Origin of the sequence: Massilia forsythiae (assembly GCF_012849555.1) — a bacterium.
Classification (GTDB): domain Bacteria; phylum Pseudomonadota; class Gammaproteobacteria; order Burkholderiales; family Burkholderiaceae_D; genus Telluria; species Telluria forsythiae.
This window is the reverse complement of the sequence record NZ_CP051685.1, coordinates 1379779-1437152: the sequence shown is the minus strand read 5'-3', so window position 1 is coordinate 1437152 and position 57374 is coordinate 1379779. Positions and strand designations below refer to the sequence as shown.

Annotated in this window: 49 protein-coding genes, 1 tRNA gene and 1 riboswitch (2 of these 51 only partly in view); of the genes, 28 read left to right on the top strand and 22 right to left on the bottom strand. The window is 66.9% G+C overall.

Features of this window, described 5'->3' with window-relative positions; all coding sequences use genetic code 11:
• A protein-coding gene (lysA, locus tag HH212_RS06155) for a diaminopimelate decarboxylase (protein ID WP_169434622.1) crosses the window boundary here: on the bottom strand, positions 1-948 show its 5' portion. The gene continues 327 nt to the left of window position 1, outside the view; the window shows 948 of its 1275 coding nt (coding positions 1-948); it begins with the start codon at positions 946-948; its stop codon lies beyond the left edge, outside the window.
• Between the two features lie 26 nt (positions 949-974).
• Positions 975-1274, bottom strand: coding sequence for an LPS translocon maturation chaperone LptM (gene lptM / locus HH212_RS06150; protein WP_169434621.1), 300 nt, complete (start codon positions 1272-1274; stop codon positions 975-977).
• Between the two features lie 41 nt (positions 1275-1315).
• Between lptM and cyaY the strand changes: the two genes are divergently transcribed.
• Entirely contained in the window at positions 1316-1645 is a 330-nt protein-coding gene (cyaY, locus tag HH212_RS06145; RefSeq protein WP_169434620.1) for an iron donor protein CyaY, read from the top strand.
• A gap of 105 nt (positions 1646-1750) precedes the next feature.
• On the opposite strand, the gene HH212_RS06140 is transcribed toward cyaY, so the two are convergent.
• Positions 1751-4120: a penicillin-binding protein 1A gene (locus HH212_RS06140; protein ID WP_169434619.1), complete on the bottom strand. Its 2370-nt coding sequence runs from the start codon at positions 4118-4120 to the stop codon at positions 1751-1753.
• Between the two features lie 382 nt (positions 4121-4502).
• Here HH212_RS06140 and HH212_RS06135 point away from each other — a divergent pair, with 382 nt between their 5' ends.
• The 8 genes from HH212_RS06135 (at position 4503) to HH212_RS06100 (ending at position 14528) form a co-directional block, all read left to right on the top strand.
• Entirely contained in the window at positions 4503-5585 is a 1083-nt protein-coding gene (locus HH212_RS06135) for a pilus assembly protein PilM (RefSeq protein WP_169434618.1), read from the top strand.
• On the top strand, positions 5585-6220 hold the full coding sequence (locus tag HH212_RS06130; RefSeq protein WP_169434617.1) for a PilN domain-containing protein: 636 nt from the start codon (positions 5585-5587) through the stop codon (positions 6218-6220). Before HH212_RS06135 ends, HH212_RS06130 begins: the two co-directional genes overlap by 1 nt.
• Positions 6217-6900, top strand: coding sequence for a type IV pilus inner membrane component PilO (locus tag HH212_RS06125; protein ID WP_169434616.1), 684 nt, complete (start codon positions 6217-6219; stop codon positions 6898-6900). Before HH212_RS06130 ends, HH212_RS06125 begins: the two co-directional genes overlap by 4 nt.
• A complete protein-coding gene (locus HH212_RS06120) occupies positions 6897-7439 on the top strand; it encodes a pilus assembly protein PilP (RefSeq protein WP_169434615.1) in 543 nt (180 codons plus the stop codon). The genes HH212_RS06125 and HH212_RS06120 overlap by 4 nt, the downstream gene beginning before the upstream one ends.
• A complete protein-coding gene (locus HH212_RS06115) occupies positions 7436-9580 on the top strand; it encodes a type IV pilus secretin PilQ (RefSeq protein ID WP_169434614.1) in 2145 nt (714 codons plus the stop codon). The genes HH212_RS06120 and HH212_RS06115 overlap by 4 nt, the downstream gene beginning before the upstream one ends.
• Before the next feature lie 134 nt (positions 9581-9714).
• Complete coding sequence (locus HH212_RS06110; RefSeq protein WP_169434613.1) at positions 9715-11613, top strand: Ig-like domain-containing protein; 1899 nt, start codon at positions 9715-9717, stop codon at positions 11611-11613.
• A 129-nt stretch (positions 11614-11742) separates the two neighbouring features.
• A complete protein-coding gene (aroKB, locus tag HH212_RS06105) occupies positions 11743-13389 on the top strand; it encodes a bifunctional shikimate kinase/3-dehydroquinate synthase AroKB (RefSeq protein WP_229217721.1) in 1647 nt (548 codons plus the stop codon).
• A complete protein-coding gene (locus HH212_RS06100) occupies positions 13389-14528 on the top strand; it encodes a deoxyguanosinetriphosphate triphosphohydrolase (protein ID WP_170205296.1) in 1140 nt (379 codons plus the stop codon). Before aroKB ends, HH212_RS06100 begins: the two co-directional genes overlap by 1 nt.
• A gap of 97 nt (positions 14529-14625) precedes the next feature.
• On the opposite strand, the gene HH212_RS06095 is transcribed toward HH212_RS06100, so the two are convergent.
• From HH212_RS06095 to mutM, 5 genes are all read right to left on the bottom strand, one after another.
• Positions 14626-14997 carry a VOC family protein gene (locus tag HH212_RS06095; protein WP_169434611.1) on the bottom strand — a complete coding sequence of 124 codons (372 nt, stop codon included), beginning with the start codon at positions 14995-14997 and terminating at the stop codon, positions 14626-14628.
• A 51-nt stretch (positions 14998-15048) separates the two neighbouring features.
• Positions 15049-15750, bottom strand: coding sequence for a helix-turn-helix transcriptional regulator (locus HH212_RS06090; RefSeq protein WP_169434610.1), 702 nt, complete (start codon positions 15748-15750; stop codon positions 15049-15051).
• A 13-nt stretch (positions 15751-15763) separates the two neighbouring features.
• The gene (mutY, locus tag HH212_RS06085; RefSeq protein ID WP_169434609.1) at positions 15764-16921 is read right to left on the bottom strand and encodes an A/G-specific adenine glycosylase; all 1158 of its coding nucleotides are present in this window, start codon (positions 16919-16921) and stop codon (positions 15764-15766) included.
• A gap of 250 nt (positions 16922-17171) precedes the next feature.
• A complete protein-coding gene (locus HH212_RS06080; protein WP_169434608.1) occupies positions 17172-19175 on the bottom strand; it encodes a dynamin family protein in 2004 nt (667 codons plus the stop codon).
• 58 nt (positions 19176-19233) lie between these two features.
• Entirely contained in the window at positions 19234-20067 is an 834-nt protein-coding gene (mutM, locus tag HH212_RS06075; RefSeq protein ID WP_169434607.1) for a bifunctional DNA-formamidopyrimidine glycosylase/DNA-(apurinic or apyrimidinic site) lyase, read from the bottom strand.
• 98 nt (positions 20068-20165) lie between these two features.
• Between mutM and HH212_RS06070 the strand changes: the two genes are divergently transcribed.
• From HH212_RS06070 to pth, 7 genes are all read left to right on the top strand, one after another.
• Positions 20166-21995 (top strand): tetratricopeptide repeat protein, encoded by a 1830-nt coding sequence (locus HH212_RS06070; RefSeq protein WP_169434606.1) that lies wholly within the window; start codon positions 20166-20168, stop codon positions 21993-21995.
• A gap of 106 nt (positions 21996-22101) precedes the next feature.
• Positions 22102-22737 (top strand): outer membrane lipoprotein LolB, encoded by a 636-nt coding sequence (locus HH212_RS06065; protein WP_229217597.1) that lies wholly within the window; start codon positions 22102-22104, stop codon positions 22735-22737.
• Between the two features lie 7 nt (positions 22738-22744).
• Positions 22745-23665, top strand: a complete 921-nt coding sequence (ispE, locus tag HH212_RS06060; protein WP_169434605.1) for a 4-(cytidine 5'-diphospho)-2-C-methyl-D-erythritol kinase — start codon at positions 22745-22747, stop codon at positions 23663-23665.
• 73 nt (positions 23666-23738) lie between these two features.
• Positions 23739-23815 (top strand) — tRNA-Gln (locus HH212_RS06055).
• A gap of 158 nt (positions 23816-23973) precedes the next feature.
• A complete protein-coding gene (locus HH212_RS06050; RefSeq protein WP_169434604.1) occupies positions 23974-24924 on the top strand; it encodes a ribose-phosphate pyrophosphokinase in 951 nt (316 codons plus the stop codon).
• Between the two features lie 244 nt (positions 24925-25168).
• Positions 25169-25768 (top strand): 50S ribosomal protein L25/general stress protein Ctc, encoded by a 600-nt coding sequence (locus HH212_RS06045; protein WP_169434603.1) that lies wholly within the window; start codon positions 25169-25171, stop codon positions 25766-25768.
• Positions 25769-25914: 146 nt separating this feature from the next.
• On the top strand, positions 25915-26499 hold the full coding sequence (gene pth, locus HH212_RS06040) for an aminoacyl-tRNA hydrolase (RefSeq protein WP_169434602.1): 585 nt from the start codon (positions 25915-25917) through the stop codon (positions 26497-26499).
• Between the two features lie 18 nt (positions 26500-26517).
• On the opposite strand, the gene HH212_RS06035 is transcribed toward pth, so the two are convergent.
• The gene (locus HH212_RS06035) at positions 26518-27948 is read right to left on the bottom strand and encodes an HD domain-containing phosphohydrolase (RefSeq protein ID WP_229217596.1); all 1431 of its coding nucleotides are present in this window, start codon (positions 27946-27948) and stop codon (positions 26518-26520) included.
• Positions 27949-27992: 44 nt separating this feature from the next.
• Between HH212_RS06035 and HH212_RS06030 the strand changes: the two genes are divergently transcribed.
• Entirely contained in the window at positions 27993-28580 is a 588-nt protein-coding gene (locus HH212_RS06030) for a GNAT family N-acetyltransferase (RefSeq protein ID WP_169434600.1), read from the top strand.
• Positions 28581-28738: 158 nt separating this feature from the next.
• Here the strand turns inward: HH212_RS06030 and HH212_RS06025 are convergent, their stop codons facing one another.
• On the bottom strand, positions 28739-30595 hold the full coding sequence (locus tag HH212_RS06025; RefSeq protein ID WP_169434599.1) for a DUF3857 domain-containing transglutaminase family protein: 1857 nt from the start codon (positions 30593-30595) through the stop codon (positions 28739-28741).
• Between the two features lie 158 nt (positions 30596-30753).
• Between HH212_RS06025 and HH212_RS06020 the strand changes: the two genes are divergently transcribed.
• Both HH212_RS06020 and ychF read left to right on the top strand, forming a co-directional pair.
• Positions 30754-31851 (top strand): patatin-like phospholipase family protein, encoded by a 1098-nt coding sequence (locus HH212_RS06020; RefSeq protein WP_169434598.1) that lies wholly within the window; start codon positions 30754-30756, stop codon positions 31849-31851.
• A 231-nt stretch (positions 31852-32082) separates the two neighbouring features.
• A complete protein-coding gene (gene ychF, locus HH212_RS06015) occupies positions 32083-33174 on the top strand; it encodes a redox-regulated ATPase YchF (protein WP_169434597.1) in 1092 nt (363 codons plus the stop codon).
• A gap of 90 nt (positions 33175-33264) precedes the next feature.
• On the opposite strand, the gene HH212_RS06010 is transcribed toward ychF, so the two are convergent.
• The 3 genes from HH212_RS06010 to HH212_RS06000 all read right to left on the bottom strand — a co-directional run bounded on the left by HH212_RS06010 (position 33265) and on the right by HH212_RS06000 (position 36591).
• Positions 33265-34845 (bottom strand): aldehyde dehydrogenase (NADP(+)), encoded by a 1581-nt coding sequence (locus HH212_RS06010; RefSeq protein ID WP_169434596.1) that lies wholly within the window; start codon positions 34843-34845, stop codon positions 33265-33267.
• Positions 34846-34906: 61 nt separating this feature from the next.
• Positions 34907-35974 (bottom strand): porin, encoded by a 1068-nt coding sequence (locus HH212_RS06005; protein ID WP_170205295.1) that lies wholly within the window; start codon positions 35972-35974, stop codon positions 34907-34909.
• 179 nt (positions 35975-36153) lie between these two features.
• Positions 36154-36591: a hypothetical protein gene (locus HH212_RS06000; RefSeq protein ID WP_169434595.1), complete on the bottom strand. Its 438-nt coding sequence runs from the start codon at positions 36589-36591 to the stop codon at positions 36154-36156.
• A 61-nt stretch (positions 36592-36652) separates the two neighbouring features.
• Here HH212_RS06000 and HH212_RS05995 point away from each other — a divergent pair, with 61 nt between their 5' ends.
• Complete coding sequence (locus tag HH212_RS05995; protein WP_169434594.1) at positions 36653-37543, top strand: LysR family transcriptional regulator; 891 nt, start codon at positions 36653-36655, stop codon at positions 37541-37543.
• Here HH212_RS05995 and HH212_RS05990 read toward each other — a convergent pair.
• Genes HH212_RS05990 through HH212_RS05980 form a run of 3 tightly spaced genes read right to left on the bottom strand, consistent with a single transcriptional unit; the run spans position 37540 to position 41490 of the window.
• Positions 37540-38493, bottom strand: coding sequence for a DMT family transporter (locus HH212_RS05990; protein ID WP_169434593.1), 954 nt, complete (start codon positions 38491-38493; stop codon positions 37540-37542). The genes HH212_RS05995 and HH212_RS05990 overlap by 4 nt on opposite strands.
• A gap of 46 nt (positions 38494-38539) precedes the next feature.
• Positions 38540-40033: a class I adenylate-forming enzyme family protein gene (locus tag HH212_RS05985; RefSeq protein ID WP_169434592.1), complete on the bottom strand. Its 1494-nt coding sequence runs from the start codon at positions 40031-40033 to the stop codon at positions 38540-38542.
• Positions 40034-40080: 47 nt separating this feature from the next.
• A complete protein-coding gene (locus HH212_RS05980; RefSeq protein WP_169434591.1) occupies positions 40081-41490 on the bottom strand; it encodes an aminotransferase class I/II-fold pyridoxal phosphate-dependent enzyme in 1410 nt (469 codons plus the stop codon).
• Between the two features lie 427 nt (positions 41491-41917).
• On the opposite strand from HH212_RS05980, the gene bla reads away from it, so the two are divergent.
• A complete protein-coding gene (gene bla, locus HH212_RS05975) occupies positions 41918-42838 on the top strand; it encodes a subclass B3 metallo-beta-lactamase (RefSeq protein WP_169434590.1) in 921 nt (306 codons plus the stop codon).
• Between the two features lie 257 nt (positions 42839-43095).
• On the top strand, positions 43096-45084 hold the full coding sequence (locus HH212_RS05970) for a PhoX family protein (RefSeq protein ID WP_169434589.1): 1989 nt from the start codon (positions 43096-43098) through the stop codon (positions 45082-45084).
• A 95-nt stretch (positions 45085-45179) separates the two neighbouring features.
• On the opposite strand, the gene thiE is transcribed toward HH212_RS05970, so the two are convergent.
• Genes thiE through thiC form a run of 5 tightly spaced genes read right to left on the bottom strand, consistent with a single transcriptional unit; the run spans position 45180 to position 49598 of the window.
• A complete protein-coding gene (gene thiE, locus HH212_RS05965; RefSeq protein ID WP_170205294.1) occupies positions 45180-45794 on the bottom strand; it encodes a thiamine phosphate synthase in 615 nt (204 codons plus the stop codon).
• Between the two features lie 14 nt (positions 45795-45808).
• Positions 45809-46624, bottom strand: a complete 816-nt coding sequence (gene thiD / locus HH212_RS05960) for a bifunctional hydroxymethylpyrimidine kinase/phosphomethylpyrimidine kinase (protein ID WP_169434588.1) — start codon at positions 46622-46624, stop codon at positions 45809-45811.
• Entirely contained in the window at positions 46624-47439 is an 816-nt protein-coding gene (locus HH212_RS05955) for a thiazole synthase (RefSeq protein WP_169434587.1), read from the bottom strand. Before HH212_RS05955 ends, thiD begins: the two co-directional genes overlap by 1 nt.
• A 36-nt stretch (positions 47440-47475) precedes the next feature.
• Entirely contained in the window at positions 47476-47679 is a 204-nt protein-coding gene (thiS, locus tag HH212_RS05950) for a sulfur carrier protein ThiS (protein WP_169434586.1), read from the bottom strand.
• A 2-nt stretch (positions 47680-47681) separates the two neighbouring features.
• Complete coding sequence (gene thiC / locus HH212_RS05945; protein WP_169434585.1) at positions 47682-49598, bottom strand: phosphomethylpyrimidine synthase ThiC; 1917 nt, start codon at positions 49596-49598, stop codon at positions 47682-47684.
• An 83-nt stretch (positions 49599-49681) separates the two neighbouring features.
• Positions 49682-49782: riboswitch (TPP riboswitch) on the bottom strand.
• A gap of 101 nt (positions 49783-49883) precedes the next feature.
• Here thiC and HH212_RS05940 point away from each other — a divergent pair.
• The 4 genes from HH212_RS05940 (at position 49884) to HH212_RS05925 (ending at position 53773) form a co-directional block, all read left to right on the top strand.
• A complete protein-coding gene (locus HH212_RS05940; RefSeq protein ID WP_169434584.1) occupies positions 49884-50756 on the top strand; it encodes an MOSC domain-containing protein in 873 nt (290 codons plus the stop codon).
• Positions 50756-51448, top strand: a complete 693-nt coding sequence (locus HH212_RS05935) for an alpha/beta hydrolase family protein (protein WP_169434583.1) — start codon at positions 50756-50758, stop codon at positions 51446-51448. Before HH212_RS05940 ends, HH212_RS05935 begins: the two co-directional genes overlap by 1 nt.
• Positions 51449-51647: 199 nt before the next feature.
• Positions 51648-52457, top strand: a complete 810-nt coding sequence (pepA, locus tag HH212_RS05930) for a flocculation-associated PEP-CTERM protein PepA (RefSeq protein ID WP_169434582.1) — start codon at positions 51648-51650, stop codon at positions 52455-52457.
• Between the two features lie 203 nt (positions 52458-52660).
• Positions 52661-53773: a GGDEF domain-containing protein gene (locus HH212_RS05925; protein WP_169434581.1), complete on the top strand. Its 1113-nt coding sequence runs from the start codon at positions 52661-52663 to the stop codon at positions 53771-53773.
• A gap of 37 nt (positions 53774-53810) precedes the next feature.
• Here the strand turns inward: HH212_RS05925 and HH212_RS05920 are convergent, their stop codons facing one another.
• On the bottom strand, positions 53811-55787 hold the full coding sequence (locus tag HH212_RS05920) for a monovalent cation:proton antiporter family protein (RefSeq protein WP_169434580.1): 1977 nt from the start codon (positions 55785-55787) through the stop codon (positions 53811-53813).
• 130 nt (positions 55788-55917) lie between these two features.
• Here HH212_RS05920 and HH212_RS05915 point away from each other — a divergent pair, with 130 nt between their 5' ends.
• Together HH212_RS05915 and HH212_RS05910 are read left to right on the top strand one after the other, a co-directional pair.
• Positions 55918-56916 (top strand): KpsF/GutQ family sugar-phosphate isomerase, encoded by a 999-nt coding sequence (locus HH212_RS05915; RefSeq protein WP_211172460.1) that lies wholly within the window; start codon positions 55918-55920, stop codon positions 56914-56916.
• On the top strand, positions 56916-57374 hold the 5' portion of the coding sequence (locus HH212_RS05910; RefSeq protein WP_169434578.1) for a KdsC family phosphatase. 87 nt of this gene lie beyond the right edge of the window; the window shows 459 of its 546 coding nt (coding positions 1-459); it begins with the start codon at positions 56916-56918; the stop codon falls past the right edge of the window. Before HH212_RS05915 ends, HH212_RS05910 begins: the two co-directional genes overlap by 1 nt.

Genomic DNA, 57374 nt, shown 5'->3' with positions numbered 1-57374 from the left:
GGCAGCGTCGATCACGCAGAAGTTCTTTTCCTCGCCCGGCTTGATGAACTCGACGTTCATCAAGAGCACGCCGGTGTTGCCGACGATCGAGCGGCCCGGCTCGAAGATCACCTTGATCGGGCGGCCGTCGTATTTGTCGGCGCGCCAGGCGTCCACGCGCGCGAACACGCGCTCGACGTAGCTGGCGATCGGCACCGGAGCGGCATCGCCGGCGCCGTAGTCGATGCCCAGGCCGCCGCCGACGTCGAGGTGGTGCAGCACGATGCCCTCGCTCGCCAGCGTGTCGATCAGCTCGATCAGCTTGTCCAGCGCTTCCAGCAGCGGCGCGTCGTCCAGCAATTGCGAGCCGATGTGGCAATCGATGCCGACCACGTCCAGGTGCGGCAGCGCGGCGGCGCTGCGGTAGGTGGCCAGCGCGTCCGAGAACGCCACGCCGAACTTGCTCGCCTTGAGGCCGGTGGCGATGTACGGGTGGGTCTTGGCGTCGACGTTCGGGTTCACGCGCAGCGATACCGGTGCGCGCTTGCCGAGGCGGCCGGCCACCTCGTTGATGCGGTGCAGTTCCGGAATCGACTCGACGTTGAAGCACAGGATACCCTTGTCCAGCGCCAGCTCGATTTCCCTGACGGTCTTGCCCACGCCGGAAAAGATGACCTTGCCCGGATCGCCGCCGGCGGCGATCACGCGCAGCAATTCGCCGCCCGAGACGATGTCGAAGCCGGCGCCCTGGCGTGCCAGCAGGTCGAGGATGGCCAGGTTCGAATTCGCCTTCATCGCATAGCAGACCAGGGCGTCGCGTCCGGCGCAGGGTCGGGCGTAGCCGGCGAAGTTGTCCAGCAGCTGGGCTTTCGAATAGACGTAGGTCGGGGTGCCGAACTGCGCGGCGATCTGGGGCAGGGGAACGCCTTCGGCGTGCAGGACGCCGTTCTGGAGCGGGAAATTCGACATGGATGCGGCAGGGTGATTGTTGTTGATTACTGTTGTTGGGAAGCGGGCGGCGGGGTGGTGGCTTGCGTGTTGTTGGAACTTGAACCGGCGGACGGCCCGACCACGCCGGCGCCGGGCGCGGGCGGCGTGACCGTGGTGCCGATCGGCGCCGTCGCGGTATTGGCGTCGGCCGGCGCGGCGGTCGCCGTGCCCGATGCCGGCTGTACCGGCGCTGCCGCGGCGCCGCGGTGCGGCGGCTTCGGCATAGTCAGCGGTCCGGTCTGGCCGCAGGCGGACAGCAGCATCAGCGTCGCCAGGGCGGAAGGAAGCGCAAATGGGGACTTCACGATTAGAATCACGGTTTGATTAGCAGACCTTGGAGTGTAGCATGACCGAAAGCGAATTTTTGGACCTGGCCGAGTCCACCCTGGACCGTATCGAAAGCGCCTTCGACCGCCTGTTCGAGCAGGATGTGGTCGACGTCGAATGCAAGCGCAGCGGGAATGTGCTGGAGATCGAATTCGTCGACAACGGTTCGAAAATCATCGTCAACAGCCAGGCGCCGCTGCAGGAAATGTGGATCGCGGCGCGCTCCGGCGGGTTCCACTACAAGCGCGTCGGCGACGAATGGCGCAACACGCGCGACGACAGCGAGCTGTTCGCCTCGCTGTCCCAGTACGCGACCGAGCAGGGCGGGGCGCCGGTCAAACTGGATTGAGGCCGTAGCGGCCGGCGCGTGCGTCGCCGCTGTGCGAACGATGCGTGAACGCGTGGCCGGCAAAGCCGCCGCGCCGGCCACGTCCACCCTACGCGACCGGCCGCGTCAGAACAGGTCGTTGCGCACCGCGTCGCGCGTCTTTTGCTCGGCCGGCGGCGGCACGCCGACGTCGAGCGACTGCACCCCGGTGCCCGGCGGGTTCTCGGCATAGTAATACTCGTCGCCGAACTGCACCAGGCCCGCCGGCACCGGTCGCTCGACCACCGGCTCGTTCTTCAGCGCCTTTTGCATGAAGCCGATCCAGATCGGCAGCGCCAGGCCGCCGCCGGTTTCCTTGTTGCCCAGGTTGCGCGGCTGGTCGTAGCCGATCCAGGCGATGCCGACCAGGTGCGGCTGGTAGCCGGCGAACCAGGCGTCGAAGGAATCGTTGGTGGTGCCGGTCTTGCCGGACAGGTCGGGGCGCTTCAGGGTCTGAGCCGCCTTCACCGCGGTGCCGTAGCGCACCACGTCCTTGAGCATGCTGTCCATCAAAAAGGCGTTGCGCTCGTCGATCACGCGGTTGGCCTCGACGCCGGCGCGCTCGGGGCGCGCCTCGGACAGGATCTTGCCGTCGGCATCGGTCACCTTCGAGATCACGTACGGGCTGACGCGGTAGCCGCCGTTGGCGAACACCGAATAGGCGCCGGCCATCTGCAGCGGGTTGGTCGAGCCGGCGCCCAGCGCCAGCGTCAGGTAGGGCGGGTTGCGCTCGGAATCGAAGCCGAAGCGGGTCGCGTATTCCTGGCCGTAGCGCGCGCCGATCTTGTTGAGGATGCGGATCGAGATCATGTTCTTCGACTTGGTCAGGCCGCGCCGCATCGTCATCGGGCCTTCGTACTTGTTGTCGTAGTTCTTCGGCTCCCAGGCCTGGCCGCCGGTGGCGCCGGCGTCGAACGAGATCGGGGCGTCGTTGATCACGGTGGCCGGCGAAAAGCCGCGCTCCAGCGAGGCCGAATAGATGAACGGCTTGAACGAGGAGCCGGGCTGGCGCCAGGCCTGCGTCACGTGGTTGAACTTGTTGCGGTTGAAGTCGAAGCCGCCGATCAGCGCGCGGATCTTGCCGTCGCTAGGGTCGACCGCGACGAAGGCCGATTCGACTTCCGGCAGCTGGGTGATGCTCCACGAGGAGCCGCCGTCCTGACTGACGCGGATCACCGCGCCGCGCCGGATGCGCCGCGTTTCCGCCGCCTTGGGCGACAGCCAGCCCTGGGCGAACGACAGGCCGGAACCCGTGATGCGGATTTCCTCGCCCGAGGCCAGCACCGCCGTCACGGCGCTGGGCGCGGCCTGCAGCACGATGGCGGCCACGATGTCGTCCGAGTCCGGGTGTTCGGCCAGCTCGGCCTCGATGGCTTCGTCGGCTTCGCCCTTGGCCTTCGGGATCTCGATGTATTTTTCCGGGCCGCGGTAGGTATGGCGGCGTTCGTAGTCCATCACGCCGCGGCGCAGCGCCAGGTAGGCGGCGTCCTGGTCGGCCTTGGTAATGGTGGTGAACACGTTCAGGCCGCGCGTATAGGTGTCTTCCTTGAACTGCTCGTAGACCAGCTGGCGCGCCATCTCGGCCACGTACTCGGCATGTACGCCGAACGCGGTGCTGTCGGTCTTGATCTTGAGTTCCTCGTCCTTGGCCTGGGCGTACTGGGCGTCGGTGATGTAGCCGAGCGAATGCATGCGCTGCAGGATGTACTGCTGGCGCTGGCGCGCGCGCTTCGGGTTGACCACCGGGTTGTAGGCCGAGGGCGCCTTGGGCAGGCCGGCCAGCATGGCCGCTTCCGCCACGCTGATGTCGCGCAGGTCCTTGCCGAAGTAGATCTGGGCCGCCGACGAGAAGCCGAAGGCGCGCTGGCCCAGGTAGATCTGGTTCATGTAGACCTCGAGGATCTGGTCCTTGGTGAGGTTCTTCTCGATCTTCCAGGCCAGCAGCGCTTCGTAGGCCTTGCGCTTGAGGGTCTGCTCGCTCGACAGGAAGAAGTTGCGCGCCACCTGCTGGGTGATGGTGGAGGCGCCCTGGCGCGCGCCGCCGCCGGCGTTGTGCACGGCCGCGCGCAGGATGCCCCAGTAGTCGACGCCGCCGTGCTCGTAGAAACGGTCGTCCTCGATCGACAGCACCGCCTTCTTCATGACGTCCGGGATGTCCTTGAAGTGCACCAGCGTGCGCCGTTCCTCGCCGAATTCGCCGATCAGCACGTTGTCCGCGGTGAAGATCCGCAGCGGCATCTTGGGGCGGTAATCGGTGAGCGTGTCCAGCGCCGGCAGGTTCGGATAGGCCATCGCCAGCGCGAACACCACCACCAGCACGCCGCACGCCCCCAGGCCGACCAGGCCGGCGAGCAGGGTCAGGAGGATGCGTTGCGGCGTGTGCTGAGGACGTTGTTTGCGGTTGCGCGGTTCGGGCGGCGGCGCGGACGCGGACGCCCCGGGTCGGGAAGATTTCATTCGTGATAATCGCTTTATGGATCAGCCGATTATATGTCACACCCAGTGTGGATTCACATGCATGACACCTGCACAACAGGTGTGGAAAGAGCGGCAAGACAGTTGTGGCACAGAGTGAAACTGTGTCGTTTTCCCGCTTCGTTTACTGATGTTCCCGTATAGAAATTTCTTGTCTGTAGTCATCACTATTGCTACGATCCAACGTATTGCCTTAACCCAATTCACCCGGACCGTTGTTTGATAACGGTTTTTCAACTTCCCCTCGCGGGCCTTCAATCGTGAACCCGGACCACCGAGTGTACGGCAGCGTGGCCGCGCGGTGTTCGATGTTTTCCAGAGCCGTTCCGCAGGGAACGCGGCAGCAGCAACCAGGAGTGCGCTCGTGATCAGTCTAGGTTCCTTGTTCGGACAGTCCAGCCCGCCGTTGATCGGGGTCGACATCAGCACGTCCGGCGTCCGCCTGGTGGAACTGGCCGACGCCGGCAAGGGCGTGCTGCGCCTGGAGCGCTATGCGGCCGAGCCGCTGCCGCGCGGCGCCGTGGTCGACGGCAATATCGAGAACATCGAGGCGGTATCGGATGCGCTGCTGCGCGTGTGGAAGAAAAGCGGCAGCAAGATCCGGCAGGTCGCGCTCGGCATGCCGCCGGCGGCCGTCATCACCAAGAAGATCATCCTGCCGGCCGGCCTGCAGGAAGACCAGCTCGAAGTGCAGGTCGAGTCCGAGGCCAGCCAGTACATCCCGTTCGCGCTGGACGAGGTCAGCCTGGACTTCGACGTGATCGGCCCGGCCGCCAACTCGCTCGACGACATGGAAGTGATGCTGGCGGCGGCGCGCCGCGAAAAGGTCGAGGACCGCGTCGCCATCGCCGAAGCGGCCGGCTTGACGGCCACCGTGATGGACATCGAATCGTACGCGGCGCGCGCCGCCATGCACCGCGCCACCGAGGGCGCGGACGCCAAGGCCGGCGCCGGGCAGCGCATCGTGGCGCTGTTCCAGATCGGCGCGCAGTCGACCCACATCTCGGTGCTGCAGGACGGCGACACCGTCTACGAGCGCGAGCAGCCGTTCGGCGGCGTCCAGCTGACCCAGGACATCGTGCGCGCCTACGGCATGTCCTTCGAGGAAGCCGAAGCGCGCAAGAAGGCGCACGACCTGCCCGACAGCTACGGCGCCGAGGTGCTGGCGCCGTTCCTGGAAAACGCCGCGCTGGAAGTCACGCGCGCGATCCAGTTCTTCTATACCTCGACCCCGTACACCCGCATCGACCAGCTCTACCTGGCCGGCGGCTGCGCCGCCTTGCCCGGCCTGCTCGACATCATCGCCGGCCGCACCCGCATCGCCAGCGCGCTGGTGTCGCCGTTCGCCGGCATGCAGATGGGGCCGGCCGTGCGCGAACAGCAGCTGCGCACCGAGGCGCCCGGCTACCTGGTCGCCTGCGGCCTGGCGCTGCGGAGGTTCGGCTGATGATCCGGATTAACCTGCTTCCCCACCGGGAAGCCAAGCGCAAGCAGAAGCGCACCGCCTTCGTGGCGCTGATGGCGCTGGGCGCGCTGGCCGGCGCCGCGCTGGTGCTGATGATCGGCGGCTACAACGCCAGCCGCATCGCGATCCAGAACGAGCGCAACCTGGTGCTGCGCAACGCGAATGCCGAACTCGACAAGAAGATCGCCAAGATCGCCACCCTGAAGTCCGAGATCGAGGCGCTCAAGGCGCGCCAGCAGGCGGTCGAGGACCTGCAGGGCGACCGCAACCAGCCGGTCTACCTGCTCGATGAACTGGTGCGCCAGACCCCGGAAGGCGTGTACCTGAAAGGTTTTAAACAGGAAGGGCAGAAGGTGCTGCTGAACGGCTATGCCCAGTCGCAGGAGCGGGTGGCGGAACTGCTGCGCAACCTGTCCGGCAATTCGCCGTGGCTGGAGCGCCCCGACCTGACCGAGGTGCGCGCGGTGCCGCTGGCGCAGAGCAAGACCGGCCGCAAGGTCGTGGAATTCACCCTGGGCGTGGCGATCAAGCGCGCCCGCGAGAAGGACGAGAACGGCAAGCCGGGCGCCGCGGCGGCGGACGGCGCCAAGGTGGCCGCGGCGGGAGCGCATCCATGAACATCGACCTGAAACAGTGGGGCGCCGACCTGGCGGTCCAGTTCGAGGGCTTGCAGGGACGCCATCCGGGCCTGTGGCCGCTGGCGCCGCGCCTGCTGTGCGCGGCCGGCGTGATGGCGGCGGTGCTCGGCCTCGGCTATTTCTTTTACTGGAGCGGCCAGTTCGAGGAGCAGGAAACCCTGGCGCAGCAAGAAGTCAAGCTGCGCGAGGACTACAAGGGCAAGATGGCGCAGGCGATCAACCTGGACGCGCTGGAAGCCCAGCAGCAGCAGGTCAACCGCTACGTCGAGCGCCTGGAAAAGCAGTTGCCCAGCAAGGCCGAGATGGCCGCGCTGCTGTCCGACATCAACCAGGCCGGCCTCGGGCGCGGCCTGCAGTTCGAGCTGTTCAAGCCGGGCCAGGTGGTGGTCAAGGATTACTATGCCGAGCTGCCGATCGACATCAAGGTCAGCGGCAGCTACCACGACATCGGCGAGTTCGCCGCCGACATGGCGAAGATGCCGCGCATCGTCACCCTGAACAATCTGTCGCTCACCACCGGCAAGGATGGCGGCCTGTCGCTGGACGCGGTCGCCAAGACCTTCCGCTACCTCGACCAGGACGAACTGGACGCCCAGTCCAAGGCGCGCAAGGCGGCCAAGAAGAAGGGTGCCGCCGGCGCCAACGGAGGCCAGGCATGATGCGCGCGCATACCATGGGCGCGGCCGCACTGGCCGCGCTGCTGCTGGTCGGCTGCGGCGACAGTGACGTGCAGGAAGTGCGCGAATGGATGACGCAGGTCCAGCGCGACACCCATCCCAAGGTCAAGCCGCTGCCCGAGCCGAAGGATTTCATCCCTTACGCCTACGGCGCCAAGGAAGCGGTCGATCCGTTCAGCCAGAACAAGCTGCTGGGCGAACTGGCCAAGGCGGCCGCCGCCTCGACCAACCCCAACCAGCCGGACACGCGCCGCCCGCGCGAACTGCTGGAGACCTTCCCGCTCGACACCATGCGCATGGTCGGCACCATGCAGAAGGGCGGCGCCGGCTATGCGCTGGTGCAGATCGACCGCGCGCTGTACCAGGTGCGCGCCGGCCAGAGGATCGGCCAGAACTTCGGCGTCGTCACCCGCGTGACGGACGATGCCGTGAACATCCGTGAAGTGGTGCAGGACGCCGCCGGCGAGTGGACCGAGCGCATGGCGAAGCTGGAGCTGCAGAGCAAGGAGACAGGACAATGACCCGATTCGGACCGACGGCGTGCGCGCTGTTGCTGGCGCTGGGCGCCGCAGGCAATGCCCTGGCACTGGAAAATGCGATCGAATCGATCCGCGCCAACCAGCAGGGCGGCAACGTCGTCATCAACGTGGCGATGAAGGAAGCACCGAAGGCGCTGCCGATCGGCTTTGCGATCACCAATCCGTCGCGCATCGCGCTCGACTTCGGCGCCACCGGCAACGCCACCGGCAGGAACGCCGAGGACATCAACCTGGGCGACGTGCGCGGCGTGAACGTGGTGCAGGCCGGCGAGCGCACGCGCCTGGTGCTGAACCTCAAGCGGCCGCTGAACTACAGCGCCGCGATCGACGGCAAGTCGGTGGTCGTCACCGTGGAAGGCAGCGGCGCCGCCGCGGGTGCGCCCGCCGTCAAGGCTGCGCCAGACTTCACCGGCGCGCCGGCCGCGCCGGCGCTGCTGCGCGACCTCGACTTCCGCCGCGGCAGCAACGGGGAAGGACGCATCGTGGTCGGCCTGCCCAACAACCAGGTGGCGGTCGACGTGCGCCAGGCCGGCAACCGGATCCTGGTCGACTTCCTCAAGAGTGGCGTGCCGGCCACGCTGCGCCGGCGCCTGGACGTGACCGACTTCGGCACCCCGGTGTCGCGCATCACCACCACGTCCCAGGGCGACACGGTGCGCATGGCGATCGACACGCAAGGCAACTGGGAGCAGAGCGTCTACCAGAGCGACACCCAGCTGGTCATCGACGTCAAGCCGGTCAAGGAAGACCCGAACCGCCCGGGCGGCGGCGGCGGCCAGGGCTACCGCGGCGAAAAGCTGTCGTTCAACTTCCAGAACGTCGAGGTGCGCGCGGCGCTGCAGGCGATCGCCGACATCTCGAGCCTGAACATCATCACCAGCGATTCCGTCAGCGGCAACCTGACGCTGCGCCTGAAGGACGTGCCGTGGGACCAGGCGCTCGACGTGGTGCTGCAGGCCAAGGGCCTGGACATGCGCAAGAACGGCAGCGTGCTGTGGATCGCGCCGCGCGAGGAATTGCTGACCAAGGAAAAGCTGGAGCTGGAACAGAAGGCGCAGATCGCCGACCTGGAACCGCTGCGCTCCGAGATCTTCCAGCTGAACTACCAGAAGGCGGAGGCATTCCGCACCGTGTTCGGCCTGGACCAGAACGGCGCCGCGACCGGCGACGGCAGCCGCAACCGCGTGCTGTCCAAGCGCGGCAGCGCCATCATCGATCCGCGCACCAACCAGCTGTTCGTGACCGACATCGCGGCGCGCCTGGAAGACATCCGCAAGCTGATCACCAAGGTCGACATCGCCACCAAGCAGGTGCTGGTGGAGGCGCGCCTGGTCGAGGCCAACGACGGCTTTTCGCGCAACCTCGGCGCCAAGCTGGGCTTCGCCGACCTGCGCACCCTGCGCGGCGGCGACAGCGGCTACGCCATCAACGGCAACCAGCGCGTGGCGGTGGGCGGCAACCTGACCGGCATCGGCCAGGTGACCGGCCAGACGCCGGACAACGGCGACGGCTATACCAACAGCACGCTGGTCAACCTGCCGGCCGCCGCCATCAACGGTTCCAACCCGAGCAGCATCGCCTTTTCCCTGTTCTCGTCGGCGGCCAACCGCTTCCTGAACCTGGAACTGTCGGCGCTGGAAGCGGACGGCAAGGGCAAGATCATTTCCAGCCCGCGCGTGGTCACCGAGGACAACGTCCCGGCCGTGATCGAGCAGGGCGTCGAGCTGCCGTACCAGCAGGCCACCAGCAGCGGCGCGACGTCCATCACCTTCAAGAAGGCCAACCTGCGCCTGGAAGTCACGCCGCAGGTGACCCCGGACGGCAACGTGGTGCTGGACGTCGACGTGGCCAAGGATTCGAAGGGAGAAAGCACCACCGCCGGCTTCGCCATCAACACCCAGCACGTGAAGACCAAGGTGATGGTGGAAAACGGCGGCACCGTGGTGCTGGGCGGTATCTACCAACAGAGCGAGACCAACAACGCGACCCAGGTGCCGGTGCTGGGCAGCATCCCGGTGGTCGGCAACCTGTTCAAGACCACCTCGCGCGCCAACAGCAAGACCGAGCTGCTGGTGTTCATCACGCCGAAGATCGTGGCCGAGCGGGTGCAGGGCGCGCACTGAACGATGGATGTGCCGGCGCCCGGCCAGGGCGGCGGTTTCAAGAATAACCAACAACAAGTAATGAGATGAAAAACGTCAACCAACAGTCCACGCGCCGTCGCGGCGCCCGCGTTACCGTACAAGTCACTGCGCTCATGGCAGCGCTGCTGCTGAGCGCCTGCGGCGGCGGCGGCGGCAATCCCGGCAGCGTGACCGGCAGCAGCGGCAGCGGCTCCAGCGGCACCGGCACCGCCGTGACCGCGGCCCCGACCGTCAGCGTGGCCTTCACCAATGCCGGCGGCAGCGCCAGCAACGCGCTCACCGGCCCCACCCCGCTGACGGTCAAGGCGACCGTGCTGGACAAGGACAAGAAACCGGTGCCGAACGCGATCGTCACCTTCGCCACCGACGCCACGTTGGCCACCTTCACGCCCAGCGCCGGCACCGCGCTGACCGACGCCAGCGGCGTGGCCAGCGTCACCCTGCGCGCCGCCAGCCTGGGCGCCGGCGGCGCCGGCACTGTCACCGCCAGCAGCAGCGTGGCCGGCAGCGCCGTCACCGGCACCGGCAACTATTCGGTCGGCGCCACCACGCTGTCGTTCGGCACGCTGTCGGCATCCCCGGCCAGCCTGCAGGCCTACGGCTCCACCGTGCTGTCGGTGGACGTGCTGGCCGGTTCCGCCAAGTACACCGACCAGCAGGTCAACGTCAACTTCAGCTCGGCCTGCGTCACCGCGGGCAAGGCCACGCTGTCGGCCGTGGTGGCCACCAACAACGGCACCGCCCAGACCGTCTACCGCGACAAGGGCTGCGCCAACAACGACACCATCACGGTCTCGGCCGACGGCGTGTCGAAGGCCGCCACCGCCGCCCTGACCATCGCGCCGCCGAGCGCCGCCTCGGTGCAGTTCGTGAGCGCCACCCCGACCAACCAGTCGATCGTGATCAAGGGCCAGGGCGGCAACGGCCGCACCGAAACCGCGACCCTGAGCTTCAAGGTGGTCGACATCTTCGGCAACGCCCTGGCCGGCAAGGCGGTCAACTTCAGCACCGCCTCGCCGTACGTCACCATCAACAAGGCCAGCGACACCACCGACGCCACCGGCAGCGTGGTCACCACCGTCAATTCGGGCAGCACGCCGACCTCGTTCCGCGTGCAGGCGACCCTGCCGGGCACCGCCACGGGCGGCGGCGCCGACATCTCGACCCTGTCCGACTCGATCGTCGTCACCACCGGCCTGCCGGTACAGCGCTCGTTCTCGCTGAGCACGGGTTCCTTCAACGTCGAGGGCTGGAGCATCGACAGCAGCCCGACCGTGCCGGCCACCCGCCTGCAGGTGCTGCTGGCCGACGCCTTCGGCAACCCGGTGCCGGACGGCACCCCGGTGGTGTTCCAGACCAACATGGGCTCGGTCGGTTCGGCCGACAAGGGCGGCTGCAACACCGTCAACGGCGGTTGCTCGGTCGACTTCCGCGCGCAGAATCCGCGCCTGCCGGCGGCCAACACGCCGGTCACGCCGTGCAACACCGGATCGGGTTCCAGCCCGGACAGCACGCGCCGCGGCCTGGCCACCATCTGCGCCAGCTCGACCGACGGCACCAACACCGTGTTCGCCAAGACCGGCATCTTCTTCAGCGACGGCCACCTCACCTATCTGTACCTGGACGGCACCGCCACCGCATTCAGCGGCGGCATCGACCTCGGCTCGATCAATGGCCTGTCGACCAAGAACTTCACGCTGCGCTTCGAGGACTTGAACAACAACCCGATGCCGGCCGGCACCAAGGTCGAGGTCACGAACGTGGTCAACGGCAATGCCGGCGCCGTATTCCCGGCCACCGTCCCGAGCGTGGCGCCGCACACCGCCAGCGGTGTCGACGACGTGAGCGGCGCCAACCTGGCCGCGTCGCAGGGCTATACCCACACGTTCAGCATTTCGAGCGGCAATACCACGACCTGCGTGGCCAAGTCGACCACGTTCAACGTGAATGTCACTTCGCCAAGCGGGATTGGAATCAGTATTCCGTTTAAACTGTCGTTCATCTGCCCGTAAATAACGAGCCAGCCCCGCGCGGGGCGACCGAATGACACGCGGCGGCCAGGTTATCCTGGCCGTCCGCATTTTGAGCGACGGAAAACAGTGCCTGAATGCAAGAATAACAATATTTTCCTGGTCGGCCTGATGGGCGCCGGCAAGACCACCATCGGCCGCCTGCTGGCGCGGCGGCTGGGGATGACGTTCGTCGACTCCGACCATGAAATCGAAGCGCGCACCGGCGCCACGATCCCGTGGATCTTCGAGATCGAGGGCGAGGCCAGCTTCCGCCGGCGCGAGGCCGACGTCATCCGCGAACTGACGGCGCGCCAGGGCATCGTGCTGGCCACCGGCGGCGGCGCCGTGCTCGACCCGGGCAGCCGCGCGCTGCTGGCCGGCCGCGGCACCGTGGTCTACCTGCGCGCCAGCGTGCACAGCATCCTGCTGCGCACCGCGCACGACCGCAACCGGCCACTGCTGCAGACCGCCGACCCGCGCAAGAAGCTGGAAGACCTGACCGCGCAGCGCGAGCCGCTGTACCGCGAGATCGCCGACCTGGTCATCGACACCGGCCGCCCTAACGTACAATCGATGGTGCAAACCATCCTGGACCAGATCGAGGCGCTGCACGCGGCGCACGCACGCAAGGCAAGAATCACCATGAACGAACACGCATCCATTTCCCTCGACGTCGACCTGGGCGAGCGCAGCTACCCGATCGTGATCGGCCGCGGCCTGCTCGACGACGATGTACTGCTGGCGCGCCACATCGGCGGCGGCAATGCCAAGGTGGCGATCGTCACCAACACCACCGTGGCCCCGCTGTACCTGGACAAGGTGGCGGCGCCGCTGCGCGCGGCCGGACGCGAGGTGGTGGAGATCGTCCTGCCCGACGGCGAGGCGTATAAAAACTGGGAAAGCCTGAACCTGGTGTTCGACGCACTGCTGGCGCATAAATGCGACCGCAAGACCACGCTGGTCGCGCTGGGCGGCGGCGTGATCGGCGACCTGACCGGCTACGCCGCCGCCAGCTACATGCGCGGCGTACCCTTCGTGCAGATCCCGACCACGCTGCTGGCGCAGGTCGATTCCTCGGTGGGCGGCAAGACCGGCATCAACCACCCGCTCGGCAAGAACATGATCGGCGCCTTTTATCAACCGCGCGCCGTGATCGCCGATACCGCCACGCTGGACACGCTGCCGGCGCGCGAACTGTCGGCCGGCCTGGCCGAGGTGATCAAGCACGGCGCCATCCTCGACGCCGGCTTCTTCGACTGGATCGAGCACAACATCGGCAAGCTGGTAGCGCGCGACCACGCCGCGCTGGCGCACGCGATCGCGCGCTCGTGCGAGATCAAGGCCGACGTGGTGCGCCGCGACGAACGCGAGGGCGGCCTGCGCGCCGTGCTCAACTTCGGCCACACCTTCGGCCACGCGATCGAGGCCGGCATGGGATATGGTGTCTGGCTGCATGGCGAGGCGGTCGGCTGCGGCATGGTGATGGCGGCCGATTTGTCGCGCCGCCTCGGCCTGGTCGACGACGCCGCCGTCGAGCGCATCCGCACGCTGGTGCAGGCGGCCGGACTGCCGGTCGTGGCGCCCGACCTGGGCGCGGCGCGCTGGATCGAGCTGATGGAAGTCGACAAGAAGAACGAGGGCGGGGCGATCAAGTTCATCCTGCTCAAACCGCTGGGCAGCCCGAGCATCGCCGGCGCGCCGCGCGACCTGCTGGAAGCGACGCTGGCGGCGACGGTCGGGCCGGCCGCGGGCGCCGTGCCGGGAGCGGCGGCGTGATGATCGACTTCGACGCCCACCTGGCGCCGTACGCGGCGCACTCGTCGAGGAGCCGCGGGCGCCGCTTCGCGGAAGCCGCGGCCGGCACGAGAAGCGAATTCCAGCGCGACCGCGACCGCATCGTCCACTCGACCGCATTCCGCCGCCTGGAATACAAGACGCAGGTGTTCCTCAACCACGAGGGCGACCTGTTCCGCACCCGCCTGACGCACTCGATCGAGGTGGCGCAGATCGCGCGCACGCTGGCGCGCAGCCTGCGCCTGAACGAAGACCTGGTCGAGTCCACCGCGCTGGCGCACGACCTCGGCCACACGCCCTTCGGCCACGTCGGCCAGGACGTGCTCAACGAATGCATGCAGGACTACGGCGGCTTCGAGCACAACCTGCAGAGCCTGCGCGTGGTCGACCACCTGGAAGAGCATTACGGCGCCTTCGACGGCCTGAACCTGACTTTCGAGACACGCGAAGGCATCCTGAAGCACTGTTCGCTGGCGAATGCGCGCCAGCTGGGCGAGCTCGGCCAGCGCTTCATCGACAGGACGCGCCCCAGCCTCGAAGCGCAACTAACCAACCTGGCCGACGAAATCGCCTACAACAACCACGACATCGACGACGGCCTGCGCTCCGGATTCCTCACCATGCAGCAGATGGAAGAGGTCGACCTGTTCGCGCGCCTGCGCCGCCAGGTGGTGCGCGAGTATCCCGGCCTGCCGGGCCGGCGCGAAGTGTACGAGGTGATCCGCCTGATGATCACGGCGATGACGGCCGACCTGGTCGAGACCTCGGCCGCGCTGATCGCCGCGGCCGCGCCGCAATCGATCGACGACGTGCGCGCCGGCCCGCCCCTGATCCGCTTCTCGCAGGCCATGCGCGACGAAACCACGGCCCTCAAGCGCTTCCTGCACGCCAACCTGTACCGCCACTTCAAGGTCAACCGCATGCGTGTGAAGGCCAGCCGCGTGATCCGCGAACTGTTCGACGCCTTCCTGCAGGAAGCGGCGCTGCTGCCGCCCGACTACCAGGTGGCCTCCGCCGACCCGGTCAAGCAAGCGCGCAAGATCGCCGACTACATCGCCGGCATGACCGACCGCTACGCCATCAAGGAACACCGGCGCATCTACTCCCTCGACGAACTTTGATCTCCCTCAAACCGGGGTCAGAGCCCGGTTTTTGGCAAGATCCGAAATGCAATTCGAATTCGGGGTCAGAGCACAATTTGTGCTCTGACCCCGAATTTCATTCGTTGCGGGCAAAGGCACGCAGGCGGTGGCCGTCCGGATCGGCCGCCAGGAAGGTGTAGCCGAAATCCACCTGCTGCGGCGCCTGCAGGATGGCCAGGCCGCGTGCGCGCCAGGCGTCGTGCAGGGCATCGACGGCGCCGGTGTCCGCCACGCGGAACGCGAGTTCGCTGGTGCTGGCGGCATCCTGCGCGACGGGCGGCTGGACGGCGGCGCGCGTCCACAGGCCCAGCATCTTGCCGCCCTCGAGCGCGAACAGCACGAAGGTGGGAGAGGCGTCGACCGGCTGCGCATCCAGCAGCTCGGCGTACAGGGGCGCGCTGGCCTGGGGATCGGCGACGTACAAAATGGAATAGCTCGGGTGCGGCATGACAGGCTCCTTCGGTGGTTGAGAATGGAACCAGTCTAGGCGGCGCCACTGTCAGCTTCCGTCAGCAGCCTGCTCGGGAATGCCCTGGCTGGCATGCCAGTCGCGCAGCATGGCGTGGCGGTCGCCCGGATAGCGCTCGCCGCTCACCTGCAGGTCGCCGATGCGGTCGAGCCGGAAATGGCGGTAATCCTGGCGCAGTTCGCACCAGGCGACCAGCATGCGCACGCGTTCCATGAAGCCGAGCGCGAGCGGCCACACCGTGCGCCGCGAGGTTTCGCCGTCGCCCGCGCAATAGGCAAAGTCGAGCTTGACCCCGGCGCGGATGGCGGCGCGGATCGGCGCCATGTCCGCCTCGGGGACCGGGTCACGGGCGCCGGCCACCAGCAGGGCGGTGGTGTCGAGCGTGCGCCGCGCCGCCGGCGGCAGCACCGCCGCGATCTTGGCGACGGCCTCGCGCGCCGCCGCGGCGATCTGGGCGTCGCCATGCCTGGCCACCCAGCGCCCGCCCAGCACCAGCGCTTCGATCTCGTCCTGCGTGAACATCAGCGGCGGCAGCAGGAAGCCGGGCTGCAGCACGTAGCCGAGCCCGGGCTCGCCCTCGATGCGGGCGCCTTGCTCGCGCAGGGTGGCGATGTCGCGGTACAGGGTGCGCAGGCTGACGCCGAGTTCCGCCGCCAGCTGCTCGCCCTTGACCGCGAGACGGCGCCGCCGCAGGGCTTGGAGCAGGGCGAGCAGGCGCTGCGCGCGCGTCATGGCGGGCCGGCCGTCAGTCGAACAGGCCGGGCCGCGCCAACTGGCCCAGCAGTTTCTTGATCGGCGCCGGCAAGGGCGCGGCGTCGATCTCGGCCAGGCTCCACCACAGGCAGCGCGGCGGCGTGGCGGCGCGCGCGCGCAGGGCGACGCGGTAGGGGTGGATGTGCAGGCGGTAGTGGGTAAAGCCGTGCTGCAGCGGCAGCAGGGTCTCGATCTCGTCGACCTGGCCGAAGCGCGCCGCGCCGCGCAGGGCGTCGTCGGCGTCGGGACCGCCGTCTTCCTCGTCGAAGGCCACGTGCCCGCCGACTTCCGGCAGCGACAGCAAGCCGCCCCAGATGCCGTTGTCGGGGCGCTGCTCCAGCAACACCTGGCCGCCGTCCACCACCACCAGCATCTGCGCATGCTTTTCGGGCGTCGCCTTTTTCGGCTTGCGCACCGGCAGTTCGGCGGTGCGGCCGGTAGCATAGGCCACGCAGCGGTCCTGCAGCGGGCAGCGCCCGCACTCCGGACGCGAACGCGTGCACAGGGTCGCGCCCAGGTCCATCAAGCCCTGCGTGTACGCGCCGATGCCGTCCCCGCCGGGCGGCAGCAGGGCGTCGGCGCGGCGCCACAGCGCATCCTCGACCGGTTTGATGCCCGGATACTGGTCGATGCCGAACACGCGCGCGAACACGCGCTTGACGTTGCCGTCCATGATGGCGGCGCGCACGCCGGCGGAAAAGGCGGCGATCGCGGCGGCGGTGGAACGGCCGATGCCGGGCAGGTCGGCCAGCAGCGCCGGATCGCTCGGGAACACGCCGCCGTACTCGGCCACCACGCGCCTGGCGCAGGCGTGCAGATTGCGCGCGCGGGTGTAGTAGCCCAGGCCGCTCCAGTGCGGCATCACGTCTTCCTGCGGCGCCGCGGCCAGGTCCTGCACCGTCGGAAAACGTTCCAGGAAGCGCGCGTAGTAGCCGAGCACGGCGGCGACCTGCGTCTGCTGCAGCATGATCTCGGACAGCCAGATGCGGTAGGCGTCGTGCGTGTTCTGCCAGGGCAGGGCGTGGCGGCCGTGGCTGCGCTGCCAGTCGATCACGGCGCGCGAGAAGCCGGGGTCTGCCAGGTCGTCGTGCACGTGCGGCGGGCTGGCACGGTGAGGGGAGCCGATGTCGGATTCGTTGAATCGCTTCATGTCGTGTAAATCAAATCTCTCGAGTCATCCGTCGTCCCCGCGCAGGGTAAAGAATGCCACTGGCATTCTTTACCCCATACTGAGCAACAAGGGACGATGCAACAGAAGTAAGGTAAACGCGTCGAGCATGGCGACTTCGGACGCTTCGTATGGGTTCCCGCCTGCGCGGGAACGACGGCCTTGCTGCTATCAAAATTTAGCCGGATAGCGATACGCAGGCATCGTGCCAAATGGGTACACCGAGTGGCTTCTACAAGGCAGCCAGCGCGTGTTCAGGCGCGGGCGCGGACACGCCGGCGGCCGCCGCGTCCGCAGCCGGTCCCAGTTCCGCCGCCAGCGCCCGCGCCAGCGCATCCCCGGCCGCATCCAGGCCCGCCTGGACGTCTTCCAGCGCGTGCCGCGCGGTCCCGAATGCGGCGATCTTCTGCTCCAGGCTCTCGGTAGCGTCGTGGATGCGCCCGATCGACGCCTGCCGGTGGCGCAGCTGCTCGCGGTGCTGGCGGATCTGCGTCTCCAGCGGCGCCATGATCACCTTCAGCCAGGCCTCGACGTCGGCGTTGGCTGCTTGAAAACTGTGTTTGACGCGCGAGGCGATCGAATCGACGAAGCGCTCCAGCAGGGCGCCGCGGCTGCTCATCAACAGCGTCGCCGCGCCGAACTGCTTGACGTAGATCGCCTCGATGGCGTCGATCTCGGCACGGTAGCGCGCCAGCGACAGCGCCATCGGCACCGCCAGCGCCAGCCCGTGCTCGGCGGAGAACTTGCGGTACATGCTGTCCATCATGGCGCCGATTTCGCCGATCTTGGCGCCGGAGGCGTCCAGGTCTGCGCGCACCGCATCGAAAAAGGCGCGCACCGGCGCGCGCGTGCCGGTGGCGAAGCGCGCCGCCCGCATGGCCGCGCGCACCGCATCGATGCGGGCCTGCGCCACGTCCATGCCGACCGTGCTGTACAGCTCCGTGGAGAGGGTGGTGAACACCGCGCGCGTGCCCTGCAGCTTGAACAGGCTGGCGTCGAATTCCTTCTTTTCCAGTTCGACGCGGCGCATCATGTGGGCGATCACGCCCTGGTTCTTGCCGCGCAGGCTTTCCAGTTCCTGCGCCTGCTCGACCAGGTCGCGCAGGCGCGTGCCCAGGAGCGCCTGACGCGCCGCCGCCAGCGCCTCGGCATCCTGCTGCAGGCCGGCGCGCAGGATGGCGCGCCGCGCCGGCACCAGGCCGTCGAACAGCGCCGATTCCAGCTGGCCGATGCGGCTCTTCTCGAACAGCGCCATGTCGCCGTTGATCTTGCCGACCAGGCCCTTCTGGGCCGACACCGGGAATACCTGGCGTTCGCCCACGCCGAGCAGCTGCGCCACCACCGCCTGCTGGCGCGCGATGGCGGCATCGTTGGCTTGCTCGCTCTGCAGCTCGTCCCACATGGCGTCGATCTTGTTGAGCACCACGATGCGGCTCGCATCGTTTTCCGACGCCGCGCCGATGTGCTTGCGCCAGACCTCGATGTCGCTCTTGGTGACGCCGGTCTCGGCCGCCAGGATGAACAGCACCGCATGCGCGTTGGGGATCAGGTTCAGCGTCAGCTCCGGCTCGGTGCCGATGGCGTTCAGGCCGGGCGTGTCCAGGATCACCAGGCCTTGCTTCAGCAGCGGATGCGGGAAATTGATCAGCGCGTGGCGCCATTGCGGGATCTCGACCAGGCCCTCGGCATCCACGCTCGCGGCCAGGTCGGGATCGTCGGCGTCGAACAGGCCGTAGCGGTAGGCTTCGTCCTGGGGTACGCGGCGGGTCAGGCTGACCTGGCGGAAGGTGTCGTGCATGCGCTCGGGCGAATCCAGGTCGAGCGGCAGTACGGTCCAGGCGCCGGCATCCTCGCGGTAGTCGCCGGTGTTGCGGTAGTCCCCGGTCGGCAGGCGCTCGGCGCGGGTGGCGATCGGCAGCAGGCGGATGCAGGGCGGCAGCGCCGCATCCCAGCCCAGCTCGGTCGGGCACATGGTGGTGCGGCCGGGGCTGGACGGCACGATGCGCTGGCCGTAGTCGGCGAAGAAGATCGCATTGATCAGCTCGGATTTGCCGCGCGAGAACTCGGCGACGAAGGCGACCGACAAACGGTCGTCGCGCACCCGCGCCAGCGCGCGAGACAAGCGCTGTTCGGCGGCGCCGTCCAGCAGGTCGGCGGCTTGCGCCGCGGCGCGGTAGTGCTCGAGCGCCCGGACGACGCCGGCGCGCCAGGCGCTGTAGTGTTGTAGCTCTTGCATGGTCGCTTGGCGCGCGAGGCGCTCGATGTCTTTTCTCTCTCCTCGCCGCCGCGCCGCCTTATTTTTGGCAGGTCGCGCAATAAAACGTGGAGCGCTGGCCCTGCTTGATCTGGCGGACCGGCGCCCCACAGTTGCGGCAAGGCACTCCCGCACGATCATAGACGAAATACGTATCCTGGAAATACCCCGATTGACCATTTACTGCAATAAAGTCACGCAGCGTGCTGCCGCCCAACACGATGGCGTCGGCCAGGATGACGCGGATGGCCTCGGCCAGCTTGTCGTAGCGCGCGCGGCCGATGCGCCCGGCCGGGGTCTTCGGGTTGATGCCGGCGCGGAACAGGCTTTCGCAGGCGTAGATGTTGCCGACGCCGACCACGATGTCGCCGCTCAGCAGCACCTGCTTGATCGGCGCGTTGCGGTTGCGCGTGGCCTCATACAGCAGCGCTCCGTCGAAACCGTCTTCCAGCGGTTCCACGCCCAGGCCGCGCAGCAGCGCGTGCTGGGCCAGTTCGCCGTCGTCGTGGCCGTGCCACAGCACGGCGCCGAAGCGGCGCGGGTCGTGCAGGCGCAATACCTGCCGTCCCTCCGGGCCGTTGACCACCAGGTCGAAGTGGTCGTGAGTTTTCAGGGGCGTGCCTTCGGGCAGCACGCGCAGGTGGCCGGACATGCCCAGGTGGACCACCAGCACGCCGTGCTCGAAATGGATCAGCAGGTACTTGCCGCGCCGGCCGGTGGACAGGATCTGCCGCCCCACCAGCAGTTCGCGCAGGTTGGGCGGAAACGGCCAGCGCAAGCCTTCGCGACGCAATACGACGTCTTCGACGATACGCTGTTCCAGGTGCGGCGCGACGCCGCGCCGGGTGACTTCGACTTCCGGGAGTTCAGGCATGGATAGAATGGGGAACGATGTAAATTCGTGTTGCAGCGGCGCACGCGCACCAGGCGAAGGGCGTAGAATCGGACAACCTAATTGACGTGGGATTTGCCTTGAAAAACGCTTTCGCCATTGTAACTCTCTCCGCATTGATGTCGGCGTGCGCCGTGGCGCCCGGCCAGAAGCCGGCTTCGGACGGCTTCAACCAGCCGCTCGCCGCCGACGGCCGGCAGGGCGCCGCCGGTACGCCGGCCGGCGCAGGCCAGGCTGGCGCAGCGGCGCAGAACGGCGCGTCCGACGCCGCCCAGCCGGACGAGAAACTGCCGAACGTGAACATGACCAGCGCCATGATGTACCAGCTCATGAAGGCCGAGATGGCTTTCAAGAACGGCGACTGGCAAGGGCCGTATCTCACCCTGTTGAGCCTGGCCCAGCAGACCAAGGACCCGCGCCTGGCCAAGCGCGCCACCGAGATGGCGCTGTCGGCCAAGCAGCCCGACGACGCGCTGGCCGCGGTGCGCCTGTGGCGCCAGCTGGCGCCGGCGTCCGACGAGGCCAACCAGTACTATCTGGGGCTGGTGATCCTGTCCGACAACCTCCCGGAAGCGGAAAAAGTGCTGTCCCAGCGCCTGGCCGAGGCCACCCCGGCGGCGCGCGGGCTGGTGATGTTCCAGATGCAGCAGTTGCTGCTGCGCGCGCGCGACAAGGAAGCGGCTGGGGCCGCCATCGCCCGCCTGGTGGCGCCCTACGGCAACATGATGGAAAGCCACGTGGTGCTGGCCCAGGCAGCGCTGGCGCGCGGCGCCAAGGCGCAGGCGCAGCAGGAAGCCCAGGCCGCGCTGCGCATCAAGCCGGATTCCGAGATCGCCGTGCTGACCCTGGCCCAGGTGAGCGAGGACGATGCGCGCGCCACCGTCATCCTGCGCGACTTCCTGGCGGCGCACGCGGACGCGCGCGAAGTGCGCGCGGCGTACGCGCGCCTGCTGGTCAACAACAAGCAGTTCGAGGCCGCGCGCCAGGAATTCCTGGTGCTGGACAAGGCCCAGCCGGACAATCCGACCACCCTGTACGCGCTCGGCATCCTGGCGATGCAGATGAACCAGCCGCGCGACGCCGAGCGCTATTTCACGCGCTTCGTCGACGTGATGGACAAGAGCCCGGAAGACGAACGCGATCCGGCCAAGGCATTGCTGATCCTGTCGCAGCTGGCCGAGGAGCGCGGCGACGTGCCGGCCGCGATCGCCTGGCTCGACCGCCTGGACAGCGAAGACCCGAAGATCCAGCTGAGCGTGGCGCTGCGGCGCGCCCAGCTGACCGCCAAGGGCGGCGACGTTCCCGGCGCGCGCAAGCAGCTGGCCGGCATCAAGACCGAGGACAAGGGCGAGCAGGCGCAGATCGTGCTGGTCGAGGCGCAGCTGCTGCGCGATGCCGGCAAGCCGCAGGAAGCGTTCCAGCTGATGGAACAGGGCACCAGGCGCTTCCCGGAAAACACCGACTTCCTGTACGACTACGCCTTGATGGCGGAAAAGCTGGGCAAGGTCGACGTGATGGAAAAGACGCTGCGCCAGGTGATCGCCAAGGCGCCCGACAACCAGCATGCCTACAACGCCCTCGGCTATTCGCTGGCCGAGCGCGGCGTGCGCCTGCAGGAAGCCTATGGCCTGATCGACAAGGCCATGAAAATGGCGCCGGGCGACCCGTTCATCATGGACAGCATGGGCTGGGTGCAGTACCGCCTCGGTAACCTGAGCGCGGCCGAAGCGCAGCTGCGCCAGGCCTACACGCTGCGCAGCGACCCGGAAATCGCCGTGCACCTGGGAGAAGTGCTGTGGAAGAAGGGCGACCAGGGCGAGGCGCGCAAGCTGTGGAAGGAAGCGCAGGCCAAGGACCCGAACAACGATGCCTTGAAAACCACGCTGACGCGCCTGGGCGCCAGCCTGTAACGGGATCGATCGCCCCGGCGGCGCGGGCAACGCGCCGCCGCCCGGCCGCCGCTGCGGCTAAGATCACGCCTTGATTCCACTTTATCGTTACGACGACCGTTTGCCGATGCCGATCCGTATTCTTCTTCCTCGTTCGCGCCGTGTCCTCCCCGCCCTGGCCGTGGCCGCCATGCTGGGCATGACGCTGGCCGGCTGCGCCACCGGCACGGCGCGCCTGTCGAATCCGGCCGCCGTGGCCGGCGCCTACCGCGACACCATCGACCTGGGCGGCCGCATCACCGTGACTTACCAGAAGGATGGCCAGCCACAACGCATCATCGGCAATTTCACCTGGGCGCAGCGCCCCGGCAACATCGATGTCGCGCTGATGTCGCAACTCGGCCAGACGCTCGCCCGGATCAACGTGACGCCGCAAACGGCCACCCTGACGCAATCCGGCCGCGAACCGCGCGTGGCCAAGGACATCGATGGCCTGACGCGGCAGGCGCTCGGCTGGTCGCTGCCGGTGGCCGGCCTGAGCGACTGGCTGCAGGGTTACGCCACCGATGCCGGCGGCAAGCGTTTTACCGCCTCGCCGGCCAACAATACCGTGTTCACCAGCGACGGCTGGAACCTGCGCTTCGTCGAATGGCAGGACGGCGCCAGGGGATCGGGGGGGCCATGCCGCGCATCGTCAGTGCCGACCGCAGCGCCACCGTCACGAGCGACGAGCTGGCGATACGCATCGTCATCGATCCGGTGAATTGAGCATGGGCGCCCCGATCGATCCGCAGGCGCGCGCGCGCCTGCACCATTGCCCGGCACCGGCCAAATTGAACCTGTTCCTGCACGTGACCGGCCGCCGTGCGGACGGCTACCACCTGCTGCAGTCGGTGTTCCAGCTGATCGACCACGGCGACACCCTGCACTTCGACCTGCGCGGCGACGGCCGCATCGTGCGCACCAGCGACGTACCCGGGGTGCCGGCCGAGTCGGACCTGATCGTGCGCGCGCTGCACGCGCTGCGTGGTGAATACGAACGCCGCCACGGCCGCCCGCCGCCCGGCATCGACGTCGCCATCGACAAGCGTCTGCCGATGGGCGGCGGCCTGGGCGGCGGCTCGTCCGACGCGGCCACCGCCTTGATGGCGGCCAACCACCTGTGGCAGGCCGGGTTGAGCGATGCCGAACTGATGGTGCTGGGCTTGCCGCTCGGCGCCGACATCCCGTTCTTCCTGTTCGGCCGGACCGCATTCGCCGAAGGGGTAGGGGAGGCGCTGCGCGCCGTGGATGGGCCGGATTGCTGGTATGTCGTGGTGGAGCCGGGGGTGTCGGTGCCCACCGCCGCAATTTTTACCGCGCCGGATTTGACAAGAAACACGAAACCCATCACAATATCGGACTTTTCCAGAACACAGGATGAGCAAGATACTCTGAGCGGGTTCGGAAAGAATGATTTGCAGGACGTGGCGACCCGCCTGTTCCCGCCGGTAGCCGAGGCGGTCGAATGGTTGAGTGGCTATGGAGCGGCCAGGATGACTGGTTCCGGAGCGTGTGTGTTTTGCGCGTTTTCCAGTGAGCAAGAAGCCGAGCGGGTACGGAAGCAGGTGCCGGCGCGGTGGAAAGCGTGGAAAGCCAAGGCGCTGAACCAACATCCGATGAAATCGCTCTTGCAAATCAACGAGTTGTAGAATAAAATTTTGCCTGTTGCAGCGTTAGACGATATAATGATCGAATGCAGCAACAAGCTGTCAGTTTCAGTGTAGGGGAATCGCCAAGCTGGTTAAGGCACCGGATTTTGATTCCGGCATACCAAGGTTCGAATCCTTGTTCCCCTGCCAAAGTTTCTTTTACCGACCTGTCGACCTTGAGCGCGGTCAGGTAAAAATAAAATGGCGCCGCTCTTGCGGCCCATTTTTTTTGTGGTATAGCGTTAATCAGCATCGCGCGATTGGCGTCTTTTCAAAGTTCTTTCAACGCACACACTTCTGGGACTCCCATGGCTTACGAAAACCTGATGGTTTTTACCGGCAATGCCAATCCGGCGCTAGCAGAAGGGGTCGCAAAAAGCCTCGGTATTCCCCTCGGTAAAGCCGTGGTGTCGAAGTTCTCCGACGGCGAAGTCATGGTCGAAATCAACGAGAACGTCCGCGGCAAGGATGTCTTCGTGCTGCAATCGACCTGCGCTCCCACCAACGACAGCCTCATGGAAATCATGCTGATGGTCGACGCTCTCAAGCGCGCATCGGCGGGCCGCATCACCGCGGCGATTCCGTACTTCGGTTATGCCCGCCAGGACCGCCGCCCGCGTTCGGCGCGCGTGGCGATCTCGGCCAAGGTGGTGGCCAACATGCTGGAAGAGGCCGGCGTCGAGCGCGTCCTGATCATGGACCTGCACGCCGACCAGATCCAGGGCTTCTTCGATATTCCGGTCGATAACATCTACGCATCGCCGCTGCTGCTGGGCGACCTGCAGAAGCGCAACTACGACGACCTGCTGGTCGTGTCGCCGGACGTCGGCGGCGTGGTGCGCGCCCGTGCGCTGGCCAAGCGCCTCGGCTGCGACCTGGCGATCATCGACAAGCGCCGCCCGAAGGCGAACGTGTCGGAAGTCATGAACATCATCGGCGAGGTCGAAGGCCGCAACTGCGTGATCATGGACGACATGGTCGACACCGCCGGCACGCTGACCAAGGCCGCCGAAGTGCTGAAGGAACGCGGCGCCAAGAAGGTGGTGGCGTACTGCACGCACCCGGTCCTGTCCGGCCCGGCGATCGACCGCATCACCAATTCGCCGCTGGACGAGCTGGTCGTGACCGACACCATTCCGCTGAGCGCGGCCGGCCAGGCCTGCGGCAAGATCCGCCAGGTGTCGTGCGCGCCGCTGCTGGCGGAGACCTTCAAGCGCATCGTCAAGGGCGACTCGGTCATTTCGCTGTTCGTCGACTAAGTAAGCCGGCAAGTTACCCCGTCGTCCCCGCGCAGGCGGGGACCCATGCTGAGCTGAACGAAACCGCCAACGCCGGCAACCACGCAGCGTCAGCTTGGGTCCCCGCCTTCGCGGGGACGACGGCTAGAGAATTCTCGAGCGCATATGCGCTCATCCACGGAAGCCCCTGGTCGCGGGGGCGTCCACAACCGGGTTACCGGGCCGGCACGAACCGGCATTCGGACCCATACCACTGGAGTTTCACATGAAAGTAGTCGCATTTACCCGCGAACAGCAGGGGACCGGAGCGAGCCGCCGCCTGCGTAAAGCCGGCCAGACCCCGGGCATCATCTACGGTGGCGCCGCTGCCCCGCAACTGATCGCCGTCGACGGCAACGCCATCTGGCACGCACTGAAGAAAGAAGCCTTCCACGGCGCCGTGCTGGACCTGGAAATCGACGGTCAAGCCCAGCAAGTCCTGCTGCGCGACTTCCAGATGCACGCATACAAGCAACTGGTCCTGCACATCGACTTCCAGCGCGTCGACGCATCGCAGCCGGTTCACACCAAGGTGGCCCTGCACTTCGTCAACGCCGAGACCTCGCCGGCCGTCAAGCTGAGCGGCGCCGTCGTGTCGCACGTGCTGAACGAACTGGAAGTGTCCTGCCTGCCGGGCCAACTGCCGGAATTCATCAACGTCGACCTGAGCAACCTGGAAGCCGGCGGCTCGATCCACGTGAACGACCTGTCCCTGCCGGAAGGCGTGACCGCGCTGACCCACGGCCAGAACCTGACCGTCGCTACCGCCGCCATCCCGGCCGGCGTGGTGTCGGCCGATGCAGCCGACACCCCGGCTGCCGAGTAATCGACCTGCATGACGCCGCCGCCTCGCGCGGTGGCGATGCCGGCGACAAGAAAAACCCGCCCGACGCGCGTCCGGCGGGTTTTTTGGCATCTGGCGCCGGCGGTTTTCCGCGATAATCGGGTTTTATACGCAGATCAAACCCATTCATGCACATCCGCCTGATCGTCGGCCTCGGCAACCCCGGCCCGGAATACGAACAAACCCGCCACAACGCCGGCTTCTGGCTGGTCGACAACCTCGCCCATTCTTTGCCCGGCTGCCACCTGCAACGCGAGTCGCGCTTCAACGCCATGGTCGCCAAGACCTCGATTGCCGGCAAGGACGTGTGGCTGCTGGAACCGCTGACCTTCATGAACCGTTCCGGCCAGTCGGTGGGCGCGCTGGCGCGCTTCTTCAAGGTGGCGCCGGAAGAAATCCTGGTGGTGCACGACGAACTCGACCTGCCGCCCGGCGCGGCCAAGCTCAAGCGCGGCGGTTCTTCCGGTGGACACAACGGGCTGAAGGACATCACGTCAAGCCTCGGCACCCAGGATTACTGGCGCCTGCGCCTGGGCATCGGCCACCCGCGCACCCTGAACCTGCAGCAGAACGTGGCCGACTTCGTGCTGCACCGCCCGCGCCGCGAAGAGCAGTCGCTGATCGAGGAAGCCATCGACAAGGCGCTGCGCATCGTCCCGATGGTTTGCGAAGGCAAGATGAACGCGGCCACGACGCAGCTGCATACCGATTGACGCGGCCGCCGCACCCGATCAAATCAACCCGCGCGCCAAGGCCTTGAGCGTCATCGCCGGACGCGATCTCGATCGCAGTTTCTCGAAGATGGTCTCGACGTGGCTGTGCACGCTGGCCGGACTGATGCGCATGGCGCGCGCCGCTTCGCGGCTGGTTTCGCCCAGGCTGATGTGGCGCAGCACTTCGATCTCGCGCTCGGACAGCAGCGCATCGCGTACCGGCGCCGGGCTGCGCGCCGCCTGCGCCGCCGCGATCACCGCCGCCACCGCATGGCGGTCGAAGCGTCCGGCGGCCGCCTGCGCCGTCAGCAGGGTCGCCGCCGCCGCCTCGCCATGCGCCGCGCGCCACGGCCGCGGCGCGCGCAGCGCAGTCCAGGCGGCTGCCGTGGCCAGCAAGCGCTCCTGCATGCCGAGGCGATCCGCGCGCAGCTTGCGGTAGTAGCCGCTGCCGTCCAGGCGTTCGTAGACCAGCGAGCCGAGCGCGGCGTCGGCGCCGATCGCCGGCAGCTGGGCGCCGGCGCGCGCGGTCCAGAACGGCACCTGGCGCACCTTCAGCCAGTCGGCCGGCGCCAGCTTGCCGGGCCGCGTCCACACCGGGTTCGGCACCGTCACCCGGCCGATGCCGTGCAGCAGCGCGGCGCGCACCAGCGGCCGCTCCTCGAGCGCCAGCATCCCGGCCAATCCCGCGCTGCGGCGCGCCAGCGCGGCCACGCGGCGCGAGTAGCCGGCCAGCCAGGGCAGCTTCAGTTCGATCACGTCGGCCACGATGCTCAGTGCGACCAGGCGGTCGTGGCCGGAATAGTCGGCGGCGCAGGTCGGCTCGCCGAGTTCGTCCAGCCAGGCCTGCGCATGCGGCGCCAGGCGCTGTACCAGCGATACCGGATACTTGACGCCGGCGCGCTCGCCGATCAGGCGCAGGGCGCCGCCGGTGCCGTGTGCGGGCGCCAGCATTTCCAGGTCGCCGGCCAGGCGCACGTAGAACACCGAGCGCGGGATGTTCGGCGCGAACAGCACGTCCTGCATGTCGCCGCGGCGGGCGCCGCCGAACAGGTGGCGCAGGCTTTCCTCGACCGCGGGCGGCAGCTGCAGCGATACCGCGATGTCGCCCGCCACCTCGCACTGCGTGTGCGCCAGCGGCAGCACGTTCGGCAAGGTCAGGTTGGGATTGCCGGGCAGGGCGCGCGTGACCATCGCCAGGCGCCCGGCGACGTCGTCGCCCAGCAGGTTGGCGAAGCCGCTCGCCGTGGCGGTGCTGCCCGACCAGCGCAGCAGCGCCACCAGGCGCGTGGCGCTGCAGGCATCCACCGCATCGCCGTTTTCCTGCGCCAGGCGCGCGGCCAGGCGCGCCGTGCGGATCGAGTGATCCGGCGGCAAGCCCATGCTGAGGTCGCCGACCAGGGCCAGCACCTGCACGGCATCTTCGACGGTGATGGTTTCTTCGCCTTGCATGGGCATAATGTAGCGGGCAATGCACGCATGGACAAGGAGCACGCATGAAGGATGAGTTGCAGGACGATATGAACGATGGCGCGGCCAGCGCGCGGCAGGCCAGGGCGGGCGGCGCGGGAAAGCGGCTGCGGCCTGCCGGGCTGCGCATCCGGCCCTACCGCAGGGACGACCGCAAGGCGGTGCTGGCCGCCTTCCGCAGCAACGTGCCGGACCATTTTCCGGCGTCGGAAGAAGCCTGGCTGCGTTCCTGCCTGGACGAGCCGGACGGACCGCTGTTCGTGGTGGTGGACGGTAGAGAGGTGGTCGCCTTCGGCGGCTACGAGCTGTCCGATTTCTACAATCTCGGCACGCTGGTGTTCGGCCTGGTGCGCGCCGACCGCCACGGCACCGGCGTCGGCCGCATGCTGCTGGAATTCCGCCTGCTGCACATGGCGGCCAGCCGCCAGCGTCCGCGCTACGTGACCGTCGACACGCACCCGCACACCGCCGGCTTTTTCGCGCGCTGCGGCTTCGTCGAGATCGCGCGCTGGCCGGGCGGCTACCGTTCGGGGCGCGACCGGGTCGATCTGCGCTTCGACTTGAGCGACGAGGCGGTGGCTGGATTACAAGTGCGGCGCGGGGCATCGGTGTAATTGCCGCTTCTGCGATGCATCCTATGGCTCGTCGTCCCCGCGCAGGCGGGGACCCATGCCGCGCAAGCAAAATCGATCGTTGGACCGGATGCGCAATGCATGCAGGATCGATTGTAGATCCTGTGTATGGGTTCCCGCCTTCGTGGGGAGGACGGCGGTCAACCCGCGATCACGATCTGGCTGCGCAGGTCGCGCATGATCCGCTCCAGCGCCGGCTGCATGGCGCGGTAGTCGTCGGGCGAGCAGGTGGCGCGGCCGTGGCGGAACGTGAAGCGCCGCTTGACCAGGATGGTGCTGCCCTGGCGCGCATAGGTGGCGCGGTAATACATGCCGCCGTCCATCAGGCTGGTGGCCTTCGGCAGCGCCAGGATGCGCACGCCCTTCGGCAAGCGAAAGCCGGTCTGCTCCTCGTTGTCGACGGCCGGGCAGACGAATTCCTGGCGCCGCGTCTTTTCCTGCGCCAGCGCCGCCACCGCATCGCCCAGGCCGCCCCATACATCGTAGCTGGTCGGCAGCGCGCTCGGCCCGGGCAAGGCGGCAAAGCCGTCGGCGCTGCCCGAGAACGACATGCTGTACTCGTCGCCGCTGCCGTCCAGCAGGCCGGCGTCGAACACGCCGCGGCTCTTCTGGCCGACGCCCTGCAGCATGCGCCGCACCAGCTGGTCGCGCTCGGCCGGACGGGTGTCGCGCACGGTCTTGCGGTAGGGCTCGGCGATGGCGCCGGTGGCGGTCTTGCTCACCTTGAAGCTGCTGCGGCCGTCTCGGCGGATGGTAAAAAAGGCGCTGGTGCGGCTGGTTTCCGGCTGCAGGATCGGCGTCATCGCGAAGGAACCGTCGTTCAGCAGCAGCGCCGGCTTGCCGAGGACCGTCGCCGGCAGGTAGCCGGCGCTGAGCGCATCGGCGGTCGGATCGAGGTACAGGCCCAGCGACGGTACATAGACGATCATGTGGTCGAACACGCCCAGCGTGGGCGCTTGCGGCAGGCGGTAGGCGTTGCCGCTGTTGACCAGCACGCCGGTGGCGTCGATGCCGACGGCCGCCAGCAACGCCTGCAGCAGCGCGGCGTGGTCCTTGCAGTCGCCGTAGCGGTTGGCGAGCACGGTGGCGGCCGGGTGCGGCACCACGCCGCCCGGCCCGATGTAGACGCCGACGTAGCGGATGTTGCGGCGCACCCAGTCGGACAGCGCCTGGGCGCGCGTGCGCGCGTCCGGCAGGCCGGCACTCAATTGGCGCGCCAGCGCCGCGACCGCCGGGGAAGGCCTGGCGGCGCCGGCGGCGGCGCGGCGGAAGGCGGCGGCAAAGGCGGGGTAGTCGGGGAAGGTCGACACGGCCAGGCGCTTGCCGTAGTCGAGGTAGCTGACCGAATCGGCCTCGATGCGGTCGTTGTCGCCGTTGACGTAGCGCCACTGGTAGCGCTTGCGGCCCGGTGGCGGCGCTTCGTCCGGCGTCTCGGCAACGAAGCCGGCGGCATCGGCGTACAGCGGCATCGCGGCCGGCATGTCGTAGACGAGCACGTAGTTGCGCTGCAGGTGGAAGGGAGAAGAGGACAGGTCTTCGAAATGGCCGGGAAACAGCGGCGTGGCGCGCCGCAGCGCGTAGCGTACCACCAGGCGGTCGCCCACCGCCACCTCGGGAAACACCACGATCTTCAGGCGCGTGTCCTGGAACATCGGCGCTTCCAGCGAGGCCGGTTCCTGCTGGTCCTTGACCTGGCCCGGCTGCACCGCCACGCGCCGCCCATCCGGCTTTTGCGTGTACGCCTCGACCGATAGCACCTGGTCGAGCGTCTGGTTGTAGACGATGGAGAACTGGCCGTGCGCCTGTACCGCGCGCTGCTCGACGATGGTCTTGGCCTGCTCCACGGTGAGCAGGTAGGCGCCGCTCGGTTCGACCACGTAATGCTGGATGTGGCGTTCGATGACCACCGACGGATCGGTGCCGGTGTCGAACGCCAGCGCCTGCGCGCAGGCGAACAGGCAGCCCAGGAATAGCAGCGCGCAATATCTGTAAAGCATGCATGCTCCGGATCGATCGGCCCTCAGGGCAACCGGACCATGTTACGAAAGCGCAAGCTTGAACGCTTGAGGCAGCGCAAGCGTGCCCGTCTGCACCGGCCCGGACTTCCAGCCGGCACCGGACGGCGCCGCCGCACGCTTCCTGCGATAATCCCCGGATGAGCGCACTGACCTTCCACGCCGGCCCGCGCGCGCTGGCCCGCATCCGCAAATACGGCCTGCGCGCCGCCGACATCGCCGTGGTGCCGGCCGCGGCCGGCGGACCCAAGGGCCTGATCTTCCGCGCACTCGACCAGTTCCTGTTCGGCAGCTGGTTGCCAAGCGCCCCGCGCGAGCGCCTGTTGATCGGTTCCTCGATCGGCGCCTGGCGCATGGCCGCCGCCTGCCAGCGCGATCCGGTACAGGCCTTCGCGCGCCTGGGCGAGCTGTACAGCGGCCAGCGCTACGCCAGCACCAAGCCGACCCAGCGGCAAATCGACGAGGTGGTGCAGGAGCTGCTGCGCGCCTTCGTACGCGGCCACGAGGACGATATCGTCAACCACCCGCACTACCGCCTGCACCTGCTGACGGTGCGCGGCCGGCGCGCGCTGGAAGCGCCCGCGGGCCGGCGCGCCGAACTGCGCGGCTTTGCCCTGGCGGCCCTGCGCAACGCCGTCTCGCGCGAACGCCTGGCGCACCTGATGGAGCGCGTGGTGATCGGCGACGCCCGCGTCGAAGCGCCCTGGCTGCGCGAGCGCTTCGACCGCTTCACCACCCATTTCACGCCGCTGACGGCGGCCAACCTGGCGCCCGGCCTGCTGGCGTCCGGCACGCTGCCGCTGTTGATGCCGCCGGTGCGCGACCTGCCCGGGGCGCCACCCGGCCACTACTGGGACGGCGGCCTGATCGACTATCACCTGGCGCTGCCCTATGCGCGCATGGAACGGCAGGCGCCGGACGCGCTGGTGCTGTACCCGCACTTCAGCGAGCACGTGATTCCCGGCTGGCTCGACAAGTCGATGCGCTGGCGCCGCACCGCGCGCGGGCCCAACCGCGGCTGGCTCGACAACGTGCTGATCGTGGCGCCCAGCCCGTCGTTCCTGGGCCGCCTGCCGCGCGGGAAGCTCATCGACCGCAGCGATTTCCAGTTCTACGGCCTGGACCACGACGCGCGCATCCGCGCGTGGGGACGGGCGATGGAAGAGGGCGAGCGCTTGCGCGACGAGTTCGCGGCCTTCGTTCAAAACCCGGACGTGGCGCTAGTCCGTCCGCTATAAGGCCGGCAACCCCGTCGTCCCCGCGAAGGCGGGGACCCATACGTCGCTAATCGAGGACGCCGACCGCGATTCGACGCCAGCACCAATAGAAACTCGTTGACCAAATTTTAACGCGCCTGGCGTTGCCTCGAAAAGCCGCACTTTTCCCCCGTTTTGCGCTCAGGTTGCGGCCATCCGCAGCCATCGGCGTTACAATATGCGGTTTCGTCATTCGACCCCAGAAAGCTTCCCATGAGTCTCCAATGCGGCATCGTCGGCCTGCCCAACGTCGGCAAGTCCACCCTGTTCAACGCCCTGACCAAGGCCGGCATCCCGGCTGAAAACTACCCGTTCTGCACCATCGAGCCGAACGTCGGCGTGGTCGAGGTGCCGGACCCGCGCATCGACCAGCTGTCCGAGATCGTCAAGCCCGAGCGTGTCGTGAAAGCGATCGTCGAGTTCGTCGACATCGCGGGCCTGGTGGCCGGCGCGTCGAAGGGCGAGGGCCTGGGCAACCAGTTCCTGTCGCACATCCGCGAGACCGACGCCATCGTCAACGTGGTGCGCTGCTTCGAAGACCCGAACGTCATCCACGTGGCCGGCAAGGTCAGCCCGATCGACGACATCATCGTGATCCAGACCGAACTGGCGCTGGCCGACCTCGGCACCGTCGAAAAGGCGATCCACCGCGAGCAAAAGAAATCGCGCGCCGGCGACAAGGACGCGATCAAGCTGGTCGCCATCCTGGAGCAGGTGCTGCCGCACCTGAACGAAGGCTTGCCGGTCCGTACCATGGGCCTGGACGCCGACCAGTTGGCGCTGATCTACCCGCTGCACCTGATCACCGCCAAGCCGGCCATGTACGTGGCCAACGTGTCGGAAAGCGGCTTCACCGACAACCCGCTGCTGGACCAGCTGACCGAATTCGCCGCCAAGCAGAACGCCCCGATCGTGGCGATTTCCGCCGCCATCGAAGCCGAGATCGCCAACCTGGACGACGCCGACAAGACCGAGTTCCTGGCCGACCTGGGCATGGAAGAGCCGGGCCTGGACCGCCTGATCCGCGCCGCCTTCAAGCTGCTCGGCCTGCAGACCTACTTCACCGCCGGTGTCAAGGAAGTGCGCGCCTGGACCGTGCCGATCGGCGCCACCGCGCCGCAGGCGGCCGGCGTGATCCACACCGACTTCGAGCGCGGCTTCATCCGTGCGCAGACGATTGCGTTCGACGACTTCATCGCGCTGAAGGGCGAGAGCGGCGCCAAGGAAGCGGGCAAGATGCGCGCCGAGGGCAAGGAATACGTGGTCAAGGATGGGGATGTGTTGAACTTCTTGTTCAACGTCTGATCACGTGCACGCCGGGTACGCCGCCCGGCGTGCATCGCAACTTGGCTACCGGGCGGACGCCATCGTCCTCCACGCTGCACCTGCGTGGTCTCAGCCCGCCACGCGCAGGCGCCCGTCGACCAGGCGGGTCAGGCCGAGCGGATTATCCTCGCGCAGTTCCGGCGCCAGCAGGTCGGCCGGCAGGTCCTGGTAGCACACGGGACGCAGGAATCGTTCGATCGCGCTGGCGCCGACCGAGGTGCTGCGGCCATCCGTGGTGGCGGGGAAAGGTCCCCCATGTACCATTGCATGGCAGACTTCGACGCTGGTCGGAAAACCGTTGAACAGGATGCGGCCGGCCTTGCGCTCCAGGGTCGGCAGCAGGCGCGCGGCCAGCGCCTGGTCGCCGGGTGTGGCATGCACGGTGGCGGTCAGCTGGCCTTCCAGACGGCGCGCCATCTCGAGCATCTGCCCGACGTCGTTGCACGCGACCACCAGCGATGCGGGCCCAAAAATCTCTTCTTCCAGCGCGGGCGTGGTGAGATAGGTGGCGGCATCGCATGCGTACAGCGCGGCCTGGGCGGCGCTGCCGGCGCCTTCAGCCTTGCCTCGGGCAACCACCGTCACGCCAGGTACTCCGGCGTGGCGGGCCACCGCGCCGGCATAGGCCCGCTGGATGTCCGCGCTCAGCATGGTGCCGGCATCCTTTGCCGCCAGCGCCCTGCCGGCGGCGGTGCGGAAGGCGTCCAGATCCTTCCCTGCGAGTCCGATCACCAGGCCCGGATTGGTGCAGAATTGCCCTGTACCCAGCGTCAGCGATTCCACGAACCCGTGCGCCAGCCGGGCGCCGTCCGCGGCCAGCGCGCCAGGCAGTAGGAACAACGGATTGATGCTGCTCATTTCGGCATAGACGGGAATCGGCTCACGGCGCGCCTGCGCGATGCCCGCCAAGGATAGGCCGCCGCGGCGCGAGCCGGTGAATCCCACGGCCTTGATGGCCGGATGAGCGACCAGGGCCTGGCCTATGCGGTGGCCGTTGTCGTACAACATCGAAAACACGCCAGCCGGCATTCCGCATTCTTCGGCTGCCTGGCGCAGCGCCTTGCCGACCAGTTCCGACGTGCCAGGGTGGGCGGCATGCGCCTTGACCACGACCGGGCAGCCTGCGGCCAGCGCGGACGCGGTGTCGCCGCCGGCGACCGAGAATGCGAGCGGGAAGTTGGAGGCGCCGAATACGGCGACCGGGCCGAGTGGAATCTTGCGCAGGCGTAAATCCGGACGCGCCGGCGTGCGTTGCGGCAGCGCCTGATCCAGCGTCGGCGCCAGGAACAGTCCATCGCGTACGACGCTGGCGAACAGGCGCAGCTGGTTGACGGTCCGGCCACGTTCGGCTTCCAGGCGCGCCAGCGGCAGCCGTGATTCCCGGTGGGCGCGCTCGATGAGCGGCGCCCCCAGGTCCACGATGCGGTCGGCGATGGTGTCCAGAAAGCCTGCGCGCTGCGCGAGCGGCAGGGCGCGGTAGTCGTCGAAGGCTTGCTCCGACAGGCGGCAGGCGGTATCGGCATCGGCCAGCGTGGCCAGGCCGAAAGCAGGCGCGATCTCGGCGCCGAGTGCCGGGTCGACCGCGTGCAGGCTGCCTTCGCGCCCGCGTACGATGCAGCGGCCAACGATCATCTCGCCATTGATGTCCATGTATTTTCCTTGTGTGAATGGATGGAAGGAGCCGCCGCGCCGCATGTCCGGTGGCGGGGCTTCAGAAGGCATGCTGGATGCCGAGGTCGATCGCCCGGTTGCCGCTGCCGCCTTCGATGGCGCTGCCGACGGTGTACCCGGCGCCATGCCGGTTGGCGATATGGGCGGCCGACGCATACAGGAGGCTGCGCTTCGAGAGGGCATAGCGGTAGCCCAGAGCGAATTGGCTGGCGTCCCGGTCCGGAACGCTGCGGTCGTCCTTGTGGATATACGATGCCATCAGCGTATGCGCTCCGATCGGCACGCTGGTCCCGAGCAGCAGGTCGCGGCTGTCGCGGGACGGCACCGGCACGACGGCGAGGCCGTACGGGTTCGCGTTGTTGCGCAAAAGCGAGCTGTTCGTCCCCTTGTTAATACCATAGGCACAGTATGCCTTGGCGAAACCGAAGTCGTAGACGGCCGCGACCACCGTATTGGCGGCACGGCCCATGCCTTTCGCGCTCGCCGTGTCGTTGTCGCGGTTGTGGTGGCCGATCCGGATGCGCAGCGGGCCAGCCCCGTAATCGAGCGCGGCGCCCGCCTGGCGTCCCGCCGCGCTGCCGTCGCTTCCTTCGCCGGCGCCGTATGCCAGTTCGGCGTGCCAACCGGCGACCGTGGGCGACACGTATTTGAGCGTATTGTCCATGCGGCTTGCCGCATTGCCGGTCGGCGCCATCAGGTTTTTGGTATCGCCCGCTCCTCCGGAAGCGAAGGGATCGGCGAGTACCACGCTCAGGTATTGCGGTGTGTACTGGCGGCCCGCGGTCACGGTGCCGTATCGTCCCTGCAGACCGACCCAGGCCTGGCGTCCGAACAGCAAGCCGCCCTGGCCCAGGGCGCCGGTGTCGGCCTGGAACCCGTTTTCGAGCAAGAACAGCGCGGCGAGGCCGCCGCCGAGCGCTTCCTGCCCTTTGATACCGAGGCGCGAGCCGGCATCGACCCCGCTGGTGAGCTTGGTGACGCCGCCTGCCATGCCGCCGCTTTCATGCGTCAAGCCAACGTCCACCAGACCGTACACGGCAATCGTGGTTTGCCCATGCGCGCTGGCCGTGCAAACGGCCAGCAGGATGGCGGTCAGGTTTTTTTTCATCGTGTGGTCCTTGGTACCCATGCTTGCCCTTTCCTTGCCGGATGCCGGCTGTGGGAAAGCACGTACTTTCCGCAAAAAAACTCTGGTAACCTCGACCGGGCCGTCTGATCAAGCAGCCCGACGAGGCGGACGTACGCGTCCCCCATGCACCGGCGTGTCCGGGCGCGCGGCGCTGCCGTTCAGGCGATACGGTCGAAGTCCTGGACCTGGAAGACGAAGGTATCGCCGTCCTTGAACTTGTGGGTGACGACGCGGCGCCGGTTGGGGCTCAGGAACTGGTGGGTATTGTGCAAGGTGGTATGGCTGGCGGCGCTCTTGACGCGGAACAGATACGTGTCCGGCGTCAGCTCGGTTGCCTGGAGGTGCAGGTGAGACGTTTCCGCGAACGCAGTCTTGCCGCTCACGGTGATCTGCGAGACCAGGCGGACTTCGCCCACCTGGTACAGGTTTTCAATATGCTCGATCTGCTGAAAGGTTTCGTTGTCCACCCACGATATCGCCATACTCACTTTGGTCGATTCGAGAAAATTTCCGTTGATATCGAACGTTTTACTGAGACCTTCCCATTTGCCGATGAACGGGGCAAAAGGAACATGGGCGGGGATAGATGACTGCATTTTGTTTCTCCTTTAACGATAATGGGATGTCGCAGTGCTGCTCGTACTGTGAAATGTAGAAATGGACTTAAATCAACTACGCATTTTTTCGGTCATCGCGCAAGAACGGACGCTTGCCCGCGCCTCATCGGTCCTGTGTCTCAGCCAACCGGCTGTCAGTGCCCAACTAAAAGCCCTGGAGGAATCTCTCAAGATCAAGCTGTTCGACCGCACTTCGCGCGGCATGCAGATCACCGCCGCCGGCCAGGTCATGCTGGAAGAGACCGGCCGGGTCCTGGCGGCCGCCGACAACGTCTCGGCGCTGGCCAGGAAATTCGTGACGCAGGGCCTGAGCGGCGAATTCCGGCTCGGCACCATCTTCGAGCCGAGGATGCTGAGACTGGCAACCTTGATCTCGATGTTGTCGGAAAAGTATCCTCATGTTCAGGTTTCATTCAGCCAGGGCATTTCCGGAGACGTCATCACGCGCATCGCCGAACGCGAGATCAATGCCGGCTACGTCATCGGCGAACCGACGGACGAGCGCCTCCGGTTCATCAAGATCGCTCCTATCGTGTTGCGTGTCGTCGCCCCGTATTCCTGGCGCGACCGGATCGCCGACGCGTCCTGGCACGACATCGTCCAGCTGCCCTGGCTGTCGACCCCCGGCAAATGCTCGTTCCGCTCGATCGCTGCACGCATGTTCGCGCGCCACAACGTGTTGCCCCGAACCGTCATCGAAGCCGACCAGGAATCGATCCTGAGCGATCTGGTCACCCAGGGCATCGGCCTGACCCTGCTGCGCGAAGACGTCGCCATCGCAGGAGAAGCCGAGGGCAAGATCACCATCTGGTCGCCGGGCATGGAACTGGACAACCTGTACTTCGTCTACCTGGACGCCTGCAAGGACAGCGACCTGATGCGGGCGATCGTGCCGCTGATACGGCGCATCTGGTCGCTCGACGCTGCTTAGGCCGGACGCGTGGCCAGGCGCGCATGGAGCGCCAGCTGGCGGCGCTGGTACAGGTTGTTCAGGACCAGGGCGGTGGCCGTGACCACGGCGCCGCACACCTGCACCTGATGCGGCACCACGCCGGTCAGGGCCGAGATGATGAATGCGGTCACCGGCACCACGTCCATGAACAGCACGCCGTTCAGCGGCGTGACGATCTTGTTGCCCATGTTCCAGCAGAGGACGCCGACCATGCCCGCTATCAAGGCCATGTACAGCAGGTGGGGCAGCACCGTCACCGTATCGGCGACGCTCGGCGGCTGGATCGCATGGGTCAGGTCCAGTACCAGGGTGACGGCGAACACGCTCGTCAGCCCCAGCAGGGTGGTCAGGGTGGTGTAGCGGTAGGCGGACCAGCCCGGGAAGAAGCCCGCACCGATCGTGTATACGACCCAGCACAGGGCGCCCGCGAGCAGCGGCAGGTAGGCTGCGAACGACGACGGGCGGTTCAGCAGCGCATTAAAATTGCCTTCCGTGATGACGAGCAGGACGCCGACGAAGGACATCGAGATGAAGCCCAGGGTGGCCCTGGCCGGCTTGACGCCGCGGATCACCCAATTGGCGAGCACGCCCAGCAGGGGCATCGTGGCCATGACGATGGATGCGGTCAGCGCGCCGCTCGGCCCCGCCAGTTGCTGTCCGAGAAAGACCAGAAAGCCGAACCCGGCAAAGCCCGCGGTGCCCAGCAGCCATGCCAGGACGACGCGTTCGCCTTTCAGGTGGAAGGCGTGGATGCCTTCCTTGTACAGCAACAGGATGGCGAACGCCAGGCCGGCGATCGTGTAGCGCGCCGCCGTGAAGTGGAATGGATCGACGTGCGCCAGAGCCGAAGTCATGACCGGGAACATTGCGCCCCAAGACAAGGTGGCGATCAAGCAGAATATGACGCCACTCAGGTAATTCTGTTTCATGGTTTTTCCTTTCATGTTGAAAATGGGTTTGCCGATATGCCGGCCGTTACATCAGAAACGCACCGACGTCGGTCACCCTGACCTTGCCGCTGGGGCTATACGGAATGGCCGGAAGGACGGCGCACTTTTCGAAGGTGACCGATTCCAGGGCGGCTAGCGTGCGGATCTTTTCGATCAGGATCGGTTCGTCGTTGCACGCTTTCTTGAGCGACAAGGCGCATGCCAGGCCCGGCGCCGGTCCGCCCTTGAACGGCAGGATGGCGACGTCGCCCACATTGGGCAGGGCGCGGATGGTGTCTTCCAGCCGGTACAGGTTGGTGGCGTTGCCCGGCTCCTGGGTGCGGTTCAGCAGGTACAAGCGCTGGTCCTGGTCGAGATAGCCCTGTTCCGGCGTGACCAGGTAGCGCCGTCCGTCGATGCGCAGCTCGGCTGCGTTGCCGTCAGCGTAGGACAGCATGTTCATGTAGCTGTCGACCACGACCGTGCCGGGCGTCCCCGGCGCGACCGCCCGGCCATCCGGCCCCACGACGCGCACCGAATTGCCGTCGTAGGCGCGGCCGACGCTGTCGGGATGGGCAAGCAAGTCGGCCGGGTCGGCCAAGGTATTCACGCCGGTCTCGGTGGTGCCGTAGTACTCGTGCAGGCAAGGTCCGAGCGACGTCAGCGCACGCAGCTTCAGGCGTGCGGTCAGGTGCTTGCCGCCGATGAGCAACCAGCGCAGCGAAGGCAGGGCGGCGCGCGCATCGGCGGGGAAGCTCTCCAGGAGGCCGCCGAGCATGACCGGCGTCATTACGCTCGCGGTGATGCGCTCGTCCTCCAGCACTTTCCTGGCTTGGACCGGGGAATCGAAGGTATCGATGTAGATGCTTGCCCCGAGCGACAGGAACAAACGCACCCAGCCATTTCCCGCCGCATGGTAGATCGGCATGATTGACAGGAAGCGGTCTGTGTCGCTGAAGCGATAGCGCTCGGTGAAGTAGGCAAAACGCCGCTGGTCGAACGGTGTGTCGCGCAGCACCGGCTTGGGCGCGCCGCTGGTGCCGGACGTGAAGCCGACCGCGCGGTAGGGGCGCTTGGGCAAGCCGGCGTCGGCGATGCAGGCCTGGACATCGACGTGGTCGCCGCATACGCCGATGAACTCGGTGGTGAGCGAATCCAGGTCGATCAGCATCGTGCTCGACTGCGCCAGGGTCGCCACGTTGTTGGTGCACACGGTGCGGCTGCTCACCAGCACTAGTTCGGAGCCGATGGCGACGTTCATGGCCTTCAACTGGCCCGGCGCCAGCGTATAGTCGAGACCGGTCACGGGGACGCCCAGTGTCGCCAGCGCCGACAGCCATGGCAGCAAGTCGATGCGGTTGCCGGCGATGTAGGATGCCTGGCGCGGCAGGTTGCGCTCGTAATGCTTCAGCAGGAACAGGATTTTTTTCTCGGTTTCCCGGCGAAACTCGTTCCAATTCATGCATGCATCCTTGCTCTTGAACACGATCGTGTCCGGCGCGGTGCCTTCGTATTTCTTGATCAATTCGAGATGAATCATGTCGATACCTCTTTTGTTTTAATATTTAATAATTGGTGGAATGCGCGTCATGCGTAGAAAACATGTACACCGCTGCGCTGGATGGTTTCGATTTTCTTGCGGATGGCATGGGTGATCTGCTGGCCCGGCACTACCAGCGGTACGCCGGGCGGATAGGGAATGATGAAACCTTCGGAGCACGACGGCGCCGCGACGATTTTCCGCTTTGCGACGATGGATTGAATCGCGGCGAATAAATGGTGGGCAGCGCTTTCGTCGATCCCGATGTGGAAATTGAAAAGAACAGCGGTTTCCGTGATCCGGTTGACATACACATTGAATTCAGAAAACAGGAATTCCTTGAATTCGCGCGCTGCCATGCCGAGATTCTCGATATTTACCGATACCTTGGTCGGGTCGGCATGCGAATAAGGAAACGTGGCGGATGAATACTGGCCGGCATTCACCGAATTCGGTCCCAGCAACTCACCGACTTGCCGGCAGAACTGCGCAGCGAGTTGGGTGGAACGCGCCATCAACACTTCGCCTTCGAGTGCCATCTGGGCACGCGCCAGATCGAGCGAGGCAAGCAGCGGATAGCTCGGCGAGGTGGTATGCAGGCGGAAGCGCGACACCCGCAAGCGCGCCGCCAGGTTGGCATCGCCGCAGTAATGGATCATCGATGCCTGGCGCAGGCAGCTCATCGACTTATGGGCCGATTGGGTGACCACGATCTTCAGGTCCGGCCAGTGTTCGCGCAGGCGTCCGGCGCGCACGGCCGTCAGCGCCTTCAAGTCCTGCTGGAAGTAGTTGGCGGCGCCCCAGGCCTCGTCGATCAGAAAGCTGGTCGTCGTGGCGCCGTTTTCCAGCAGGTAGCGAATCAGGCCGGGAACGTCGTAGACCACGCCTTCATAGGAATGTGCAGTCAGCACGATCAGCCGGTACGGATCGCGTTCCTTTTCGGCAGCCAGCACCATGCGCAGCAGTTCCGCGGGCTCCCACATGTGTTTTTCCGATACGCTGCACGACCAGGCCGGTTGCAGGTAATCGATTTTCGCATCATGCCGGCGCAGGCTGAAATGCAGCGACTGATGGCAGGTCTTATCCAGCAGTACGCGCCCGTTTTTCTCGCACAGCGCGTCGATGGCGATCTGATTGGATACGGTGGTGCCGGACGTCACGAAGAACGTGCCATCGGCGCCGAACAATTCGGCCGCGAGGCATTCGGCTTCGTGTATCGCCTGTTTTCCGAAAAAGAAGGAATCGAAATTGTCGCCGGTAATCGTCAGATCCGAGCGCAAATAATGTTCTCCCAATAACTGCTGATATTTGCGGTTCAATGGCGAGGTGTTGATCGAGCGCCCCTGGGATAATGGAAGCGTATGGAAACTATTGATGTTTGATTTGGAAAGATTTATTAGTGCATTTGCCAGCGGTGTCTCGGAATGTGCACTGTGTTCTGGTGCTTCGATATTCATTGCGACTCCTTTTGGTTTATAGGACTTCCCTGGAAATCACTTTACCTATATTGCAAAACCAAAACTATTCATATTATTGGAAGGCTGTCATCAGTATTTCGAGGGGAGGGCGATTGCACGCTGTGCGGCGGGAGGCGTTCGGGTGAGCCGGTGCCTCGATCGGTGCGGCCGGGGCTGGGCTGGAACAATCAAATGGCTTTTCGCTAACCCGATGACCTTGTCCCGCACCGGCGCCCATGCCAGCCGGTTGCCGGACGACCTGCAACCCTGCGCAGGCAGTGATTGCAGCGCGCAGCCAAGAACAAAGACCCTTCGATGTCTACGTCAATATCCGCTGGCGGCGCCGCTGTTGCGTGCGCCCGTCGACTCATGCCGGGTCGCTCATGTACACTGGCCTCCCCACAATTTTTCATCCGAGAACCACCTCATGAAATGGCTTGCCGCCGTCGCCCTGCTGACCTTGCCCTTCGCCACCCTGCACGCCCAGGAAGCGCCAGACGACCAGAAACCGATCCAATGCGATTCCTGCGCCGCCTGGAACAAAGCGCAAAAACCTTTCAAAATCTACGGTAATACCTGGTACGTCGGCACGGCCGGCCTGTCTTCGGTATTGATCACCTCGCCGGAAGGCCACATCCTGATCGACGGCGGCCTGCCGCAATCCGGGCCGCTGATCGAAGCCAACATCAAGGCGGCCGGTTTCAAGATCGAGGACGTCCGCATGATCCTCAGTTCGCACGCCCACTTCGACCATGCCGGCGGCATCGCCTACCTGCAGGGCAAGAGCGGCGCCCGCGTGGTGGCCAGCGCCGAGGGCGCGCGCGTGCTGGAAAGCGGCGCGGTGGCGCGCGAGGATGCGCAATACGACAGCTTGAAGGACATGGCCTTCCCCAAAGTGAAGAACGTGCGCGCCGTGCGCAACGAAGAGACGCTCGGCGTCGGCTCGCTGCGCGTGACCACCCGCCTGACGCCGGGCCATTCCCCGGACAGCGCCAGCTGGACCTGGACGTCCTGCGACAAGGATGCGTGCCGCGACATGGTGTTCGCCGACAGCCTGACGCCGGTGGCGGACGAGGGTTACCGCTTCTCGGGCGACGCGACGCACCCCGACCAGTCGGCGGCGTTCAAGGCCAGCATCGCCAAGGTGCGTGCGCTGTCGTGCGACATCATGATTCCGGCCCATCCGGAAACCAAGGAAACCGGCAAGAAGGCGGCGCCGCGCAAGGGTGCCGCCGCCAAGGCCGCTGCCGGCACCGTCTTCACGGTGCCGAACGGCTGCAAGGCCTACGCGAATGCGGCCGACAAGGCGCTCGACAAGCGCCTGGCGCAGGAAAAGGCGGCGAAGTAAAGCCACCGTCGCCCCCGCGCAGGCGGGGGCCCATACAAAGCAACAACAGCCGGTACCTTGGACGATTTCGAACACTTCAACGTACCGACTTCGGACACCCGGCATGGGTCCCCCGCCTTCGCGGGGACGACGGTAGTGCGCAAGCGCATGTCATTGAACCGTTAAATTTTCGTCATCAAGCTGACATACGTGTTGGCTATGCTCCCCGGGATCGACCGCCCCCACGCGGCCCCATCCCCGAATCTGGAGCAATGACAATGAATGCCAACACCGACCTGTCCCGCCGCCGCCTGCTGGGCTTCCTGGGCGCCTCGCCGATGCTGCCGCTGAGTGCCGGCGGCATGGGCGCGCTGCTGGCCGCGTGCGGCGGCAGCGACCATGATGCCGGTACCGGCCCGGTGGCCACCACGCCGGCCACGCCGGCCGTCACGCTGGCCAGCGTCAGCTTCGGCGCGATGACCGCGCCGACCATGGCCAACGCCGCGGCGATGGCCACGACCTCGGTGGCATCGACCATGACGGCCACCTTCAGCGACAGCAGCAAGCTCGATTTCAAGCTTTCCTATCAACCGTTCTTCATCACCGGCGACCAGGTCCCGAACGGCAGCGGCGGCACCATCCTGGCCGGCGGCTACTACGACATCAACAACAAGCCGATCGTCGACACCAGCGTCGCTGGTAAAGAGCGCCAGTTCTTCTCGGACTCACCGGACGGCACCTCGCTGCTGACCGTGCCGAACGCCAGCGTCGCCGGCGTCAAGGGCAATACCGTGTTCGCCGTGGTGCAGTTCGAGTACACCACCTGGGCGCAGGACGGCAAGACCGACATGTACGGCAAGCTGCCGGCGCCGATCGCGGTGCTGACGCTGGACCAGGACAAGACCACCGGCAAACTCAGCCTGGTGAAGTACCACAACGTCGATACTTCCAGCGTGAACGGCCTGTGGATCACCTGCGGCGCCAGCCTGTCGCCGTGGGGCACCCACCTGTCGAGCGAGGAGTACGAGCCGAACGCTTTCACCGCCGCCACCGACGCCCAATTCCGCGCCTACAGCAAGAACCTGTACGGCGACGAGACGAAGGCGAATCCGTACAACTACGGCCACCTGCCCGAAATCACGGTCAATACCGACGGCACGGCCAGCATCAAGAAGCACTACTGCATGGGCCGCATCTCGCACGAGCTGGTGCAGGTACTGGGCGACAACCGCACCGTGCTGATGGGCGACGACGCCACCAACAGCGGCTACTTCGTGTTCGTCGCCGACAAGGAAAAAGACCTGTCGGCGGGCACGCTGTACGTCGCCAGGGTCGGCAGCGGCTTTTCGCTGGACCCGGCCGCTGCTAGCGCGCCGCTCACCTGGATCAAGCTCGGCGCCGCAAGCAGCGCCGAAATCCGCGCGCTGGCGGCCTCGGTCAAGCCGGCCGACATCATGGACGTCAGGACGGCCGACCCGCAGGATGCCAGCTACACCAAAGTTGCCGCCAACGGCCGCATCGAGTGGTTGAAACTGATGCCGGGCATGGAAAAGGCGGCCGCCTTCCTGGAGACGCACCGCTACGCGGCGCTGGTCGGCGCCTCGATGGGGTTCACGAAAATGGAAGGCACCACCGTCAACCTGAAGGACAAGATCGCCTATTCGGCGCTGCAGAACTGCCAGAGCTCGATGGTGGCGGGGAATGCGCTCAACGTGGCGGGCAACGGCATCTCGATCCCGAAGGCGCTGAACGCCGGCGCGGTGATGATGCTGAACCTGAAGGGCGGCCAGAAGGACACCGCCGGCAACGCCATCGACAGCGACTGGATGCCGGCCGATACCAAGGCGCTGCTGACCGGCGAGGACATCGCCGCCGACGCGCTCGGCAACACCGGCAATCCGGACCGGGTCGCCAATCCGGACAACCTGAAATTCTCGGAAAAGATGCGCACCCTGTTCATCGGCGAGGACAGCAGCCAGCACGTCAACAATTTCCTGTGGGCATACAACGTCGACAGCAAGCAGTTGTCGCGCATCCTGTCGGTGCCGGCCGGCGGCGAATCGACCGGCCTGCACGCGGTGGACGACATCAATGGCTGGACCTACATCATGAGCAACTTCCAGCACGCCGGGGATTGGGGCGGCATCCATGCCGGGGTGAAGACCACGCTCGATCCGCTGATCCGCGCCAACTACAAGGACAAGTTCGGGGCGGCGGTGGGCTACCTGACCGGGGAGCTGGCGCAGTTCAAGCTGGCCAAGGCGTAACGCTCGTGGGGCGGTGCCGGTGTGCATGCGTATATTGAACGCGTGGACGGGAATACCCGCCTCGCCGGCCACGTCCACCCTGCGTCACAACGCAATTATCCGTTCTGAAACAGGCGCACGAATTCGGCTGCCGCCGCGCCCGGGTCCGGCGCCGCATACACGCTGCTGATCGCCGCCGCCATGTCGGCGCCGAGCGCCACCAGCGGCTGCGCCCGCTCCGCCGTCATGCCGCCGATGACCACCACCGGCAGGCGCAACACTGCCTTCGCGCGCGCCACGAGCGCCGGCGGCGTGGTCACCGGATACTGTTTTACCAGCGACGGATAAAAGCCGCCGAAGGCGACGTAGCTGGCGCCGTTTTCCTGTGCCGCCAGCGCCAGCGCGAAGTTGCCGTAGCAGGACGCGCCGACGATCTTGCCCGGTCCGAGCGCGTCGCGCACCGACGCCACCGCCGCATCGGTCCCGCCGACGTGCACGCCGTCGGCGTCCAGGCGCCGGCACAGGTGCACGTGGTCGTTGATCACCAGCGGCCGGCCGTGGCGGCGGCACAGCGCCAGCAGGGCCGCCGCCTGTTCCTCGCGCAGTGGAGTCGACGCCGTCTTGTGGCGGTACTGTACCAATGCGGCGCCGGCTTCCAGCGCGGCGTGGGTGGCGTCCAGCAGGCGTTCGGTGTCGTCCCAGTCGGGCGTCACCAGGTACAAACCCTTCATGTTCAGTCCCATGCTCATGCTCCTCGATGCTGGATGCGGCGCGGAATGCGCTGGCCGGGGGCGATCACGTAGGAATCGGCCAGCGCCTGGTTGCAGTAGCGCTGGCCGTTTTCCAGCGCTTGCGACATCGGTTCGCCCAGCGCCAGGCGCGCCGCGATGCTGGACGCCAGCGTGCAGCCGCTGCCGTGGAATTCGCCGGGCAGGCGCGGCCAGCGCCAGGCGCGCGCGCCCTCGGGCCCGATCCAGCGGTTGACCACCTCGGCGCCGTCGGCACGGTGGTCGGCATCGTGGCCGCCGGTCAGCAGCACGTGCGCGCAGGCGCGCGCCAGGTCGCCGATGCGCGCGGCTTCCGGCCCGTTCGGCGTCAGCAGCGTGGCCAGCGGCAGCAGCGGCAGCAGGCTGGCCAGCGCGTCGTCGCGCCCGAGGGCGTCGCCGCGGCCGCTGGCCAGCACCGGATCGAGCACCACCGGCAGCGCCGGCCAGCGCGCGCGCAGCGTGCCGACCAGCGCGGCGATCGCCTCGGCATTGTCGCGGCTGCCGACAATGCCGATCTTGACCGCGCCCACCGGGATGCCCTCGGCCAGCAGCAGCGCCTGGCGCGCCAGCAGGGCGGCGTCCACCGGTACCACCTCGCGCACGCGGTTGTTGTCCTGCACCGTGAGCGCGGTGACCACCGGCAGCGCGTGCGCGCCCTGGGCGGCGATGGCTTCGATGTCGGCGCCGATGCCGGCGCCGCCGGACGGGTCAAGCCCGGCGAACACCAGCACGCACGGGCGCGCAGATTCGTGCGCGGCGGCGCGCGCTGCTTCAGCTTCCCGCGGCGCCCCCATCAGACCCGTCCCGCCATCGGCGACGACGGAGAGGCCGCGAAACGGCGCGCCATGCGCCCGGCCAGCCAGGCTTCGCGCCCGGCCTCCACCGCCAGGCGCATCGCGCGCGCCATCCGTACCGGATCGTGCGCCAAGGCGATGGCGCTGTTCATCAGCACGCCGTCGCAGCCGAGCTCCATCGCGATGGCCGCGTCGGAAGCGGTACCGACCCCGGCATCGACCAGCACCGGCACCTTGGCCTGCTCGATGATCAGCGACAGGTTCCACGGATTCAGGATGCCCATGCCCGAGCCGATCAGCGAGGCCAGCGGCATCACCGCCACGCAGCCGATGTCTTCCAGCATGCGCGCCTGGATCGGGTCGTCGCTGCAGTAGACCATCACGTCGAAGCCGTCGCGCACCAGTTCCTCGGCGGCGCGCAGGGTTTCCGGCATGTTGGGGAACAGGGTCTTGTCGTCGCCCAGCACTTCCAATTTCACGAGCTTGTGCCCGTTCAGCAGTTCGCGCGCCAGCTGCAGCGTGTACACGGCATCCTTCGCGTCGTAGCAGCCGGCGGTGTTGGGCAGGATGGTGTAGCGCGCGGGGGGCAGCGCCTCCAGCAGGTTGGGCGCGTGCGGGTCCTGGCCGATGTTCACGCGGCGGATCGCCACGGTGACGATGTCCGCGCCGGCCGCCTCGGTGGCGGCGCGGGTCTGGTCCAGGTCGCGGTACTTGCCGCTGCCCACCAGCAGGCGCGAACGGTACTGCTTGCCGGCGATGACGAGCGGCTTGTCCGCGCGCGCGGCGCTGGTCGTTGCATTCGTGTTTGCATTCATGATGTCCGTTTATCCTTGTTTTCGAAGGGGCGGCGTTCAGCCGCCGCCGATGGCGCGCACCACGTCCACGCGGTCGCGCGGCGCGGGGATGGTCTCGGCCCAGCGTTCGCGCGGCACCACGCGCCGGTTGACGGCCAGGGCCAGCGCCTGGCCGGCCAGGCCGAGCGCGGCCACCAGGTCGTGCAGGCTGGCGCCATCGGGCAGCGCGTGCGGCGCGCCGTTCAGTTCGATGTCCGGCACGATTACTCCTTGTGATACAGCTCGGCGCCGCGGCGCATGAATTCCACCGCTTTCACTTGCATGCCCTGCGCCAGCGCGGCGCCGGGTTCGGCGATGCCCTGCCTGGCGGCGTAGTCGCGCACCTCCTGCGTGATCTTCATCGAGCAGAAATGCGGGCCGCACATCGAGCAGAAGTGCGCCACCTTGCTCGACTCCTTGGGCAGCGTCTCGTCGTGGAAGGCGCGCGCCTTGTCCGGGTCCAGTCCCAGGTTGAACTGGTCGGCCCAACGGAACTCGAAGCGCGCCTTCGACAGCGCGTTGTCGCGGATCTGCGCGCCCGGATGGCCCTTGGCCAGGTCGGCCGCGTGCGCCGCTATCTTGTACGTGATGATGCCGTCCTTGACGTCGTTCTTGTCGGGCAGGCCGAGGTGTTCCTTGGGCGTCACGTAGCACAGCATGGCTGTGCCGTACCAGCCGATGTTGGCGGCGCCGATGCCGGAGGTGATGTGGTCGTAGCCGGGCGCGATGTCGGTGGTCAGCGGTCCCAGCGTGTAGAAGGGCGCTTCGTGGCACTGCTCCAGCTGCAGGTCCATGTTTTCCTTGACCATGTGCAGCGGTACGTGGCCCGGCCCTTCGATCATGGTCTGCACGTCGTGGCGCCAGGCGATTTGCGTGAGTTCGCCCAGCGTCTTCAGCTCGGCCAGCTGCGCTTCGTCGTTGGCGTCGTAGATCGAGCCGGGGCGCAGGCCGTCGCCCAGGCTGAAGGCGACGTCGTAGGCCTTCATGATTTCGCAGATCTCGTCGAAACGCGTGTACAGGAAGGATTCCTTGTGATGTGCCAGGCACCACTTGGCCATGATCGAGCCGCCGCGCGAGACGATGCCGGTCAGGCGGTTCGCCGTCATCGGCACGAAGGGCAGGCGCACGCCGGCGTGGATGGTGAAGTAGTCGACGCCTTGCTCGGCCTGTTCGATCAGGGTGTCGCGATAGATTTCCCAGGTGAGTTCCTCGGCCTTGCCATGGACCTTTTCCAGCGCCTGGTACAGCGGCACGGTGCCGATCGGAACCGGACTGTTACGGATGATCCATTCGCGCGTTTCGTGGATGTGCTTGCCGGTCGACAGGTCCATCACGGTATCGCCGCCCCAGCGGATCGCCCAGGTCATCTTTTCGACTTCCTCGCCGATCGACGAGGTGACCGCCGAGTTGCCGATGTTGGCGTTGATCTTGACGAGGAAGTTGCGGCCGATGATCATCGGTTCCGATTCCGGGTGGTTGATGTTGGCCGGCAGGATGGCGCGCCCGCGCGCGATTTCGTCGCGCACGAATTCCGGCGTGATCTCGGCCGGAATGCTGGCGCCGAACGACTGGCCCGGATGCTGGCGGCCCAGCAGCGCCGCCATGCGCTGGCCGGTGGGACCGGCATCGGCCAGCGTGCGCAGGTATTCCTGGCGGCGCAGGTTTTCGCGGATCGCCACGAATTCCATCTCGGGCGTGACGATGCCCTGGCGCGCGTAGTGCATCTGCGTGACGTTACGGCCGGGCAGGGCGCGGCGCGGCTTGCGGTGCAGCTGGAAGCGCAATTCGGCCAGCTTCGGATCGTTCAGCCGTTCGAGGCCGTAGGCCGACGTCGGGCCGGCCAGCGCTTCGGTGTCGCCGCGCTCGCGGATCCATCCGGCGCGCGGGCAGGCCAGGCCGGAACGGATGTCGATGCTGGCTTGCGGATCGGTGTACGGGCCGGAGGTGTCGTAGACCCACACCGGCGGATTCGGTTCGAAGCCGAACGAGGCGGGCGTATCGGACTGGTGGATCTCGCGCATCGGCACGCGCAGGTCGGGCCGGCTGCCGGCAACGTAGACCTTGCGCGAATTCGGCAGCGGTGCGACGGCCGCGGCATCGACCGTGGCGTGGGTGGAAAGGAATTTCGGATCGGCGTTCAAGTGCACTCCCTGTCACTGTGAAGATCGGCGATCCAGCGGGAGGAGTGCGGAGCGAGGCATGTTGCGGCGCCGGTGGACGCGCACGCGCTGCTCTGTAGCTTCCCTTCGCTGGCATTATCCAGATCAGGTTCGGAGGGTATTTCTCACCCGCGCCCGTGACGGCGCAGGACCCCTAGCGTTGTTGCCGCCCCGCGATGGGGCGACGGCGCGAGTGTACGCGCGATTGGTGAGGTTGGCAATTGGATGCGATACTATCGCCGCTCCCGCAATCGCCTCCGCTCTACCATGCCCACCGTCTCCCAGCTGCTGCTGTACCCGATCAAATCCTGCGCCGGCATCTCGGTCGATGCCGCCGTGCTGCACGAATCCGGCCTGGCCGCGCAGGGCGTGCACGACCGCGAGTGGATGGTGGTGACGGAAACCGGCCAGTTCCTGACCCAGCGCGAACATCCGCGCATGGCATTGATCCGTCCGCGCCCCGACGGCGACACGCTGCGCGTGAGCGCGCCCGGCATGGACGACCTGGTGCTGCCGCTGGCCTGGCGCGACGACGCCCCGTCCAGCCGCGTGCGCGTCTGGGACGACGAGGTCGAGGCCGCCGATTGTGGCGCCGCCGCCGGCGCCTGGTTCACCCGTGCGCTCGGCCTGGAAGGCATCACCCCGTGCCGCCTGGCGCGCTTCCGGCGCGACGTGGTGCGCCCGACCAGCGTCAAGTGGACGAATGGGGTGCCGTCGCAGACGCGCTTCGCCGACGGTTATCCGCTGCTGCTGATCGGCCAGCCGTCGCTGGACGACGTCAACCTGCGCATGCGCGCCGCCGGCCGCGCTGCGCTGCCGATGGACCGCTTCCGGCCCAACATCGTGATCGACGGCCTGGAAGCCTTCGAAGAGGATTACGTGGGCGCGCTGCGCACCATTGCGCCGGCAGGCGAGGTGGTCGAGTTCAAGCCGGTGAAGCCGTGCGCGCGCTGCCCGATCCCGTCGATCGACCAGGCCACCGGCATCCCCGGCCCCGATCCGCTGGTCATCATGCAATCGTTCCGCGCCAATGCGCGCCTGGAAGGGGCGGTGTGCATGGGCATGAATTGCATCGTGACCGAAGGCGCCGGCGGCGAATTGCGCGTGGGCCAGGCGCTCGACGGCGAAATCGCGTTCTGATGCGGCATGCCGCGCCCGGCGATCCGGGGCCCGGCAATCCGGCGGCCGGCGATCCGGCGGCCGACGACACGCCGGCGCAGGTATCGCCACTGGTGATCCTGCTGCACGGCGTCGGCGGTACGCCAGCCGACATGGCGCCGCTCGCCGCGCTGGTCGAGACGGCCCTGCCGCGGGCGCGCATCGCCGCGCCGCCGGCCGCGCTGCCCTACGACCTCGGCCCGCACGGTTTCCAGTGGTTTTCGGTGGACGACATCGACGAGGCCGTGCGGCCGGGGCGCATCGCCGCTGCGCTGGACGCCTTTGTCGCCACCGTCGAAGCGCTCCAGCGCGCCCACGGGGCAGGTCCGGCGGACACCGTGCTGGTCGGCTTTTCGCAAGGCGCGATCATGGCGCTGGCAGCCTGCGCGCAACACTGGCTGGCGCACCATGTGGTCGCCATCGCCGGGCGCTTCGCGCCGCTTCCGGTGTGCTGGGAACGGCGCACCGTGGTCAGCCTGGTGCACGGCCGCATGGATGGCGTGATGCCGGTGGCACACAGCGAACTGGCCGCGGCGCGCCTGGCCGAACTCGGCGCCGACGTACGCCTGCAACTGGTGCCGCGCGGGATCCATATGCTGACGCCGGCGCTGCTGGCGCCGGCGGTCCATGCTGTGCTCGAAGAGTCGACATTCGATATTGGTCGAAGACGCTAGTCAGTTAATTTCAGCCATCGACCAAGTTTGGAAAAATTATTCCAAGAAGCTGGTTAGTGTTGGAATTTTTTACAGTCGAGCTCGGCATTTTTCATGCGTGTTGGATAAGCCTTTGAATTTTAAATATATCTTTGTTCTGGCACAGTAGTTGCTTATATCCGTGTATCTGGCTTTGTCACACTACTTAATGGATATCAAGATGAACGCAGTTTCGAAAACCGTCCTGGCCTGCACCGCCACCGCCGCCTTCCTGTTCGCTGGCGCCAGCGCCGGCGCGGCCGAATTCAACCAGTTCACCGTCCAGCCGGTTGGTACCAAGGCCGCCTTTACCGCCGATAAGATCACCGGTAACTACAGCGAAGTCGCTACCTTCAACGGCGACGGCACCTTCAACGTGTCGCTGTACTGGGATGCCGGCCAGTTCGTCACCAATGGCGGCAACATCGGCTTGGCTGCCCGCACTACCGGCCTGGGCACCGACTACGGCCTGTATGCCGTGTACACCGCGTCGGGCACCGTCAACACCGTGAACGGCGCCACCACCTTCACTTTCGTGCCGGGTACCGGCAACCTGTCGCTGTACCTGGACCTCGGCGCCGTCACCGCGGTTGGCGCCACGCCGTCGAACGGCTCGAGCGCATTCACCTTCACCGGCAACGAGACCGATGTCCTGCTGGCCAGCGGCGACCCGATCTCGGGCCTGGGCACCCTGGATCCGAACCTGAGCACCTGCGGCAGCAACGGCATCAACTGCGGCAGCGTGGGTTCCACCACCACCTTCGAACTGACCGAAGTCGGCAAGACCTTCTTCGTGGCGCCGAACCCGTTCTACAGCCTGTCGTTCCAGTCGAGCCACCTGAACAACTTCAGCCCGACCGGCACCCAGCTCATCAACGGTTCGCTGGACGTGGTGTTCAACCAGAGCACCGACGTGCCGGAACCGGCTTCGCTGGCCCTGCTCGGCCTGGGCCTGCTGGGCCTGGGCTTCGCGCGCCGCCGCAAGTCCTGATCGGGCGCGCGCCCGCTAGGGTGCGCCTCGCCGACGCGTCGTCCATGAAATCCACTGCCGCCTGCGGCAGTGGATTTTTTTATTCCCGCATATACCTGTCCGACGGGCATCCTCACAACGTTTTACATCGCGCCGCGCGTTTTTTCGTTTGCAAGGCGGCGTACTTGGCGTACCGTTATGGTTCTTGCTGAAAGGAATGATTAATGCATGAGGGCGGCGCCGGTGTGCGCGAACTGAAGGCCGAGAACGAAGCGCTGCGCGGGCAGCTCGCCAGTCTCATCGAGCAGGCCGAGAACAACTACGCGATCATGATGCGGCACCAGGCATTCGACCTCGAGATCGTGGGCGCCGCCGGTTTCCAGGAACTGGTCGCCACCATCTTCCGCCAGCTGCCGGTGATTTCCGACCTCGACGTCGTGACCCTGTCGCTGGTCGATGCCGGCGCCGACATCTATACCGTCATGCACAAGCTGGGCGTGGATTTCGAGGCGCTGCCCAACCTGCTGTTCCACGAGCATGCCGGGGCGCTCGGCCACGACCTGGCGCAGGACGCCCCGAAACCGCTGCTCGGTCCGCACGACCCGGCGCTGCACCGCATGGCCTTCCCGCAGCCGCCGGCCGGCCTGGCCAGCGTCGCCCTGGTGCCGCTGCTACGCAACAAGCGCCTGCTGGGCAGCCTGAACCTGGGCAGCCGCGATCCCGCGCGCTTCACGCCGCTGCTCGGCACCGACTTCGTCGAGCACATGGGTTCGATCATCGCGATCTGCCTGGAAAACGTGATCAGCAACGAGATGTTGAAGTACATCGGCCTGACCGATGCGCTGACCGGCGTCTATAACCGCCGCTACATGGACCGCCGCCTGGTCGAGGAGATCGGCCGTGCGCGCCGCCAGACTTACCGCGTCTCGTGCATGTACATCGACATCGATCATTTCAAGCAGGTCAACGATGTCCACGGACACGGCGCCGGCGACGAGGTGCTGCGCGAAGTTGCGGCGCGCATCAAGGCGGAGCTGCGCATGTCGGATGCGCTGGGGCGCTTCGGCGGCGAGGAATTCGTGGTGCTGCTGATCGACGCCGACCTCGACAGCGCGAGCCTGGTGGCCGGGCGCATCCGCGCCGGCGTGGCCGACCAGCCGTTCCTGCTGGCGGACGGGACGATGCTGTCGGTGTCGGTGTCGATCGGGGTGGCCACGCTCGACGATTTCGAGCGCGACCATGCGATCGAGGGCGTGGCGCAGCAGTTGGTGGCGCAGGCCGACCAGGCGTTATACGAAGCCAAGGAAAGCGGACGGAACAGGGTGGTGGCGCGGTAGGGTGGACGTGGCCGGCGAGGCGGCTTTGCCGTCCACCCTACCGCAACAATTTTCCTTCCGCGCGCGTCACCGCCGCGCCGGTCCCGCGCAACACCACCACGTCGCCGCCCAGCAGTTCCGTTTCCGGCCCCGGCTCGATGCGGTTGATGCCGCGCCGCACCGCCGTCACCTCGGCGCCGAATTCGTCCAGCCCCAGCTCCGCGATGCAGCGTCCGACCGCGGCGGCATCCTCCTTCAGCGTCACCGAATGCAGGCGCACGTAGCTGTGCGCCGGGTCGTCGCTGACGTCGCTGGCGCCGTGGAAGAAGCCGCGCAGCGAGGCGTAGCGCTCGTCGCGCGCGGCCTGCACCCGGTGCACCACCCGGCGCAGCGGCACGCCCATCACGACCAGCGCGTGCGAGGCCAGCATCAGGCTCGATTCCAGCGCTTCCGGCACCACCTCGGTGGCGCCCGCCTTTTTCAGCACGTCCAGTTCGGTATCGTCGTGGGCGCGCACGATCACCGGCAGCTTGGGCGCCAGCTCGTGCACCAGATGCAGTACCTTGATCGCCAAGCGCGTGTCGGCGAAGGTGATCACCAGCGCGCTGGCGCGGTTGATGCCGGCCGCGATCAGGCTTTCGCGCCGGGTGCAGTCGCCGTACGAGACGTTGGCGCCGCCGCTGCGCGCCTCCTGCACCCGTTCCGGATCGAGGTCGAGCGCGTACCACGGCAGCTTTTCCTCGGACAGCAGGGTGGCCAGGCTCTGGCCGCTGCGCCCGAAGCCGGCGATGATCACGTGCTTCTGCGCCGCCATCGTGCGGCTGGCCAGCTGGGTCAATTGCAGCGACTGCAGCATCCATTCGTTGGACGCCACCTTCATGGCGATCTTGTCCATGTTGGCGATGACGAACGGCGCGATCAGCATCGACAGCACCATCGAGGCCAGTACCAATTGGATCAGGAACGGGTCGATCAGCTTCGAGCCGGAAGCCAGGCTCAGCAGCACGAAGCCGAATTCGCCGGCCTGCGCCAGCGCCAGGCCGGTGCGCATGGCCACGCCGTCCGACGAGCCGAAGGCCTTGGCCAGTGCCGCGATCAGCGCGAATTTCAGCAGCACCGGCAGCAAGAGCAGGAGCAGCACGATCCACCAGTTGGCCAGCACCAGCTGGACGTTGAGCAGCATGCCGATGGTGATGAAGAACAGCCCGAGCAGCACGTCGCGGAACGGCTTGATGTCTTCTTCCACCTGGTGTTTGTATTGGGTCTCGGAGATCAGCATGCCGGCCACGAACGCGCCCAGCGCCATCGACAGGCCGGCGTGCTCGGTAATCCAGGCCGCGCCCAGCGTCACCAGCAGCAGGTTCAGCATGAACAGTTCCTGCGAGCGGCGCTTGACCACCACCGTGAACCACCAGCGCATCAGCTTCTGGCCGAAGAACAGCAGCAGCGCCAGCACGGCGGCGGCCTTGACGGCGGCCCAGGCCAGCGTCATCGCCAGCTCTTCCGCCGGCTTGGCCAGCGACGGGATCAGGATCAAGAGCGGCACCACGGCCAGGTCCTGGAACAGCAGGATGCCGATGATGCGCCGTCCATGCTCGCTTTCCAGTTCCAGGCGCTCGGTCAGCAGCTTCGAGACGATCGCGGTGGACGACATCGCCAGCGCGCCGCCCAGCGCCAGGCCGGCCTGCCAGCCGATCCGGAACGGCAGGTTGCGCATGACGAGCGCGCCCAGCACCGTCACCACGACGGTCAGGCTCACCTGCGCCAGGCCCAGGCCGAACACGATGCGCCGCATCGCCTTCAGCTGCGCCAGCGAGAATTCGAGGCCGATCGAGAACATCAGGAACACCACGCCGAATTCGGCCAGCGCGTGGGTGGAAGGGCCGTTGTCGGCCAGGTTCAGGGCGTTCGGGCCGATCAGCACGCCCACCGCCAGGTAGCCCAGCATGGGCGGCAGGTGCAGCATGCGGAATGCGACCACGCCGAGGACGGCGCTGCCGAGGAGGAGGAGGGTGAGTTCGAGGCCGGATGTCATGTGGTGCGATACGCCTCCGGCTGCGTGCGGCCGTGATCCGGGGCCGTCATGTGTTTTGTTACCACTGGCAAGTTTCTTGCTTTCCCAATTCGGCTATACTTTGACTATGAGTGTAACCCATGAACAAATAATGCTGACAAGTTTTGACGAGGCCAGCGCCCGGCGCGCCCTGGCGCTGGCCGGCGAGGCGCTGGAGATCGAGGCCGACGCGATCCGCAAGCTGCACGCGCGCCTCGGCCGGGACGACAGCGTGCCGCGCGCGGTGGCGCTGATGCTGGCCTGCCGCGGCCGCGTGGTGGTGTCCGGCATGGGCAAGTCCGGCCACATCGCACGCAAGATCGCCGCCACGCTGGCTTCCACCGGCACCCCGGCGCTGTTCCTGCACCCGGCCGAAGCCGCGCACGGCGACCTCGGCATGGTGACCGCGCAGGACGTGTTGGTCGCGATCTCGTATTCCGGAGAGAGCAGCGAGCTGGCGGTGGTGCTGCCGGCGGTAAAACGCATGGGCGTGCCCGTGATCGCCATGACCGGCAAGCCGGCCTCGCGCCTGGCGCAGGTGGCCGACGTGCACCTTGACGTCTCGGTCGACAAGGAAGCCTGCCCGCTGAACCTGGCGCCGACCACCAGCACCACGGTCACGCTGGCGCTGGGCGACGCCCTCGCGGTGGCGCTGCTGGAACTGCGCGGCTTCAAGCCGGACGATTTCGCGCGCTCGCATCCGGGCGGTGCGCTGGGCCGGCGCCTGCTGACCCACGTGCGCGACGTGATGCGCAGCGGCGCCGCGGTGCCGCAGGTGGCGCCCGATGCGCTGCTCACCGACGCGCTGCTGGAAATCTCGCACAAGGGCATGGGCATGACCGCCATCGTCGATGCGGATGGGCGCCCGGTCGGCGTGTTCACCGACGGCGACCTGCGCCGCCTGATCGAGAAGGGCCAGCATTTCGGCCAGCTGCGCATCCGCGACGTGATGCACCTGGAGCCGCGCCGCATCCATCCGGACCGGCTGGCGGTCGACGCGGTGGCGGTGATGGAGGAATTCCGCATCAACCAGATGCTGGTGACCGGCGACGACGGCAAGCTGGTGGGCGCGCTGCACATCCACGACCTCACGCGCGCCAAGGTGATCTGATGACGAACACCTTGGACTCGCAACTCGAGCACATCCGCCGCGCCGCGCGCGTCAAGGTCATGATCTTCGACGTCGACGGCGTGCTCACCGACGGCAGCCTGACCTACAACGCCGACGGCGAGGCCACCAAGACCTTCTTCGTGCTGGACGGCCTCGGCATCCAGCTGCTGCGGCGCACCGGCGTGCGCACCGCCATCATCAGCGCGCGCAATTCGCCGATCGTGGTGCGGCGCGCGGCCGACCTCGGCATCGACCACGTGTTCCAGGGCCAGCACGACAAGCGCCTGGCCTTTGCCTCGCTGCTGCAGGAAACGGGCGTCGCGGCCGAGGAGTGCGGCTACATCGGCGACGACGTGATCGACCTGCCGTTGCTGTCGCGCGTCGGCTTCGCGGTGGCGGTGCCGAGCGGCCATCCGGAAGTGCAGCACCGCGTGCATTACGTGACGAAAAACCCGGGC

Bases quoted from the DNA above. Each gene is read 5' to 3' on its own strand.
- HH212_RS06110 (WP_169434613.1), top strand. From the start codon at position 9,715: ATGGCAGCGCTGCTGCTGAGCGCCTGCGGCGGCGGCGGCGGCAATCCC.
- HH212_RS06090 (WP_169434610.1), bottom strand. From the start codon at position 15,750: ATGACGCGCGCGCAGCGCCTGCTCGCCCTGCTCCAAGCCCTGCGGCGG.
- HH212_RS06125 (WP_169434616.1), top strand. From the start codon at position 6,217: ATGAACATCGACCTGAAACAGTGGGGCGCCGACCTGGCGGTCCAGTTC.
- HH212_RS05980 (WP_169434591.1), bottom strand. From the start codon at position 41,490: ATGAATATCGAAGCACCAGAACACAGTGCACATTCCGAGACACCGCTG.
- HH212_RS06120 (WP_169434615.1), top strand. From the start codon at position 6,897: ATGATGCGCGCGCATACCATGGGCGCGGCCGCACTGGCCGCGCTGCTG.
- HH212_RS05920 (WP_169434580.1), bottom strand. From the start codon at position 55,787: ATGACATCCGGCCTCGAACTCACCCTCCTCCTCCTCGGCAGCGCCGTC.
- HH212_RS06030 (WP_169434600.1), top strand. From the start codon at position 27,993: ATGAAGGATGAGTTGCAGGACGATATGAACGATGGCGCGGCCAGCGCG.
- HH212_RS06095 (WP_169434611.1), bottom strand. From the start codon at position 14,997: ATGCCGCACCCGAGCTATTCCATTTTGTACGTCGCCGATCCCCAGGCC.
- mutM (WP_169434607.1), bottom strand. From the start codon at position 20,067: ATGCCTGAACTCCCGGAAGTCGAAGTCACCCGGCGCGGCGTCGCGCCG.
- pepA (WP_169434582.1), top strand. From the start codon at position 51,648: ATGAACGCAGTTTCGAAAACCGTCCTGGCCTGCACCGCCACCGCCGCC.
- HH212_RS06115 (WP_169434614.1), top strand. From the start codon at position 7,436: ATGACCCGATTCGGACCGACGGCGTGCGCGCTGTTGCTGGCGCTGGGC.
- HH212_RS06035 (WP_229217596.1), bottom strand. From the start codon at position 27,948: ATGCAAGGCGAAGAAACCATCACCGTCGAAGATGCCGTGCAGGTGCTG.
- HH212_RS06065 (WP_229217597.1), top strand. From the start codon at position 22,102: ATGCCGATCCGTATTCTTCTTCCTCGTTCGCGCCGTGTCCTCCCCGCC.
- bla (WP_169434590.1), top strand. From the start codon at position 41,918: ATGAAATGGCTTGCCGCCGTCGCCCTGCTGACCTTGCCCTTCGCCACC.
- HH212_RS06130 (WP_169434617.1), top strand. From the start codon at position 5,585: ATGATCCGGATTAACCTGCTTCCCCACCGGGAAGCCAAGCGCAAGCAG.
- HH212_RS06020 (WP_169434598.1), top strand. From the start codon at position 30,754: ATGAGCGCACTGACCTTCCACGCCGGCCCGCGCGCGCTGGCCCGCATC.
- HH212_RS05995 (WP_169434594.1), top strand. From the start codon at position 36,653: ATGGACTTAAATCAACTACGCATTTTTTCGGTCATCGCGCAAGAACGG.
- HH212_RS06050 (WP_169434604.1), top strand. From the start codon at position 23,974: ATGGCTTACGAAAACCTGATGGTTTTTACCGGCAATGCCAATCCGGCG.
- HH212_RS05935 (WP_169434583.1), top strand. From the start codon at position 50,756: ATGCGGCATGCCGCGCCCGGCGATCCGGGGCCCGGCAATCCGGCGGCC.
- thiE (WP_170205294.1), bottom strand. From the start codon at position 45,794: ATGAAGGGTTTGTACCTGGTGACGCCCGACTGGGACGACACCGAACGC.
- HH212_RS06010 (WP_169434596.1), bottom strand. From the start codon at position 34,845: ATGGACATCAATGGCGAGATGATCGTTGGCCGCTGCATCGTACGCGGG.
- HH212_RS06005 (WP_170205295.1), bottom strand. From the start codon at position 35,974: ATGAAAAAAAACCTGACCGCCATCCTGCTGGCCGTTTGCACGGCCAGC.
- HH212_RS06080 (WP_169434608.1), bottom strand. From the start codon at position 19,175: ATGCAAGAGCTACAACACTACAGCGCCTGGCGCGCCGGCGTCGTCCGG.
- ychF (WP_169434597.1), top strand. From the start codon at position 32,083: ATGAGTCTCCAATGCGGCATCGTCGGCCTGCCCAACGTCGGCAAGTCC.
- HH212_RS06025 (WP_169434599.1), bottom strand. From the start codon at position 30,595: ATGCTTTACAGATATTGCGCGCTGCTATTCCTGGGCTGCCTGTTCGCC.
- pth (WP_169434602.1), top strand. From the start codon at position 25,915: ATGCACATCCGCCTGATCGTCGGCCTCGGCAACCCCGGCCCGGAATAC.
- thiD (WP_169434588.1), bottom strand. From the start codon at position 46,624: ATGGGGGCGCCGCGGGAAGCTGAAGCAGCGCGCGCCGCCGCGCACGAA.
- HH212_RS06045 (WP_169434603.1), top strand. From the start codon at position 25,169: ATGAAAGTAGTCGCATTTACCCGCGAACAGCAGGGGACCGGAGCGAGC.
- HH212_RS06140 (WP_169434619.1), bottom strand. From the start codon at position 4,120: ATGAAATCTTCCCGACCCGGGGCGTCCGCGTCCGCGCCGCCGCCCGAA.
- HH212_RS06100 (WP_170205296.1), top strand. From the start codon at position 13,389: ATGATCGACTTCGACGCCCACCTGGCGCCGTACGCGGCGCACTCGTCG.
- HH212_RS05970 (WP_169434589.1), top strand. From the start codon at position 43,096: ATGAATGCCAACACCGACCTGTCCCGCCGCCGCCTGCTGGGCTTCCTG.
- aroKB (WP_229217721.1), top strand. From the start codon at position 11,743: ATGGGCGCCGGCAAGACCACCATCGGCCGCCTGCTGGCGCGGCGGCTG.
- ispE (WP_169434605.1), top strand. From the start codon at position 22,745: ATGGGCGCCCCGATCGATCCGCAGGCGCGCGCGCGCCTGCACCATTGC.
- mutY (WP_169434609.1), bottom strand. From the start codon at position 16,921: ATGAAGCGATTCAACGAATCCGACATCGGCTCCCCTCACCGTGCCAGC.
- HH212_RS05985 (WP_169434592.1), bottom strand. From the start codon at position 40,033: ATGATTCATCTCGAATTGATCAAGAAATACGAAGGCACCGCGCCGGAC.
- HH212_RS05955 (WP_169434587.1), bottom strand. From the start codon at position 47,439: ATGAATGCAAACACGAATGCAACGACCAGCGCCGCGCGCGCGGACAAG.
- HH212_RS05915 (WP_211172460.1), top strand. From the start codon at position 55,918: ATGCTGACAAGTTTTGACGAGGCCAGCGCCCGGCGCGCCCTGGCGCTG.
- cyaY (WP_169434620.1), top strand. From the start codon at position 1,316: ATGACCGAAAGCGAATTTTTGGACCTGGCCGAGTCCACCCTGGACCGT.
- HH212_RS05990 (WP_169434593.1), bottom strand. From the start codon at position 38,493: ATGAAACAGAATTACCTGAGTGGCGTCATATTCTGCTTGATCGCCACC.
- HH212_RS05925 (WP_169434581.1), top strand. From the start codon at position 52,661: ATGCATGAGGGCGGCGCCGGTGTGCGCGAACTGAAGGCCGAGAACGAA.
- HH212_RS05940 (WP_169434584.1), top strand. From the start codon at position 49,884: ATGCCCACCGTCTCCCAGCTGCTGCTGTACCCGATCAAATCCTGCGCC.
- HH212_RS06000 (WP_169434595.1), bottom strand. From the start codon at position 36,591: ATGCAGTCATCTATCCCCGCCCATGTTCCTTTTGCCCCGTTCATCGGC.